Source organism: Streptomyces sp. NPDC002138, assembly GCF_040296485.1.
Lineage (GTDB): Bacteria > Actinomycetota > Actinomycetes > Streptomycetales > Streptomycetaceae > Streptomyces.
Genome location: NZ_JBEOXE010000025.1, coordinates 1 through 55130, shown reverse-complemented (window position 1 = coordinate 55130; position 55130 = coordinate 1). Strand labels below are relative to the sequence as shown.

Here is a 55130-nt window from a genome sequence, read left to right as displayed (position 1 = left end):
GCCGCTGAGCCGTGCGGCGACGTAGACGCCCAGGGTCACGCCGAGACCCCAGGCCCAGGCGATGCTGTCGTGGTTGCCGAGGCCGCCCGGGGGGTTCGTCAAACCTCCTCCGGCGACCACCTGGGCCACCACGCCGCAACCGAAGAGAATGAGGATCATGGTGCCGGCGAATTCGGCGGAGAGTTCGCCGACCAGCCCCGATCCCTTGAGGCGCTCAGTCATGGGTTCCGCTTCCCGCCGACGCGAAGGCCGGCTTCGACTGCCCCGAGTCCTCTTGTGCCACGTTGGACGGTTTTGCCATGCCAGGCGGGTCTCGCCACGTCAGGCGGGTCTCGCCACGTCAGGCGGGTCTCGCCACTCTGGACGGGCCGCCCTCGAGCGGCGGACCGCCGATACGGCAAAGGGGTCCTTCCCATCAGATTGTCTCTCATAACGCCTCTCGGCGCGGGGTGCGCACCTCGGGTGCGCACCCCTTGGCGCATGCGCGTGGAGGGGCGGCACACTGGGTACGGGGCGTGCATGGTGCGGGGGCACTCGTCCGCACGTCCGCCCGTCGCCACCGGGAGGCATCTGATGAACATGCTGATCAACAGTCCGCAGACGGTGGTCGCCGATGCCCTGCACGGGCTGGCCGCCGCCCATCCCGACCTGGACGTGGACGTCGAGGGGCGGGTCGTCGTACGCCGGGGCGCGCGCGAGGGCGGGCGGGTCGGTCTGGTGTCCGGCGGAGGTTCCGGGCACGAACCCCTGCACGGCGGGTTCGTCGGGTACGGGATGCTGTCGGCCGCGTGCCCGGGCGAGGTGTTCACCTCCCCCGTACCCGACCAGATGCTGCGGGCCGCCAAGGCCGTGGACTCCGGGCAGGGTGTGGTGTTCGTCGTCAAGAACTACACCGGTGACGTCCTCAACTTCGACATGGCCGCCGAACTGGCCGAGGAGGACGGGATCCGGGTCGAGCGCGTCCTGGTCAACGACGACGTCGCGGTGACGGACAGCCTGTACACAGCGGGGCGGCGCGGTACGGGCGCCACCCTCTTCGTCGAGAAGATCGCCGGGGCGGCGGCCGAGGAGGGCGCCCCGCTCGACCGGGTCGCCGCGCTCGCGCGGCGGGTCAACGAGGTATCGCGGAGCTTCGGTGTGGCGCTGAGCGCCTGCACCACGCCCGCCAAGGGCACGCCCACCTTCGACCTGCCGGACGGCGAACTGGAACTGGGCGTCGGGATCCACGGCGAGCCCGGCCGCGAGCGGCACGCCATGATGACGGCGCGGGAGATCGCGGAGTACTCCGTGGGCGCCGTGCTGGAGGACCTGGCCGCGTCGGGCCCGGGCGACGGCCCGGTCCTGGCCCTGGTCAACGGGATGGGTGCGACGCCGTTGCTGGAGCTGTACGGGTTCCACGCCGAGGTGGCGCGGGTGCTGGAGGCCCGGGGCGTGCCGGTGGCCCGGACGCTGGTCGGGAACTACGTGACCTCGCTGGACATGGCCGGGTGCTCGGTGACGCTGTGCCGGGCCGACGAGGAGCTGCTGCGGCTGTGGGACGCACCCGTGCAGACGGCGGCCCTGCGCTGGGGACGCTGAGCGGGGCCGTTGAGCAGGGGCCGTCGAGGTGGGCCGTTGAGCTGGGCCGTTGAGCTGGGGGCCGGAGGCCGGGGCCCGAGAGGACCGACGCGGGGGCGACCGACCGTGACGGACGAACCGAGGAGATCCGGTGCGTGACACAGAGTTCTTCCTGAGCTGGATGGCGGCCACCGCGGCCGCCGTGGAACGGGAGGCGGACCGGCTGACCGAGCTCGACTCCCCCATCGGTGACGCCGACCACGGCAACAACATGCTGCGGGGCTTCACGGCGGTCCGGGCCGCCCTGGAGGCGGATCCCCCGGCCACGCCGGGGGCGGTGCTCCAGCGCGTGGGCCGGACCTTGATCTCCACCGTCGGGGGCGCCTCGGGGCCGCTCTACGGGACGCTGCTGCGGCGCACGGGCAAGGAGCTCGGGGACGCCGTCGAGGTCTCGGACGAGGACCTGCGCGGTGCCCTGGACGCGGGGGTGCGGGCGGTGGCCGCGCTCGGCGGGGCCGCGCCGGGCGACAAGACGATGCTGGACGCGCTCGTACCGGGGGTGGCGGCCCTCACCACCTCGTACGGGGCGGCCCGGACCGCGGCCGAGGAGGGGGCCGTGGCGACGGTCCCCCTGCTGGCGCGCAAGGGCCGGGCCAGCTACCTGGGCGAACGGAGCGTGGGGCACCAGGACCCCGGCGCGACCTCGTCGGCCTTGCTGGTGGCGGCCCTGGCCGACGTAGCAGAGGGGTCCCGGTGACGGCGCCGGAAGCCGGCACGGGGCCCGCCGGCACGGGGCCCGCCGACATGGTGGGCATCGTCCTGGTCTCGCACAGCGCGGCGGTGGCCGAATCCGTGGCGGAACTGGCCCAAGGGCTCGCGGCCGGCGGCCCCGTGGCGCCGGTGGCCGCTTCCCTCTTCCCTCTTCCCTCCTCCCTCGGCAGGGGACGGCGGCATGGTGGCGGCGCTCCGGATCAGTCAGTGATGGAGCGGTAACAGAGTTGGAACCTTCAGGAGGCTCCGTACCCCTGTGAGGGAACACTTTCGGCCGCTACATTGCCCACGGCCCCACGCGCCTGCGCGCGGGCGGGAGTTGGGACAGGAGCGGGAGGGGCGGGGGAAATGAGCTCTGGGGTCTTGGCGAAAGTGGGCGGGGCGATCAGCGGGAAGACGGCGGCCGTGGTCGCTGCCGGAGCGCTGGTGGTCAGTGGCGGGGTGGGCGCGGGCATCTATCTGGCCGCGCAGGGGCCGCACGTCACGGTCGTGCAGCGCAGCGCGTCGGTGCAGGTGCCCGCGGGCGGCGAACAGGCGATCGTGGCGGGGTGTGAGAAGCACGAGACCGCGCTCGGCGGCGGGTACGCGGTCGACGGCGGCGGTTTCGCGACGACCAGCGAGTTCGTCGGTTCGGCGTGGCTGGCGGCGGCGTACAACCCGGGGGACGCACCCGTCACCCTCACCTCGTACGCGCTGTGCGTGAACGCCAAGCCGGAGTTCGCGCCGCACGAGAAGTTCACGGACCGGGCGCACGCCTTCAAGGACCATGGGTCGAAAATCGCCAGCAATGACGCCGGCCCCATCCACGACCTATCGACGGACGGCCCGTTCGCGGGGGCGTTCCGCACCGCGGAAGCGAGACCCACGTGCACGGGCGGCTTCACGATGCTCGGAGTCGAGTTCCGGGCGGCGCGCAACGTCCCCGGGCGAGGTGTGGCGCCCGTACCCCTGGACAAGCTGGCCACGTACGACGTATCCGGGAAGCCCATGCCCGCGACCTTCAGGGTCTCGGTCAATCCGGGTACGGAACTGAGCACGGGCTCGTTCCGGCTGTTCAACTCCGAGGCGGTGGAGCGCAAGACCCGGATCCTGGACCCCCAGCCTCCGCAGGCGAACTACGCCGTCGAGCTGCGGCCGGTCTGCGTCAGGCTGAAGGACGTCTCGATCGCCACCGCCACGGTCTCGGTCGCGGCGGGGGGCGCTGCGGACGCCACCGTGAAGTGTCCCAAGGGCCAACTGGTACTCGGCGGCGGTTTCCAGTTCCCGGCGGACAACGAGCAGGGCAACGGCCCGCAGCGCTATCTCGGTGACGGCTGGCTGTACGCGTCGGCGGACGGGCCCACGCCGGGGACGTCGGGACGGCCGGTGAAGGACTGGCACGTCACCGGTCGCAACCAGCAACGGGCCGCGACCGACTACCACGACACGGTCTGGTTGGAGCATTCCGATGGCGAGACCCTGACGGGCGACGGCTACTTCGACAACCACGCGCACGGCGCCGGCGACATGGAGGTGCGCATCATCCCCGTTCCCGACAGCCAGCGGATGGTCGCGAGCGCCGTGTGCGGCACCATCGACGCCGAGCCCACCTCTCCGGACAAGGGCGCCGCACCGCCCGCCCTCATCCACCCGAGCCTGCCGCCCGCCGTGGACCTCGGCCCCGCCACCGGCAAGCCCGCGCCTTCCGCCACCCCGAGCCCCGGCGCCTCCGGTACGTCGCCCTCGCCGAGCCCGAGCGGGTCGCCGGGCGCGTCCCCGACCACCCGTACGCCGACCACACCCGGCCAGACGCCGAGCGACCCGAACCACCCGCCCACCACGCAGCCGGGCAACTCGCCGTCCGCGCGGCCTCAGGCCCCGGCGGTGGCCATCGGCCGGCCCGGTGGCGGCGGCAAGCTCCGGCGCGGCTGCGAGGAGTCGTTCTCCGGTACGGCGCACACCCGCCCGGGCAACCGGTCCATCACCGATCCCCAGGCCACCACCTGGCAGATCATCGGACCGAACGGGCCGGTCACGATCGGCGCCGGGGCATCCGGCACGTTCCTGGTCCCGCTACTGGCGGACGGGACCTACCCGCTCGTCTTCTCCGCGACCGACACCGCCGCCGGGCTCACCGGGAGCGCCCGGATCTCGGTGCAGATCGTGGGGTGCCTGCGGTGACGCGCACACCGGCCTTGACCGGGGCGGCGGTGCGACGGCGGCGCTGCGGCGGCGGTGCTAGGACGCCCCGGTGACGTCGCCGGTGATGCCCCAGCGGTGCAGGTCCGCGGTCTTCGCGTCGTAGGTGAGCCAGGTGCCGTCGCCCAGGGGGCGGGCCAGGCTGTCGACGGGCTGCGGGTAGGCCACCTGACCGCGCACGCGCAGGGTGTGGGCGTCCAGAAGCCAGTGGCGGGCGAGTTCGGGGGCCTCGTCGTACTCGGTAGTGGTGGCGATGACGGTGTCGCCGTCGACGAAACCGCAGGAATAGTCCCAGGCCGGCAGGTCCTCCGCCTCGCCCTCGGCTTCGTCGGCGTCGGCGTCGGCGTCGGCGCCGTCCGCGCCGTCCGCCGCGGGCTGTCCGGTGGCCAGTACCGTGCCGTCCAGAGCGTGCAGCGTGATGTCGTAGCCGTAGTGCTCGAGCGTCAGGTAGCCCGCGTGTTCCGGGTGGACGTCGGCGAGGATCCGGTCCATCGTCTCGTTCAGGTCCCAGCTGGTGACCGTATGCCCGTCCCAGCGCGCCCAGTGCAGCAGGATTCCGTCCTGGCCCATGCCGATGCCCAGTCCCATGTGGACCCCGTCGGGGTGGGAGAGGTGGTTCGAGCCGGAGGTCACGCTGTCCAGGGGTACGCGGGCCAGCTCGGCCCCGTCCCGGGCGTCCAGGACGACCCAGCACTCCTCGTACTCCCCCTCCGCGACGACGTGCGCCCACACGAGCCGCCCATCGTCCGAGACCCGGCACGAACCGGACTCGAAGTCCCGGCAGATCTGCTGCTCGTCGCCGGAGTGGGCGTGCCCGACCTCCTGGTCCCAGCACCCGTGTCCGTACACCCAGAGCGTCACACCGTCCGCGCCGACGGCGCGTACGGACCGCTGGCCCGAGAAGACGGCGAAGGAGCCGTCCGGGCTCACCGAGTGCTCCCCGCTGGTCCAAGCCGGCCAGGGAACCGGGAAGGCGGCGACCGGCGCCCGCTCCCCCGCCCACAGCGCGTCCAGGTCATACACCTCCAGCACATCACCGCTGCGCAGCAGGGCACGGCGTCGGCCCTCACTCCGCGACTCCAGGGCGAAGCCACTGGTCAGTCCTTCCCCTCCGGGCAGGGGAACGGAATCGAGCAGCCGTACGGGAATCATCATGGCCAGAAGGTAGCGCCCGGCACCGACATCGCCCTGCCGCGGTCCCCTGTGAGCTGCGTGGTGCGTGCGAGGTGGCGGGGACGCGGGGGGTACCGTCGATGGCATGACTGCTGATTCCCTGCGCTCCGTCACCGTTGAGCGGACCGGTCCGAGCATGTTCACCGCGACCAACTCCCGCGGCGGCACTATCACCTTCGGCACCGGATCCGGCGAGGGCTTCACCCCCGTCGAGCTCCTCCTCGCCGCGATCGGCGGTTGCTCCGCGGCCGACGTGGACGTCGCCACCACCCGGCACGCCGAACCCACCGAGTTCTCCGTCGCCGTCCAGGGCCACAAAGTCGAGGACGCCGGCGGCAACCTCATGGCGGACCTGGAGGCCGCCTTCACCGTCCGCTTCCCGGAAGGCGAGGCCGGCGACCGGGCCCGTGCGATCCTGCCGCGCGCCGTGAAGACCTCCCACGACAAGCTCTGCACGGTCAGCCGCACCGTGGAGGCCGGGACCCCGGTCGCCGTGAAGGTCGTCGACGCGGGCTGACCGGCCGTGAGCGGATGACGGGGCCGCCTTTCCCCGCGCGACTCGCGGCGACCGTCCGTTCCGCGGCCGGTTAGTCTCGGGGCATGCGGATCTCCGTTTCCTCGGACATGGACGAACCCGTGGCTCGCGCCCTCCTCGGGCAACTGCGCGACCGCGGACACGATGTGGTGACGTACGGGGCACTCGACCCCGGTGACGATCCTCAATGGGCCGCCTGCTCGCAAGCGGCGGCCCGCGACGTCGCCGCCGGGAACGCCGACCAGGCCGTCGTGTGCTGCTGGACAGGTACGGGCGCGTCGATCGCCGCGAACAAGGTGCCCGGCGTACGGGCGGCCCTGTGCACCGACGCCTACACGGCCGACGGTGCGCGTCGCTGGAATGACGCCAACGTACTCGCGCTCAGCCTGCGCCTCACCTCGGAACCGCTCCTCAAGGAGATCCTCGACGCCTGGTTCACCGCCGAGGCGAGCACGGACCCCGAGGACCAGGAGAACGTGGCGCGCCTCGAACGGCGCGACAACACCAAACCCGCCCCCTGAATGAAGGCGGTCGCACCGGCGGGTGGGGGGCTCTTCCGCCCGTGGGGGCCGGGTCCACGACTTGTTGCGCCGAGGATCGCCGTCAAAGACGCCGCCCGTGCCGGACCCCGGGTCCGTTCCTCGCCGCCGTGCCGGACTTCTCCCTCACCAGTGAAGATCCGAAACCGGACCTCGGTCAGTCGATGCCTTCGACGATGCGGAAGTCGCGCTCGACGCCGTCGGAGAGGGCGGCCAGCGCCTCCTGGTAGGCCGCACTCTCGCGCGCCGCGACGGCCTGCTCGAAGCTGTCGAACTCGATCAGGATGGTGCGCTCGGCGATTCCGGCGTCATACGCCACGACCCGACCGCCACGGACGAGGACCCGACCGCCCCCGGCCTGGACGGCCGGACCGGCCAGCTTGTTGTACGCGGCCAGCTTCTCAGGGTCGGAAATGGTGCGGTAGACGCTGACCCAGTAGCCCTTGGGCATGGAACCTCCAGTGTGGGGATGAGTGCGTGTGACGTACGGGTTGGTCTCGGACGAGCGCCGGCGGGCGAGAGCGAGGCCTGTCAGCGTCGTGATCGCCATGGCGCCGATGCCGACCAGCGCCGCGGTGGTGTAGGCGCTGTCGTCGGGGAAGAGGTGGCCGCGGCCGGTGCCCGCGGCGAGGATCAGGCCGCCGATGGCGCTGCCCAGGGAGTACCCGACGCTGCGGACGACGTAGTTGAAGCTCATGGCGCTCGACGTCTCGCTCTTGGGGGTGACGGCCAGGATGACTCCGGGCATGGCGGCCGAGAAGCCGCCGACGCCGAAGCCGAGGACGCCCATCGCCACGAACAGTTCGGCCGAGTCCGACCGGGCCGCCGCGAACAGGGCGAACCCGCCGCCGACCACGACGGCGCTGCCGGCCAGGAGCAGGGGGTCGGCGATCCGCGTCCGGACCCGCGGCGTGAGCTTGCCGGCGACGAACCCCAGCACCGAGAACGGGACGAGGACCAGCCCGGCGACGAAGGTCGTCAGCCCGAAGCCGTAGCCGGCGCCGTGCGGCGTCTGCGCGTACCGGGTGATGAGCGTGAGCAGGAGGTACATGCCGATCCCGCCGACGAACATGGCGAGGTTGGCCCCGGCGACCGCCGGGTGCCGCACCGCCCGTACATCGACCAGGGGCGTCGTGCCGCGCAGCTCGATGACGACCCAGACGCAGAGCAGCACCACCGCGAGGACGGCGAGTCCCGCCGCCACGGCGAGGTGCCGGCTCCACAGATTCCGTTCGCCGGCGAGGAACAGCACCAGGAGCAGCGCGGCGGCCAGGACGACCGCGCCTGCCACGTCCACATGGGCGGAGCGGCCTTCGGGGGCTTCGGGCATGCAGCGCCACGCGGTCAGGAGGGCAGCGGCGGTGACGACCAGGCCGAGGCCGTAGGCGGCCCGTACCCCGCCGAGCTCCGCGAGCAGTGCGGCCAGCGGGTAGCCGACGCCGGCCCCGATGATCGAGACCACCGAGATCAGGGCGATCACGGCCGCGCTGCGCTCCTCGGGGAGGTGGTCCCGGGCCACGCCCATCATCAGCGCCGTCAGCCCGAGCCCGACGCCCTGTGCCGCGCGGCCGACCAGCAGCCACGCGAACGGCAGCGGCAGCGGCAGCACGGTGAGCGCGCTGCCCGCGACGACGACCGCCAGCGTGGCGAGGATCGTGGCCCGCCGGTGCGGGCCGGCTCCGAGCCGGCCCAGGACCGGCGTGGCGACGGCGCCGCTGAGCAGCGCGACGGTCAGCGTCCACTGCGCGCTGCCGAGCGAGACGTGGAACGAGGTCGCCACGCTGGTGATGAGCGGCGTCCCCAGGCTGGCGACCGCCGCCACGACGAGAGCGATGAACACCAGGGCGGGGACCAGCGGCCGCGCCTCGGAACGCGCCACCGGAAATGCCTTCACCCTGCCCCCGCCGACCGGCTGCCCAGTCATTGCTTGGGCCTTTCGCGGTCCTGGCTCTCGAGTTCCGCCAGATGCTTCAGCGCCGGAAGGGCCGCCACCAGCGCCTCGACCTCGTCGCCGGTGAGCTCGCCGATCATCCGCTCGAACGCGTGGACACCCGCCTGGCGCCGCGTTCGGACATAGGACGCGCCGGCCTCGGTCAGGCACACCAGCGTGACCCGCTTGTCGGACGCGTCGCCCCGCCGCTCGACCAGGCCGGCCTCCTCCATCACCCGGACCAGGGTGGTCATCGCGGGCTGGGTGACGCCCTCGACTGCGGCCAGATCGGTGATGCGCCGCGGCCCGGTCCGGTCCAGGGTGGCCAGGGTGGCGGCGGACGTCAGGCTCATGTCCCGGGGCAGGCGTCTCGCGGCCCTCGTGGCCAGGCCGTAGAGGGCTGCCCCGATGGCGGCGGACGCGCCAGGAGCGGCGTCTTGACGACTCATGCTCGAAGCATAGCATTTCTATATTCACATTTTATGGAAATGGGGAACCGCGCGCTCGAAGGGCGTTGGGGCCGTGGTGAGCGCGGGTTCATGGGGCCGTGTGCGGGCGGCTACTCGTCGTGGAGTTCGGCACGGACGCGGCGTGAGGGCTGGAAGGCGTAGAGGTCGAGGGCGCCGGGCGGCTCGGCGAGGCCGGGGCCGCCGTCTCGGACCCAGGCGGTGATGTCGGCGGCGCCGGGGTCATTGACCTGGCCGAGCCAGATGGGCCGGCCTCCGGCTTTGCGTCCTTCGGCGGAGGGCTGGATCACGATGACGTTGGCACGCTCGCACACGTCGAGGCAGTCGGTGCGCCGGACGGCCGCGATCCCGGACAGGGCGGTGCGCAGTTCGGCGAGCTGGGCTTCGTGGTCGAGGCGGGGAACTTTGGCGGCGGTGCCGCAGCAGCAGCCCCGGCAGACGGTGACGGTGCACCGTGCCGCACCGGCCGCCCCCTCCGAGGCGGCCGTACGGTCCCGGCGGGTGCGGTGGCTCACTTGGTGCCCTGGGAGAGGCGGTTCGTCCAGGCACGTTCGCGGAGCAGGCGCAGGCCGTTGAGGCCGACGATGACCGTGGAGCCTTCATGTCCGGCGACACCGACCGGCAGCGGGAGGGTACCGGTCAGGTCCCAGGTGACGAGGACGGTGATGAAGATCCCGGCGATGACCAGGTTCTGGATCACGAGGCGGCGGGCCCGCCGGGAGAGGTCGACTACGGCGGGGATGGTGGCGAGTTCGTCGCGGACGACGACCGCGTCCGCGGTCTCCAGGGCGAGGTCGGAGCCGGCGTTGCCCATCGCGATGCCGGTGTGGGCGGCGGCCAGGGCGGGGGCGTCGTTGACTCCGTCGCCGACGACCAGGACCCTGCGCCCCTCGGCCTCCCAGCTCTGGACCGCGGCGACCTTGTCCTGCGGGAGGAGCCCGGCGCGGACGTCGGTGATGCCGACCCCGGCCGCCAGATGGCGGGCCGCGCGCTCGTTGTCACCAGTGAGGAGGACCGGAGTACGGCCGGTCAAGGTGGTGAGGGCGGCAACGGTCGCCTTCGCATCCGGGCGGAGCCGGTCGGAGATGCCCAGCACCCCGACCGGTGTGCCATCGCGCAGGACGAGGACGGCGGTGCGGCCCCGGCCTTCGAGCGCCCGCACCAGGTGGCCGGTCGTCGCATCGACGGCGGTGGCGAGCCGGGCCGGCGAACCGACCTTTACGGTGCGGCCACGCACGGTGGCGGTGACACCGGCGCCGGGCTCGGAGGTGAAGTCGGCGGCTTCGGCGAGGGTGAGGCCGCGTTCGCGGGCCGCGGCGACGACCGCGCGGGCCAGGGGGTGCTCGCTGGAGTGCTCGGCCGACGCGGCCAGCGCCACCAGCGCGTCTCCGTCCAGTCCGGAAGCGGGTACGGGGTGGACGTCGGTGACGCGGGGGGTGCCCTCGGTGAGGGTGCCGGTCTTGTCCAGGGCGACCGCGTCGACCTGGCCCAGGCGCTCCATCACGACGGCGGACTTGGCCAGGACGCCGTGGCGTCCGGCATTGGCGATCGCGGACAACAGCGGCGGCATGGTGGACAGCACTACCGCGCAGGGCGAGGCGACGATCATGAACATCATCGCGCGGAGCAGGGCCGACCGGAGTTCGTCGCCGAAGGCGAGCGGGATCGCGAAGACGGCCAGGGTGGCGATGACCATGCCGATCGAGTACTGCTGTTCGATCTTCTCGATGAACAGTTGCGTGGGGGCCTTGGTCTCGGAGGCTTCTTCGACCATCTTCACGATCCGGGCGATCACCGAGTCGGAGGGGTCCCGCTCGACGCGGACGCGCAGGGCGCCGGTGCCGTTGACCGTCCCGGCGAACACCTCGTCCCCCACCTGCTTGGCCACCGGCAGGGGCTCGCCGGTGATGGTGGCCTGGTCGACATCGGAGGCCCCGTCGATCACACGGCCGTCGGCGCCGATCCGCTCGCCGGGCCGCACCAGAATGGTGTCGCCCACCCCGAGGGAGCCGGCGGGCACGCTCTCCTCGCCGCCATCGGGCAGGAGGCGGGTCGCGGTGGTCGGCGCGAGGTCGAGCAGGCCGCGCACGGAGTCGGCCGTCCGGGCGGTCGCGACGGCCTCCAGGGCGCCGGAGGTGGCGAAGATGACGATCAGCAGCGCCCCGTCGAGGACCTGGCCGATGGCAGCCGCGCCGAGCGCGGCCACGACCATCAGCAGATCCACGTCCAACGTCTTGCCCTTCAGGGCCTTCAGACCCTCCCACCCCGGCTCCCAGCCGCCTGTGACGTAGGCGGCGGCGAACAGCGTGCCCCACAGCCACGCCGGGCCGCCCAGCAGGTGGACGGGCAGAGCGAGGAGGAACAGGACCAGCGCAGCGAGCGCCCACCGGGCCTCCGGCAGCGCCAGCACCCGCGTGCGGCGCCGCGGGGCCACCGACCGCGGGTCGGCGGCGGGCGGCGCGGGCCGCTGGCCGAGGACTGAAGACATGACAAAACAACCCTTCAAGGGCGGACTGGGGCAGCACCTCCACCATACAGGAATACATGAATAGGTCTTCAGGTGTCATCGGTATGATGCCCCCATGGGCCACGGAACCGGCAGTGACAGCAACGCCACCGCGCGCGAGCGCCTCGACACGGTCGGGACCGCCGACGTCGCCGCCACCCTCCAGGCCCTGGCCACGCCCTCACGGCTGTACATCCTGGCCCGGCTCCAAGAAGGCCCGTGCTCTGTGAGCGACCTCGCCGAAGCCGTCGGGATGGAAGCCTCCGCCTGCTCCCACCAGCTGCGCCTGCTGCGCAACCTCGGCCTGGTCACCGGCGAGCGCCACGGCCGGTCGATCGTCTACGCGCTCTACGACAACCACGTCGCCGAGCTCCTCGACCAGGCCCTGTTCCACGTCGAGCACCTGCGGATGGGCGTACGCGACGCCTCCACCGCCGCACCGGAGCCGGCTGTCGCCGACTGACCGTGCCGACCGCTCCCCGCCACCGGGGCAGCCTGGCGCACCGCTCGGGGGCGGCGATCGCGGCGCAGCGCATGGCGGTCCGCTCGGCGATGTCGACCAGGAGCGTCAGCCGGACGGGGCGGCACTTGCGGTCGCTTCGCACAGGCGATGGCGCTGATGGTTCAGCCTGACGCGGCGCGCTTGTGAATGTCGGCGTGGCGCTGGCGGCTTCCGTTCGCTGAGCTGCGTCCGCGGTGATATGCGGCCGCGGCGGTTCGTGCAGCGCGGGTGGCTCAGCGGTTGGTGTTCAGGAAGCCGATCCCTACCGCGCCCCACCAGCAGACCTGCGACAGGAGCGCCGTGGCGCCGCCCCAGACCATCACCCCGCGGCCGATCGGCCCGGCGGCCTCGGAGAGGCGGCGGCCGAGGAGGCCCGCCTGGAGGCCGTTGAGCGTGAGCAGGCCCACCAGCCCGATCTTCACCTGGGTCAGCAGGGAGTGCAGGTCCGGGTGGAGCATGAGCCCGCTGACGACCAGTCCACCGAGGCCGGCCCAGATCGGCACGTGGAGCCGGGACGTGGCGGCGACGACCTCAGCGAGCGGGGCGCGCCCGGTGGCCCACAGCAGGCCGTAGTAGTCGGCGGAGAGCACCGCGCCGAAGCCGAGCACCAGCGAGGCGAGGTGCACGAAGAGGGCTGCCGTGTGAAGCGACTCGTCCGTGCGTATGTGGAGGGAGAACCACAGCCCCGCCGTCAGCACGGCCATCGCCCCCAGGCCGGCAGCAGCCACGGTCCACCACGAGTCGTACAGGCGGACGGGGCGCAGGGCCGGTCTGACCGGGGCGGCGGCGGCAGGGGACAGCATGAGAGGAGCTCCGAGGGAGTGTGCAGATGCGGGCCTTCCACGGGACCCACATAAAAGCGAGGTAAGGCTTACCTAAATCTCGCGTCGAGTCAATCCAACCGATACAGCACGCCAGGGCGACGGCTCCCGCGCCCCGTTCACCCTTGTCGTCCACTGACTGGCATACCGGCCGATCGCCAAGGCGCGGCGGGCAGGCCAACGGCCTGCCCGCCGCGCCCTGATGACGGATGGGCGACTGCCGGACCCTGAGCGTTTACCCGGGCCCACCCTGGCACTGACAAGGTCCGCCCTGCTGACAGCCGCAGTAGCAGCCCGGACCGCACTGGCATTCCCGCTCGCCGTCGCCCCTCGACGTCTCGTTGCCGTCAGCCAGGACTTTCCCTCCTCGTACACGTGCAGAGTCGAAAGCCGTAGCGAGTGAGGAGCCACGCCTGCAACGGCCGCACGAGAAGCCCGTCTCGTCGACGCGGCCGGAGGCCTCAGCAGTCGGTCACCAACCGTGCCGCAGGCCCTCCAGCCCAGGGCCGCCCGCCTGCCATGCACGGTGCAGAGCGGAGACAGGTCCTGCTCATCAGGCCCAACGGGCCCGAGCGGAACGGCCGGCAGTGCTCCGGCGAAGGGGGCGGCCTGGGGCCCACCCGCCCCGCACTACGGCTGCGGCGACCCGCCTTCCCCTTCGGGGCGTCCCAGCTGGTCCTTGATCTTCTCCTGGGCCACGTCGACCTGGCTGGCGTACTTGCCTTGGGTCTTGCTGTCGACGTAGTCACCGGCCTTGTCGACTCCCTGGCCGGCCTGCTTCTCGTGGCCCTTCAGCATTTCCTTGAGCTTATCCATCATGGACATGAATGCTCCTTCCGATGCGTTTCGTCCCCTCCAGCATCGCGGCCCACCCCGCACACCGCATCCGCGCGGCACCCCGCCCGCCGACGCACCCGGAAACAACGAACGACCCCTGACCGTCTCCCCCGGCCGGGGGCCGTTCCTGCACCCGACATTCGCTCGACGTCGAGCCTCCTAGCTTGGTCCGGGGGTTACCGAGGAAGGGGTTCGGTAGAGCGGTGGCTCGGACGTGCGATCGCCGTCAGCCGGTTGCGGCCAGCGCGTCGTACATGCGCGATGTGCCACCGCTGACGTACGCGCGGATCGAGGCAAGGTACTCATCGCGGCCGATGCGCCCGTCCCCATCGGTGTCCAGGGCCCCGAAAGCCACCGCCGCGCTGGCCGACCGCCAAAGCTGGGCGCGCGAGGTATTCCTGACGAGAAATCACGCCATCGCCATCCACATCGAGCATGCGGAAGATGTGCTGCCGGGCCGCCGTGGTGTCCACGAACCCCCCAAAGAGACTGCGTACTGCAACAAGTCATCAACGTACAGTAGTGATCGTGGGTGTCCCGCTCACAACTCCTGCCTTCAGCGCATGCGCCCAACTACCCCACCGCACATCGCCACGGTCCAACCCGACACCTCGGGCTACCGCGACCACGCCATAACCCTCGCCACCATCCCGGCCCGGACCACACCTCGGCGCGGCCCAAGGCATCCCGCCCCGCCGACTCACGCCGACCACCAGTGCTGCCCCCAGAGCGACAGCACTGCCGCCCACGCCGAGCGGCCAGCGCGTAGCAGCACCAAGCCCGATTTCCGCCAGCTGCCCTGACGAGGCGCCGGCTCCACAGCTGCGACGGCCAGGACTGCTCTTCAAACTCACTGTGCTCTCTATCCCACGCATTGATCACTGGACCGCCCCCACCCTCACCGACACACATCCACGGCAGTAGATCAAAGCGCCTCATGAGGCCATAACCCGTATTTACGTCGCAGTCACGTCAGGCACCTCGGTGCGGTTTGGTCGGTCCTGCCGGGCACTCAGCGGAGCGCGGCGCTCCACGCCCTGGACGAGCCTCGTATCGTCAGCACGCCCGCGTCCGCGACCGCCGGTTCGGACGACCGGGAGCGGCGAGGACATCAGGACCGCTTACGGAGAACAACGGGCAGCATCTGCAGGCCTTGCTTCACTTTCAGCTTTTAGCTGCCACCCACATTGCTGATATTGCCCAGCACATTCAGCCTGAAGCATAGGGCCGGACGACTGAAAGTGCCGAAATAGTCGGGTCGCACGGCCCCTTCTCATCTGCTCCTGCTAGCTGGGGCTTTCGCCTCGCAGATGCGGTTCGTTTACCGGGGCTGGAATTCACTGACGTAGATTCGGAAGTGCCGCAAGGGGAACCCTCAGGCGGCGACCGATTCCGATTTTCCATCCAAAGGGGCGTTGTTCCATGAGCCTGTCCATCCGCAACCAGATCGCCGGCACCGTCACCGCTGTTACCGCCGGCGAGGCCATGTCCTCGGTCAAGGTGCGCCTGGAGGGTGGTCAGGACATCACCGCCGCGATCACCACCGACGCTGTCAAGGACCTCGGCATCGCCGAGGGCTCCGCAGTCAAGGCCCTCGTGAAGGCCACCGAGGTCTCGCTGGCCACCGCTGCCGTCACCGGTGTCTCCATCCGCAACCAGATCGCCGGCACCGTCGTAGACGTCGCCGTCGGCCCGGCCATGGCCTCCGTCAAGGTCGACATCGCCGGTGGCGGCCTGACCGCGGCCATCACTGCCGACGCCGTCAAGGACCTCGGCCTGACCGCCGGTTCTTCCGTCGTTGCCCTGATCAAGGCCACCGAGATCTCCCTCGCCGTCGCCTGATCAACCCTGCACCTCACCCGCACGCTCGGGGTGACTTGCGGCCTCGCCCGGATCGGAGCCCTTCGCCGGGACCCAGCTGACCGGTATCGGCCTTCCAGGGCCCCGCCATACAGCCGGTGTCCGGGCACGGCCGCCTCCGCCGAGGCCACCGTGACCGGGGTGGACAGCGGCCGGAGCGCCCGGGGCCCTGGAACGGGCTTACCGGGCGGGGCGGTCAGGGAGCGTGGTGCAGGCGGGGGTGGGGGTGAAGGTCGAGGTAGAGGCCGACGGTGGGCTGGTCGGGGCGGGTGGGCAGGGGCAGCATGTCGCTGGTGCCGTGGCCTCCCAGTCCGTGCTCTCTGTGACCGGGGCGGGGCGTTCGTAGGCATGCCGGTAGGCGCCCTGGTAGAAGCGGTGGGCGTGTTCCTCGGTCGTGTCGCCGGCCAGGGTGCTTGCCAGGCAGGCGGCGGTGAGGGTGGCGCTGTACATGGCGAGGTGGACGCCGGTGGACAGACAGCAGGGGGTCGAGAGGTCGAGGTCCGCACCCACCCGCACCCCAGCCTCGCCCTCGGCGAGGACCTGCGCCACGCCCGCCATGCCGTCGCACGCGCCGCCGCCCGCCTGAGCCTGCGCATCATCTCCAGCGGCACACCCGTCCTGGGCCAGCACACTCCCCCACCCTTGTCGGCGGGAGCCCGCTGCGCCCAGAGCCTGGCCACCTTCCGTGCCCTGGACCACGAACAGACCGTGTGGGCATGCCTGCGTGTCGCCGACGCCGCCCCACCCCCGACGACACTCTCCTCCTGGCCGTCGCCGTCAAAGGCCTCGCCGCCACAGCCCTCACCGCCGTGCACGACGGACGGTCCGCGCCCCGGCCGCAGGCGGAGATGCTGCGAGCCGCGTACTGGCGCGCCGCCCGCGACGGCACCCGCGGCCAGAGCATCAACCTGACCACCGGCCGGCTCCAGCCCGCCACCCGCCACCTCGACGAGCTCTGGAACACCGCCCTGCCGGCCTTGGCCCCCGATGACCTCACATCCGTCCACACCGCCCGCCACCGCCACCGCCACAGCCACAGCCACCGCCACCGCCACCACGACGTCGTCAACCACCTCATCCGGCAGACCACCACCTGACCTACCCCCTGCGCGGTGCCGACCGCCCTCGCCGCGCCGCGAGCGTAGAGCCGCGGCGCTCGTGGGGGCCGATAGGGCCGGGAACCGCTGCCGGAGCTCCAGCAGGAGAGGGGTGATCTCGCCCTCGTCGGGGAGGGGCTGTTACGCCGCCACGGGTTGGGCCCGTACCTCCGTAGGGGTGTCCGAGGGGTCCCGCCAGCGAGGGCTGGCTCCGAGTGCCGCGGAGGTCAGAGCGTGGATGGTGACCAGACACAGCGCGGTGCGGTAGAGGCTCTGCTGGAGCGGGACGAGCCACAGAGGGCGCAGGCTTTCGCCGTCGCTGCGCAGGGCGTAGCCGGCGAGGCCGAGTTGGGCGAGGCTGAAAACGGCCCAGGTGATGGCCGGCACGGGTGTGGTTCCGGAGGCGAGTCCGTAAAGGGCTGCGGCGTCCATGAGGGGCGCTGCGAGCGGCAGGGCGAGCTGGAACAGCAGCAGGTAGGGAAGGGTACGGCGGCCGAGGTGGCCGGCGGTGCCGGTCTCCCTGACCGCGCGACGGTGTTTCCAGAGGGACTGCAGGGTGCCGTAGGCCCAGCGGTGACGCTGGTGCCAGAGGCCCCGGACGGTCGTGGGGACGTGGGTGTGGGCGTGCGCGTCGCTTCGGTAGACGACGCGCCAGCCCGCCCGGCACAGGGCCATGGCGATGTCGGTGTCCTCGGCGAGGGTGTCGGCGCTGATGCCGCCGCAGGAGGCAAGGGCCGAGCGCCGGAAGGCCCCGATCGCTCCGGGGACGGTCGGACTGGCGCCGGCGAGGTCGAAGAGGCGGCGTTCCAGGCCGAAGCTCATGACGTATTCGAGGTGTTGCCACAGGGGCAGCAGGCCTTTGCGGTTCGCGACCTTCGTGTTCCCGGCCACCGCGCCGACCGACGGGTCGGACATGGCGGCCGCGAGGCGGGCCACCGCGCCCGGGGCGATGACGGTGTCCGCGTCGACCATCAGGATCACATCGTGCTCGGCGTGCGCGACGCCCGCGTTGAGGGCGGCGGGCTTGCCCTGGTTTGCCTGGGTCACGACGCGAACCCGGGGGTCCGTCACGGAACGGGCCGCCGCCGCGGTGCCGTCGGTGGAGCCGTCGTCGACCACGACGACGTCGATGCCGGGGCAGCCTCCGTCGAGCAGGGCGCGCACGCAGGAGGCGATGGTCGCCTCCTCGTTGTGGGCGGGGACCACGGCGGAGACCCTGGGCGGGGAGGGGGTACGGGCCGGTGTCTTGTCGGTGCGCCTTCGGTGTGCGGCTGCGGCCGCGGCGAGGAGGAGCAGCCGGGCGGTGGTGAGCAGGGCCACCGCGTACAGCAGTCCGGCGGCAGCGGGGGGTACCACGCCGGCTGCCTGGATCAGACTGATGAGGGCGGCGCCGTACCAGCGGTCGAGGGGTGTGACCGGCGCCGTCTGGGGTGGCAGGCTGACCGACTCGGTCAGGGTGGTGAAGCGGTATCCGCGCGCCTTGAGGCCGTCGATGAGCTGCCCGAGCGCCGCGACGGTCCGCGAGCGGTCGCCGCCGCCGTCGTGGAGGAGGACGACCGCCCCCCGTCCGTCCCGCGGTGCGGCACCGCGCACGATGTCCTCCGCGTCACGTACCTCCCAGTCGAGACCGTCGTGGGTGGACAGAACGGTCAGGTAGCCGAGGGCGCCGGTACGCAGGGAGGCGCGCCAGTCGCGGTTGTCGACCGCGTCGGGCATGGAGGAGTAGGGCGGCCGCAGAAGGGTCGTACTGGTTCCCGTGGCTCCGGCCAGGGCCGCACGACTGGCGGCGAGCTCCAGCCGCAGCTGCCACACGGGCGCGGTGGCCAGATCGGCGTGGGTGAAGGTGTGCAGGCCGACTTCGTGTCCCTCGGCGATCTGCGCCCGGACCAGCTCGGGGTGTTCGGCCACGTGCCGGCCGACGACGAAGAACGTCGCTGGTACCCGCTTGGCGGCCAGCACACGGAGGATCTGGGGCGTCCAGGCCGGGTCCGGGCCGTCGTCGAAGGTGAGCGCGACCGTACCCGGGCGGACGTCGAGGCTGATCGGGGGGCCGTTCCGGGTGTCGACGACGGGGCCGCCGCCGGACACGGAACGAGGCACGAAGCCGTCCGGCTGCTGTTCCCGGGTAGTGGCCGGTGCGGCGACGCCGCGCAGGACCGAGGTCGCCACGAAGAGGGCCGACACGAAGACCGCGAGGACAGCGGCCAGGACCCACCAGTGCCCGCGGGGCGAGATCGCCCTCATCGCCGGGGTGTCGTGTGGGTGGCCTCGGCCGGGCTGGTCGCCGGTGCGTTCGGTTCGGCGTACAGCACGCCGCCGAGCACCGCGAGCACGCACACGCACAGGAGGCATGCGAGGGCTCCCGCGGCGGTCAGGACCTTGCGGCGGTGGCCGCGCGGATCGTCGAACACCGGCGGGGAGGGCCTGGGGTGCGGTGGGCTGAGGAGGTCGTTGATCACGTCACTGGATGCTAGGAAGATCGTCTACGGGTTTTCACCACGGCGCGCGGGCGTTCCCCCGCAGGAGCGAGTGGCGCGCACGCGGCTTGACGTCTGATGCGCACGCGGCTTGACGGTGGGTGCGCTCGAACGCTTGACGTTGGATGCGCTCGAACGGGGCGACTTCGGCGCCCCGACGCGTTCTGAAGCCCGACGGTACGAATGATCATGCCAGGGTGACGGCAGGCAGGACCAAGGCCGCTCGGTGGCCGAGGAGGTCCACGAGCGCCCGGAAGACCGCCCAGCCGGACCTTCATCGGTGACGGCACTGCCGTACTCCGGTACGGCGCGTGCCGCGCCCCCGCCCCCGCGACCCGCACGGAGTAGATCCCATCCATGGCCGCGCACCTGGACACGACCCCGCCCACCGCGCCCGCGCCACCCGGACCTCGCCCGCGCGCCGCGCGGGGCAGGATCCTGGTGCTCGCGGCGTGCGCCCTGCTGGCCGTCGCCGCTCTCTGTTACGCCGGACTTCGGCTGCACCACCGGCTGAACACCATCGACATGCCACGGACGGAAACCGCCCCTCAGGGGGGATACACCCTCACCGTCTACTTCACTCCCAGCAAGGCCCACTACCACGGCCTCCGGCGCAGCATTCGTGGTCAGGCCTGCGCCGGCCAGCACCTGCCGGACGGCTTCCCCGCCGACTACCTGGAACGCGTCGGCCTGGAGGGCTTCGGCAAGACCTCCCGCGGGGACTACCTCGGCTGGGACTTCGACCGGCACTGCTACTTCGCCACCGGCACTCCCCCGGTGGGCTCCCACGAGAACACCCTGGTGCCCTGGCAGTCCGTCGCCGCCAACCACCTGTCGCCGGGCACCCGGATCCATGTCACCGACTGCGGCCCCGGCGTCTCCGCCCCGGTCTGCGCCCGCGTGAAAGCCGCACCATGGCGCGTGGACGACCTGTGCAGCATCGGCTGCGACGATGCCAAGCACCTCGACCTGTACATCGGCGAACAGACCCGGGCCGCCATCGAAGACGAGGACTTCTACTTCATGACCAAGGGCGCCACCATCCGGGCCACCGCACCCGAAGCCCTGCGTTGATGCGACGCGGCGGACCAGGAGTGCCCCGACGGCAGGCGGCGGTACGTGGCCCGGCCCCGGCCTGCCGTCGGCGATGGCCGGGCCCCGCCCGCGACTCTGGTCACACCCGGATGTACCACCCGCGCGCCACGAGCAGCCGCGCGAGCGGCACGTAGAACAGCAGCAGCCACAGCACCGCCCACACCATGCTCGCCAGCGGTCCGGGCATCCACGAGGCCAGGCCGACCTCGGCGCCCGCGGTCCACAGCGACCCCTCCTTGCCGTGGTACCGGACGGGGAGGTAATCCAGCGTGGTGACGACGAGTTCGGACAGGACGTAGAAGAACAGCGGGTTGCGGCCGAGAGCGACCAGTGTGTCCCCCATCGCGGCCAGTCCCCGGCGGACTGCGCCCCCCACACCCCGGTGCTCCGGTCGCGGCCGGCAGTCGGCAGCGCTCCCCGCGTCGCTCTCGCAGGCACCGGCCGAGGCGTCGGCCGTCGGCCACAGCCCGCCGTCGAACGCCAGGAGCACCAGAGCGAAGCCGACGATCATGATCCCGACGGTCACCAGGGCGTACGACGGGGTCCACAAGTGCTTGCCGATCGGGATGACCATGCCCAGCGCGAGGCCGGACCCGAGACATACCGTGCCGATGGCGATCAGCAGGGACGCGCGCCCGCGGACCCCGCCGACCGCGCCGTAGCGCGCCTTGTTCCGGACGACGTCCATGCCGACGACGAGCCCCGCCCAGCAGTTGACCACCGCCACCAGCGTCGACACCAGGCCTTCCGGGTCGAAGGCGCCACCGTCGTAGTTGTGCCGCACACCCCACACGTTCGTATCGACATAGGCCTCCAACGAGCAGGCAGGCACCAGTCCGGGTACGCCCGCGCATTCGGGCCAGGGGCTGTGGAAGGAGTACGTCGCCACGATCCACAGGGTGCCGCACAGCAACGGGAACCCGCCCAGCAGGAACGCTTTGGCCAGGAACCGGCCGCCGCGCGCGAGCGCCCCGACGGGCACCGCGCCCGCGCCGCCCGGGGCCGCCGCGCTGGGCAGCAGCGCCCAAGCGCACGTGACGTACAGCAGCGACACGACCAGGTACACGACGGCCAGGCGCTGGAGCACTCCGACGAACCGCAGGTGCTCCAGGATCTCGGGCAGGAACGGGTACGCGTTCAGGAACATGCCGATCGCGTACAGCAGAAGCGCCCGGCGCACGACGCGCACGATGTGGGTGCGCCTGTCCGGTCCGTGTGCGTCCGGCAGCCGGAGAAGGGCGGACATGGACACCGCAATGGCCATGCCCATGATGAACAGAAACCCTGGGAAGACCAGGTCGGCAACGGTCAGGCCGAATCCGTCCGGGTGCGTCATCACAGCCGCCGCGATCCCGGCCACCTGGCTGCCGACGAGGATGCGCAGGGCCACGAGGCAGCCGCGGAACGCGTCCAGCCCCTCGATGCGACGGCGGCCAGGCAGAGCCCGCACCCCTGCCGTGACCGGTCGGGCCGCCGGGGCGTCAGTGGCAGCCGGTCCGCTGATCGCAAGAGCCGTGGGCCGCGTACCCGATGGCCGGCCCTCGCGGGTGCGTCCGAGGGAGAGCCTCGAAGAGATCCGGCCGGCCACGACCCCACCCATCCATCCCATGCACACCTCGAACTCATGCCGGGCTTCTCGCGGAGCGCAGCCGGAGCGGCCCTCCGGGAAGCGAGGACTTCATTGCCCATCCAACGAGCGGACGGTTGACCGGAACCGGTGCCTTGACGATCCCGTGGCCCTCCCACCCGGATGCCGCATCAGGGATCAGTCGCAGGCAGGGGCGCTGACTTCGGACTGGCGCGAGCAGCTCAAGGACATCGACCCCTCCTGGTACACGAGGAGTCCGGGCCGCCGGGCGAAACCGGACAACGCCATACGGGCGCGAGTCGGGTGCGCGCGGAGGGGCAGGGATAGCGCCGGTGGACGGGACGGCGGCATGCGGTACGAGGTATGGGGGTGGGGTCGGCTGTGGCGGATGTACTGGTGGTCGGTGACGGGGTGCTGGGGCGATCGATCGCGTTCGCGCTCGCGGCGGCGGAACCGCGGCTTCGCGTGGTCGTGGCGGGCCGGCGCGCGGCAGGGGCGTCGCGTGCGGCGGGGGCGATGCTCGGCGTCCTGGGTGAGGTGACGGCCGCCTCGGTCCGCAGTCGGCACGGGCGGCTGCGCCTGGCGATGGCCGTGGACGCGGCCCGGCGCTGGCCGGCCTGGCGGGCGGCCGTACGGGAGACGGCGGGCTCCGCGGCGCCTGCCCAGGACGGTTACGGATACGGGACGTTCGTCCTGCTGAACGCCGTATCCAGCCGAATCGACGAGCAATCCCTGGCCGCGATCGCCGCGGCGGGCCGCGCACACGCGCTGCCCGTCGAGGACATCGACCCGGCTGCCGTTCCCGGTCTGCAGCCCTTGGACAACGACCGGCCCCTGCGCGCCCTGCACCTGCCCCGCGAGGCGTATCTCGATGCCCGGCGCTGGCTGGCCACCCTGGATGCGGCGCTGGCCGCCCTGCCCGGCGTCATCCGTACTCCTTCCGGCCGGCTCGAGGCAGCCGGCTCGCGCTACACGCTGCGGACCCGGACCTCCACGGTGACCGCGCCCGTCCTGGTACTGGCCGCCGGAGCCTGGACCACCCCGCTCCACGACAGCCTCGATGCCCACCACACCGCCCTGCCGGTGGTCTGTGCGGAGGGCACCGCCGTCTCCCTCACCGCCCCGGGCCCGCTCCCCGCCGTACTGCGCACCCCCAACCGCGCGTACGCGTGCGGCCTGCACGCCGTCCCCCAGGCCGACGGCACCTGGTACGTCGGCGCCTCCGCCTCCCCCGCTCTGACCCCGGGCGCCCGGCCTCCGGCCGCGGGACTGCCCTTCCTCCTCGACGCCGCGTTCGGCCAGCTGCACCACGGCCTGGCCACCGCCCGCCTGCACCGTCTCCACCACGGCAACCGGCCCGTCGGTCTCGACGGCCATCCCCTCCTCGGACCGGGCGGCCGCCCCGGCCTGTACCTGGCCACCGGCACCCACCGCGACGGCCTCCACGCCTCACCCCTCATCGCACAAGAACTCGCCCACACGATCCTGACCGGCACCGCGAGCACCTGGCTCGCGCCCTGGCAGCCCGAGCGCACGCCCATCAGCGACTGGACCCGGGAAGAAGCCATCGAGGAAGCGGCCCTCCAACACCAGGCACTGGCCGCCGAGTCCCGCATGCGCCCACCCCTGACCGGCACATGGCCCCAACAGCTGACCGACGCCTACAGACAGCAGATGACCACCGCGTACGACCGCCTCCCCCACGGATTCGTCCTGCCACCCGACCTGGCACCCCTCGCCTACGAACACGGCCCCCAACTCGCCAAGCTCATCTCCCGCTACCTGGCGGGCCGCCGGCAGTGACGCCCTGCGCGGTGCGCGTCCACAGGGCCGGTACCGGCTTCCGCATCACCGCCTCCGGACACTCGGCCTCGGGGCGGCCGCCTCTCCCGTCGGCTTGGAGGACGTCGAATGCGGAAGCGCGCGGGTTCGGCGGGTTGGGCGGGTTCGGCATCTTGGGCGGGTTGGGCGGGATGCTCTGGCTCAAGGGCCCGGCCCCGGCCAGCGTTGCGGCTGGGGCCGGGGCGTCGCTCAGTCGGCCTGGTTGTTGGTCTGCTGGGGCAGGGAGAACATCAGGGCCCACATCAGGACGAGGAGGCCGGCGACCCACCACAGCACGGTGAGGAACGCGTCGCGGTTGAGTGCTGCGTCGGATGAGCCGTTGGTGGGGGCGAAGAACACGAGGGCGGTCAGCGCGGTGCCCAGCGCGATGCCCAAGTGCATGACGGTGTTGAACAGGCCCGAAGCGGAACCGGCGTCCTCGTGCGGGACCCTGGCCAGCGACATGTCGGCGAGAGGCCCGCCGACCATACCGAGGCCGAACCCGATCAGTACGACCGGCGCGGTCATCCCCAGCAGGGCCAGGTCCCCCTGGGCTGCGTCGATCTGGAGCCCGTAGGCAGCCATCGCGGCGATCGTGACGAGGGCCCCGGCCTGCGGCAGGCGTCGGGCGAAACGCCCGCCGCTCTTCGCCGTGACCGTCGCGCCGGCCAGCTCGCCGAGGGAAAGCAGCACGAAGGCCAAGGCCGCATGGAAGGGACTCATGCCCAGCCCGCGCTGGAGGTAGAGGGTCCAGGTCATGAAGAACAGCCCGCACAGCAGGCCGTGCAGCAGCTGCGCGGCCATGCCGCCGGAGAACCGCCCGCCCCGGAACAGGGACAGCGCCACGAGCGGGGCGTTGCCCTGCTTGCGCTGCTGGTGGCGCAGGAAGACACCGAGGACGAGGAGGCCCGCGGCGAGCAGGGTGAAGCACCACAGCGGCCAGCGGTGGAGATGCCCCTCGGTGAGCGGAACGACGATCAGGACGATGGCCAGTGCGGACAGCAGCATGCCGGTCAGGTCGAGCCGGTCGGCCTTCTTCACGGTCGACTCGGGGATGAACCGGCGTCCCAGAATGATCACGGCGAGGCCGACGGGCACGTTGACCAGGAAGATCGGCCGCCAGGACAGCTCGAACAGGTCCGCCTCGGTCAGCAGGCCGCCCATCACCGGGCCCAGGACATTGGCGAGCGACATGACCACCCCGTACAGTCCGAACACCTTGCTGCGGTTCTGCCCCTCGAAGGTGACGTGGAGGGTGGCCAGGATCTGCGGGATCATGAGGGCCACTCCCACGCCCTGGAGGGCGCGGGCGCCGATCAGCACGCCGGGCCCGGCAGCGAGGCCGCACAGCAGCGAGGCCGTGGTGAACACGACGGTGCCCATCAGGAGGATCCTGCGCCGGCCGTAGAGGTCGCCGAGGCGTCCGCCGGTGATCAGCCCGACGGCTATGGGCAGTGAATAGCCGGTGGTCAGCCACTGCACCACGTCCGGTCCGGCGCCGGTCGACTCCTGGATCGCGGGCAGGGCGGTCAGGACGACCGATTGGTCGATCATGTCCATCAGCTCGGCGCCCAGAAGCACCAAGAGGGCGATCCAGGCAGCCAGACCCATCTTCGACAGGCCAGGTGTGGGGCGGGTTGGGGAGGGGATGGTGTGCTGCGGCTCATTGTCGAGCGCGGAGGAAGACACGACGGAAAGACTCCTGATCCAAAGGACCGGGGAGCCCTGCCGGCAGCCGCACCGGGGCCGGAGAACACGAAACCCGGGGCAGACGGCAGAGCTGCACCCGGGAAAGACAGAACACAGGGGGAGGGTGACGCAACTCAGGCCAGCGCGACGTCCGCCCCCGGACACGTGCGAACAACCACAGCACGCGGGGAACACGGACGACTACATGGCCTGGTTGATAAGAAGTCACCTCAAGATCGACACACAGAAGGAACAGAGAGTCCGGTCACTGCCACCGAACACCTCGGCACGGCAACCCGTCCACCATACGGCACCCTCGCACCAGGGAGCGCCGAGGCCAGTCCCGGCCGCCGAGGCGGCGGCCTCCCCTGCCTCGACGGGCGGGCACCACTGCCTGGTGGGGCTGCGGGGATCAATGGCCTCAAGCACCACCGCGCGGTCGCCACGAGGTACTCGACACGGGGGCGCAGGCCCAACAGCTGGGCGGGCGCGGGGCAAGGGCGGTTTCCCAGTCAGTGATGAGTGCGGTGAGTTCAGGCGCCCATCCGGTGAATTCTGCCGCGACCTGGGCCGCCGCCGTTTCGGGACTTACGGCGAACAGGGAACCGTCGCCGACGGCCTTGGCCGCTGTGGGATGGCGTTGGTCGGCGTCGTACAGGTAGGTACGGGGACTCGAACGACGCCGCGATGGATGGGAGGCCAACGAATGCGGTCGCTTCACCTTGCCGGACTTCGTCTGCGCTACGGCGCGCCCCGGCGGTGCACTGTGTGCGGTTCAGCGGGCGATCGAGATCGCGAAGGGCGCGAATCCGCTGGACCGAATCACGTGCGGTACGAACAGAATCGCGGCCTCCGTGGCGCGGGCGGTCTGGATCCCGCCGAGATCGGTGAGCCACCCCGTGCGCCAGCCGAGGTCGATGAGCAGTTCACGGACGGTCTGCTTGGCCTGCGGGTCGTCGCCGGAGAGGAACGCGGTGGGTGTCTGGGCGAGCGTGGCCGGCGCGGTCATCACCGGGAAGAGCATGGTGTTGAGCGTCTTGACGACGCGCGTTTCGGGGAGCGCTTCCTGGAGTTGCTCGGCGAGGCTTGAGCCGGGGTAGATCAGGTGGGCAGGCAGTCCGTCCGGTCCGTCGACGGTGGCGTTGGAGACGTCGACGAGGATCTTGTCGCGCAGTTCCTCGCGCAGGACAGCGAGCCGTTCCAGCGAGCCGGCTCCCGGGGTGGCGTTGATGACGACCTGGGCTGTCCGGGCCGCGTCGGCGGCGGCGCCCGGCGCACGGTCCGCCACGGTCACCTCATGCCCTGCCCGGGTGAGGGCTGTGGCCAGATTTCCGCCGACGCGGCCGTTTCCGAGAACTGCGATCGTGGTCATGATGATGTGGTCCTTTTCGTGAGTGCGGGTTGTGGGGCGCGGTCAGCGTGAGAGCGTGGCGACGGCCTCGGCGTGGACGCCGGGCGCGGCGGCAAGGAGGCTCTCGCTCAGCGGGGTCCACGGACGGCCCTCGGCGTCGGAGATCTGTCCGCCGGCCTCGGTAACGAGCAGCGCTCCGGGGAGCAGGTCCGCGCGGGCGCCGGCGAACTGCCAGAAGGCGTCGATGCGGCCGGCGGCCACGTTCACCAGGTGCAGGGTCGCGGGCACGGCGGTGCGCACGACGAGCGCGTCGAAGAGCATGGCGGTGATCGAGGAGCCGACGCGCCGCACGACCTTCTCGTCCTCGTCCGGCCGGGCCTGGCTGGTGGCGACGATGCTCAGGCCGAGGTCCGCGGTCCGGGAGACGTGCAGCGGTCGGCCGTCGACGTGGGCGCCCGCGCCGGCGAGCGCGGTGTAGGTCTCGCCGGTCAACGGCAGGTGAACCGCGGTGAGTACCGGCTGGTTCTCACGCACGAGGGTGGCGGTCACCGCCCAATCCGGCAGCGCGTGCAGGTGGTTGACGTTGCCTTCAGCCGGATCCACGACCCACCATTCGCCGGGCGGCAGCGCCCCGCCGTCCAGCTCGTCCTCCACCCAACCGGCGTCCGGGCGCAGGCCCGTAAGACGGGGGCGCAGGATGTCGAGAGCCGTGTCGTCGTTGTCGGCGAGCGCGCGCATCAGCTCTTCGCGGGTCTGGTAGCGGACGACATCGCCGAAGCGCTCGAGCAGCGCGGAGCCGGCCGCACGCACGGCGATCGCGGTCTGGGCGAGCAGATCGGCGTCGGAAGAGGCGACGTCAGTGGTCTGAAGCGATACGGACATGGTCGTACTCCCGTGTGAGGAGGGGGTGATGGGGCTGGTCGAGCCAAGCGGTGCGTTCCGTCTTGCGCTCTGGTCTCGAAGATAGACAGCCCTCCAATTAACTTCAACTGCATGTAAAGCACGGCTGGGATGACTCCCATGCAATTGGATGGGCACCTGCTCGTCGCGCGACGCGCCACTGAAGGAGGGGCGCTTCCCGCTCGGGCGCTTTCAGCTCGCCCAGTGCGTGGGCGCAGTTCGCCACCGGCGCTGCTGGAGTCCGGCGCTCACGAGACCATCGTCAGCACGATCTTGCCCTGGAGGTGACCCCGCGCAGCTCGCGTGTGTGCGCTGCCCGCCTCGCGCAACGGATAGGTGCTGTCCACCGCGACCCGGAGCTTGCCCGTGTCGAACAGGGGCCCGATCGCGGCGAGTTGGGCGCCGTGGGAACGCACCTGAATGTTCGAGACAGTGATGCCCAGACGCGCCGTCTCTGCCGGGTCGTACTGGGCGAAGAACACCGGAAGCATGGTGCCGCCGCGCTTGAGCACCGTCAGAAAGCGTGAGCTGTCCGGGCCACCGACGGCGTCGATCACCAGGTCGACACCGCTGACCACGTCCGCCGCCTGCGTCCTGGTGTAGTCGATGAACTCATCGGCGCCGAGCTTGCGCAGGAACTGCTCGTGCCGGCCCGAGGCCACCGCGATGACGTGTGCCCCCTTCCATTTCGCCAGCTGCACCGCGAAGTGGCCCACTCCACCGGCGGCCCCGTTGACCAACACGGTCATCCCTGGCGTGATCGGCACCGGCTGGTGCACCTGGCCGGTGAATGGAGACGGCACGTCGTGGCCGAGATCAACCAGGTACTGCCAGGCCGTCAGCACGGCCATCGGCGCTCCAGCCGCCTGCACGTAGTCGAGGGCGGCCGGCTTGTGCGCCAGGTCCGAAGCGGGCGCGGCCACGTACTCGGCGTACGTCCGGCCGTCGAATCCGGGGAACCGCAGCATGCCGAAGACCTCGTCACCGACGGCGAACCCCAGCACGTCCGGAGCGACCGCCTGGACCACGCCCGACATGTCCGTTCCGGGGATCAGGGGGAACTCCAGCGCCGGCCTCACCTCGGCCGGCATGACCTTCAACCCCTCACGCACGTACCAGTCCGGCGGGTTGATGCCCGCCGCGTGCACACGGACCAGCACCTCGCCCGGGCCGATCTCGGGAATCGGCACCTCGTCGTACTGCAGAACTTCCGGTCCGCCCGCTGCGTGGAACTGGATCGCCTTCATCGCGCCTGTCGCTTTCCTCGGGAAACTTTGCTCCTTCAGTCAAAGCCCAGGACGGCGTGGTCGTCCAAGACCGGTTCGGCAACCTGATCATTCCGAAACGGCATGACGCCTACGCTGGAAGGATGAATGATCTCGGACAGGACCTGGAACTGCGGCTGGTGCGCTACTTCACCGTGGTGGCGGCGCACCAGCACTTCGGCCGCGCCGCCGCCGACCTGCACGTGGCTCAGCCGGCGCTGAGCCGCCAGATCCAACGGCTCGAGAAGCATCTCGGCGCCCGACTGCTGGACCGCGAACCCAAGGGCGCCCGGCTCACTCCGGCGGGCCAGAGGTTCCTCCCCCTCGCCCAAGCCCTGCTGCAGGCCGCCCGCCAGGCCGAACTGGCCGTGTGTGAACAAGCCGAGACCCAGCGAATCGCCATCGGCTACGTCGAAGACTTGGTGATCACTGCCGCCGTACGGGAACTGCGCCGCCGTCACCCGGACGCCGAGATCGCCACCCGCTACCTGAGCTGCCGCGACATCGGGGCCCTGTCCGACAACCGCGTCGACGCCCTGATCGCGCGGGCCCCGCTGCCGCTCGCCGCCGACGACGTGCTCACCACCCCGCTGTACGAGGAGCCCCGGATGCTCGTGGTCCCGCTCGGCCATCCCCTGGCCGACCGCACGTCGGTGACCGCGGAGGAACTGGCCGGCGAGGAGGCGGCGCCGTGCGCGTTCGAGACAGCGGACTGGACGTCCTACCGGATCCTCGGGGCCGGCGTCCCGCCGATCGAGAGCTACGAGGACAAGCTCGAACTCGTCGCGAGCGGCAGGGCGATCGCCGTGCTGCCGGTCGGCGATCGGCGTAGCTCACTGCGTCCTGATCTCGTCACCGTCCCGGTCGAGGGCGCTCCTCCGAGCCAGGTCGTCCTGGTCAGCCGCAAGGGCGACCCGAATCCCATGATCAGGAATCTCCGGCTGGCGGCAAAGGCCGCCCTGACCGCCCCGGCATCCGCACCGGCACCCGCTTGGCACTGAACTGTCCCGAGCCCGGCCGACCCGCTTCAGGAGCTCGGTCAGAGCAGGCGCGGGAGAACGGCTGGGGGCTGTTGCGCCGCTTGGTGATCTGGGGCTACGGAGCCAGGTGACCGTACGCCCGGCTCGCCGGGTCCGGGCGGCGGCCCAAGGGCGGGCGTTCCCACACGAGTGGGCCGCGGGCTCTCCTACGAGGCGGGGCCGCGGGCTTTCCTACAAGGTGGGGGCCGCGGGCTCCTGCGGGATCGGCGAGTGGCATGCGGAGTGGATGTCGCCCTCCTCCGCGCGCGGCCAGTGCCGTCCTTCGAGGGCCTCGGCGCTGCGGTTGAGCCGGGCCAGGACGTCCGCCAGTTCCCGTACCTCCTCGGGGGACCAGTCGGCGACCACCCGGGCCAGGCAGGACTGGTTGACCTCACGGTCTTCGGCGAGGCGGCGCCCGCCTTCGACAGTGATGCGCAGCTTGCGGGCCATGCCGCCGTCCGGGTCCGGGACGCGTTCGGCGAGTCCGCAGCGCAGGAGCGCCGATGTCTGACGGTTCACGGTTGACGTGTCGAGCCCGAAGGCTTCCGCCAGCTGTCCGATGGACATGGGGCCTTGGGTGTCGATCCGGCTGAGCAGCAGGTACGCCGACCGCTCCAGGCGTTCGGGGCCGCGGTCGCGCCCGGCCAGCACCTGGTGCCGCGAGAGCAGCATCAGCTCCCGCTCCAGTTTCTCCAGCACTGCGCCTCCCGCTCCTTCCGACGCTCCATTTCCGACGGTCCATTATCGCGGACCCGAGGGCCCGCATGCCCGGTACCGGCAGACCTCCACGGGGGTGGCGCGCGGACGGCTCCGGGCGAGGTTCGGGGGCGCTGCAATATGCATGATACATATCGTGTGTACGATGCACTCCTCGCCGGCACCCCGACGAGCCACAGCCTCACCCGGAGGACCCGCATGACCGTCACCACGTCCACCGCCTCCCGCGCGGCCGAGATCCTGTCCCGGCCCATCACGCTGAACGGCCTGACCGTTCCCAACCGCATCGCGATGGCGCCGATGACGCGGATGTTCTCCCCCGGCGGCGTGCCCGGCGAGGACGTGCAGGCGTACTACGCCAGCCGGGCCGCCGCGGGCGTGGGCCTGATCGTTACCGAGGGCACCTACGTCGGCCACGACTCCGCCGGGCAGAGCGACCGGGTGCCGCGGTTCCACGGCGAGGACCAGCTGGCGGGCTGGGCGAAGGTCGCCGCGGCCGTGCACGAGGTCGGCGGCACGATCGTGCCCCAGCTGTGGCACATCGGCATGGTGCGCAAGCAGGGCGAGGAGCCCTACGCCGCCGCGCCCGCCGTCGGCCCCTCCGGCATCCGCGTCGACGGCACCGAGGGAACCGGCAAGGCGATGACCCGCGCCGACCTCGACGACGTCATCGGCGCGTTCGCCGATGCCGCCGCGGAGGCGGAGCGGATCGGTTTCGACGGCGTCGAGCTGCACGGCGCTCACGGCTACTTGCTCGACCAGTTCCTGTGGGAGCGGACCAACCGCCGCACCGACGCGTACGGCGGCGACGCGGTGGCCCGTACGAAGTTCGCCGCGGAGATCGTGGCGGCGGTCCGCGAGCGCGTCGCGGCCGACTTCCCGGTGATCTTCCGCTACTCGCAGTGGAAGCAGGAGGCCTACGACGCCCGGCTCGCGCAGACCCCGCAGGAGCTGGAGACGATCCTGGCCCCGCTGGCGGCGGCGGGCGTCGACGCGTTCCACGCCTCCACCCGGCGCTACTGGCTCCCGGAGTTCGAGGGCTCGGACCTGAACCTGGCCGGCTGGACCAAGAGGCTCACCGGTCGGCCGACCATCACCGTCGGCTCGGTCGGCCTCGACGGCGACTTCATCCGCTCCTTCGCCGGTGAGGGCGCGGCGCTCGGCGATATCGACAACCTCCTGGACCGCATGGAACGCGACGAGTTCGACATGGTCGCCGTCGGCCGGGCACTGCTCCAGGACCCGCAGTGGGCGGCGAAGGTCCTCGGCAACCGCTTCGACGAGCTGAAGCCGTACGACGCGGCGGCCCTCAAGTCGCTCAGCCACTAGCCACCGGCCAGCCACCGGCCGACAGCCCGCTGCCGACAGCCGTCGGGGGGGAGGGCCGCGCCTGGGGCCGAGTCCAGCGTGAAGGCTGTACGAGTCCAGGACACGCCGGGAGCTTTGTGAGGGATGTGTGGCGGCCCTGCTCGCCTTCGCCCGCGGCGCCGAGACCTGTGGCGGGGCTGTCACCCTGCCGGCCACCCGAAGGCCAGCACCGTGGCCCTGTCTCCGCCCTCCCTCAGCGACACCGCCGCTGACAGCTGTGGCCCGCCCGCCCGCGGTGGCGGCGGGCGGGAGACCCTAGCGCCCCGCCCCTCAGGCCCCTGTTACGCCGCGACCAGCCAGGTGCAGCGTCCCGCAGCCGGGCCCGGGAGGCAGGGCTCACCGTCGGTCTGAGGCACCCGTGCGCGAGGTGGCGTCCGCGGGGTGGGTTGCGGACGGCACGCCGGTCGTGGCGGCAGGACCGAACCAGCGGCCCGCGGCCCGCTCAAATGCCTCGCGGTCAGGCTGCGGGTCACCCGCCCAGGCGACCACGCCGTCCGGCCGCACCAGCACGGCACCCGCGCCGAGGTCGTTCTCCGCCGCCCCGGCTGCGTACCGGAGCCGGCCCGCCCAGCCCGCTGCCGGAGCCTGCAGGGTCCGCCCGGCGCTGAAGTCGAGCAGCAGCCCCCGCCCGCCGGCCATGAGGTGGCCGAGCCGGGTCCCGTCCTCCATGGCGTAGTCCGGGGCGCTCAGGCCGACCAGCGGGTGCTCGCTGCCGAGGTCGTAGCGGATCCATGCCCCCGACAGCTTCTCGTAGACGTAGGTCGCCCCGTCGCGGGTTCCGATGAGATCGCGCACCACTGCCTGGATGGCCTGGGCGTGCGGGTCCGGCCGCATGGTCGCCACCTGGGCGCGCGTCCAGTCCAGGACCGCGGCGCCGATCGGATGGCGCTCCTCGGTGTAGGTGTCGAGGAGTCCGCCCGGCGCGTACCCGTGCACGGTGGCCGCGAGCTTCCACCCCAGGTTCACGGCGTCGCCGATGCCGGTGCTCAGGCCCTGGCCGCCGAGGGGCGAGTGGATGTGGGCCGCGTCGCCCGCGAGCAGGACGCGCCCCCGCCGATACGCCGTCGCCTGCATCGCCCGGTCGGTGAACGAAGAGGCGATGTGGACCTCGGCGATGGTCACGTCGGTACCGGAGACCCGGCGCAGCACCTCTTGGAGGTGTTCGTGGGTCGGCGGCAGCGAGCGGTCGAAGGCTCCGCCGTCGAAGTCCATCATGGCGATGTGTCCGCGGGCGGGCAGCCGGAGGTACATGCCCGTCGGCGTCAGGTTGAAGCCGTGGCCCAGCTGCTCCGGATCGGCGAGGGTGGCACGCATCGTGTATCCGGTGAACTGCGGCTCGGTGCCGACGAACTCGAAGCCCGTGAGCCTGCGCACCGCACTGCGTCCGCCGTCGCAGCCGACGAGCCAGCGTGCCTCGTACGCGTCCTCGCCGGCGCGGGCGACCACGCTCTCCGGGCCCTGGAGGACGGCCGAGACCGTGACGCCCCGCTTGATCTCCACCCCCAGCTTGGACGCCTGCTCGGACAACACCCTCTCGACCGCTTCGAGGTCGGTCCGCACGGATTCCTCCGCCGGGCTGGGCAACCGGAACGGAAGGGCGGCGAGGTCGATCAGGGCCCCGTCGAGGAGCATCCCCGCGAAGTGGCCGCCGATCCGGGGCCCGGAGGACGCACCCGCTGCTGAGATCGGAGCCCACATCTCCTGGGGGCCCGACGCCGCCAGCAGCGGTTCCAGCAGGCCGCGCCGGTAGAACGCCTCGACGGATGCGGCGGACAGGCCCCTCATCCCGAGCGGGGCCGCCCGTAACGGGGAGCCGAGCTCCGGCTCCCGTTCGAGCACCAGTACCGAGCAACCCGCGAGGCCGAGCTCGCAAGCGAGGATCAGACCGACCGGGCCGGCTCCTACGATCACTACGTCGTGCATGAGAGATCCCCTCCTCGAATGCCGCGCCGGACGAATCGTCCGGGGGCTCTTCCTCACAAGGTGTCAGCCCGCGCCGACAGGAGACCGACAGAGCCGACAAACCACCGACACCTCCCTCCTCGGTTGTCCTGGACCTCCCCCACCGGTGGCCGGGCCGTGGCGGGTGACCTGCGTCGGCAGGGTGCGCGGCACGATCGACTCGTAGGCGAGTTCGGACGACGTCGCGGTCGCGATAGCGGGGGCCGGGCCGTCGCGGACATCATGCGGAAGAGGTACGGTCAGCGGCTCGGGGCACTCCCGGAGGGGCTGCCGGAGCCTCCTTCCTCAGACCTCGGTCCAACCCGGCCGGGCGTGCGCCAACCGGCAATTTCGCCCGCGAAAGTACGCACCGCGTACTTTTGCGGGTTGGGTTCGGCGTTCGGCGGGCCACGTCGAACAGAGGAAGATCATCAGCATGGCCCCGAGTACACCGGCCACCGGTTCCTTCGGCACGCTGCTGCACGGTCTGCGCCGCAGGGCGGGGCGCAGCCAGGAGAATCTGGCGCACGCGGCTGGTGTGAGCGTACGTACCCTGCCCTACCTGGAGCAGGGCCGCTCCCGGGGGCCGCAGCGCCGCACCGTCCAGGCCCTGGCGAAGGCGCTGGGCCTGGACGCGGACGACGCCCGGGAGCTGGAGCAGGCCGCGAGCATGGGCCGGCCCCGACCCGCCCGCACGGCGGCCGTCCCGCCGCCCGCCGCCGTACCGGAGGCCACTCTCCACACGAGCGCACCCGACCTGCTGCCGCGCGCCGCGCGGTTTTCACGGCCGGGCGGCGGAGCTCGCCGCCCTGACCCGGGCCGCGACGGGCGAGGCGCCCCTCTGCCTGGTCGTCGGGCCCGCCGGGGTCGGGAAGACCGCGCCCGTGCTGCACTGGGCCTACCGCGACCCCGCCGGACTCACCGACGGGCGCCTCTACCCCGACCTGCGCGGCTTCAGCTCTGACACAGCTTCGCCAACGGCGACAGCGGATCCAACTGGAACGAGTGCAACAGCATGAAGAGCCGGCAGAACGACATCCTCCTGCGCTCGGGCAACCAGGACCCGTAGACCTACTACTACTGCGCCCCCCGGCACGGGCTGCGGAACGCGTTCGCGGGCACGGAGGGCGGCCCGGGGCGACTGGGCGTACCGGTGGCGACCTCGGGTACGACGAGAGCGCGGCGACCGTCGACAAGACCACCGGCGCAGTCCGGCAGATCGCGCACCAGGCGCGAACGGACGTCGCCGCGCGCCGACCGCGTGGTGTCGTTTCCGCAGCCGAGAGCCGGGCCGAATGCCGGAGGCGGGCGACCTGCAGAGCCTGCTCGGTCTCCTCGCGCCGGACGTCGTTGCGCCAAGTGGCGGCGGCGACCCTCCGGCAGCCTCCTTGATTGCCTGGCGGAGCCCGCCCGGGACGGGATCTGTTGGGGCAGATGCCGGCCCGGGCGGGGCTTCGGAGGGATGGTCAGGCGAACCACTTCTGGTCGAGGGCGATGGCCTTCAGCTGCGCCATCGTCAGGATGGGCTTCGCACGGGTGGCCGCCTTCCCCTGGTCGCCGGTGTTGAAGGCCGACACGACCACACGGCGACCGTCCGGGCGCAGGGTGTCGACGCTCCACCAGAGGACGCCCGCGCCGCCCTTCTCTCCGGACTTCTGCTCCGACAGCACCCGGGTGCCGTCGGGCAGGACGACGACGCCCGCGCCGTTCATGCGGTCCTTGAGGGCTTCACCCATGTCCTCCTGGACGTTGACCTGGACCAGCGAGGCGCCCTTGCCGTCATCGAGCACGAGCGAGCCGAAGCCGGGCTGTCCGGCCCTGCGCAGGACCTTGATGCCGGACTTCGGCACCAGGGATTCCAGCACCGCGACCGTACGGCCCTGGCCCGCGCCCTCCTCGCCCGTGTCGCCCCGGCCGGCGTCGCCCGGGTCGGGCGTCTGCGCCGCTCCGCCGGAGGGCGGCTGCGGCGCGCCGGTGGTGGAGCCCCCCGCGCCCTTGGTCTGATCGGGGGCCGAGCCGGCGGTCGTGCCCGTGTTCGCGCCGGTGGAGGCGCCGCCGGAGGCCGCCGCGGTCCCCTGGTTGGGGACGGAGCCCGTTCCCGACGGTGCCTGCTGGGGCGCGGGCAACCGGCTCAGGACCGGGCGCCACAGGGCCGAGGTGGTGAAGTCCTTCAACTGGGCCTTGGTCAGCGGCGGGTTGGCCCGGGTGACGGGCTGCCCCTTCTCCGCGGGGGCGTTCCACTCGGACACGTCGACCTGGTAGCCCTCGCGGGTGACCAGGATGGCCCGCCAGAGCTTGGTGGGCTCGCGCTTGTCCGGGTATTCGTAGCCCTGGAAGAGGTTCAGCCGGCCGCCGTCCGGCAGCGTCTCGAGGGTGCAGGAGTCGTACGGGACCAGCTTGGGGTCGGGGCACTTGAGCATGTCCTCGGCCGCCTGCCCGTGCGGGTCGGTGCGGGAGAGGCCGACGGCGATCGCCGCGCGGCCCTTGCCGTCGTCGTACACACCGGTCACCACTGCGTTGGGCGACTGATCGGCGCCGCCCGGCACGGTCGCCGCGGTGTCACTCACCCGACCGCCCGTCAGCAACTGCCGGTAGATCTCTATCAGTCGGGACGCGGTCACCCCACCGCCGGACTGGCCGGCGGTCGGGGTGGAGGCTGCGGCCGTCTCGGTGTTGGGGAGGGGAGCGGCGGCGACGTTCGCCCTGTTGTCGTTCGGGGTGCCGACGGCGATCAGGCCGCTCCCGTAGGCGCCGACGGATCCGATGACGGCCAGGGTCAGGGCCGAGCCGCCGACGATGGAGGCCCGGCGGCGGGCCAGCAGTCGGCGGCCTCGCCGCTCGCCGGCGGCCGCCAAGTCCGGGCGGCCGGGGGCGAATCCGTCGCCGGCGCTCCGCAGGGCTGCGCCGAGCTCGTCTTCAAAGGGCATGCCGAATCACCTTCCGGGGTGGTGGTCAAACGCGCCGGTGTGGTCCGGCAACGGACGTGACGGGTACGAGGAGTGGGGCATCGCTGGGTGGCTCCCCCGCACTCAGGTGGCCACGAATACGCTGAGGCTTCCGCCCAGTTCCGCCCGGAGGCGGGCGAGCGCGCGGGTACTGCGCGTGCGCACCGCCGCCGAGGTGACGTTCATGGCTTCGGCGGTCTCCTCGACGCTGCGGTCCTCCCAGTACCGCAGTACGAGGACCGCGCGGTCCTTGGGGGCCAAGTGACCGAGCGCCTCCAGCAGGGTCAGCCGCAGGGCCGGATCGGCCCCGGCGACCGGGAGCGGGCTCGTTCCACGCGTGTCGGTCAGGACGGCGAAGGGCCGCTCCCCCGCGGAGCGACGGCGCTTGTGTTTGAGGAACTCCCGCACCAGCACCGTCTGTGCGTACGCGGCCGGATTGTCGATACTGGAGGTTCTCCCCCAGATCAGGTACATCCGGCCCAGGGTTTCCTGAACGAGGTCCTCGGCGAGGTGGGTGTCCCCGCTCGCCAGTAGACACGCCGACCGGTACAGACTCCCCGCCCGGACCTCCGCGAACTCGCGGAACCCCTCCCTACGCACTTGCCCCATCCCCGTCCCCCTCGCTTCCGACTCACCCCATAGACGCGTGGGGAGCGGGGGAATGTTTCACTCTGTGGGAAGGGAATTAACGGAACGTGCGCTACCGGGTGGTGGGACGCACAGCCGGTGGTGCGGAACCGGTACGGCGCCTCGGATCGGGGCCCCTTCGCGGGGGTAGCCACACCGACATGTGCACCGAGTCGGCCGGCTCCCCGTCGAACCGGAGCCATAGCTCGACGGCCTGTCCGAATACGATGCGCGCCGGGCGAGGTTGCCGGGGCTCGGGGCGGCGCCCCGCACGACGTGATGCTTCTGCGAACACGGAACGTGAAGCCACCCGCTGGTCCCGAGGGCATCGCTCCGCAGTGGGGCGAGTGAGGGTCCGGGCGACGGCCGGTCAGCGTTGGGGGCGCTCGCGCAGGGCGGCCCAGTGGCGTAGGCGCTCGGTGATCTGGGCTTCGTAGCCGTTGCCGGTGGGCTGGTAGTACGTCTCGCGGTCCATGTCGTCGGGGAAGTAGTCGGCGCCGGAGAAGCCGTCGGTGGTGTCGGGGTCGTACTGGTAGTCCTTGCCGTAGCCGAGGTCCTTCATCAGGCGGGTCGGGGCGTTGAGGATGTGGGCGGGCGGCTTGAGGGAACCGGTGCGGCGGGCGGCGCGGTGGGCCGCGTTGAAGCCGCGGTAGACGGCGATGGACTTGGGGGCGGTGGCGAGGTAGACGACAGCCTGGGCGATCGCCAACTCGCCCTCGGGGGAACCGAGTCGCTCGTACACGTCCCAGGCGGCGAGGGTCTGCTGAAGGGCGTGCGGGTCGGCGATGCCGATGTCCTCGCTCGCGAAGCGGACCAGGCGGCGGGCCACGAACAGGGGGTCCTCGCCGCCGTCGATCATGCGGGCGAGCCAGTACAGGGCCGCGTCCGGGTCGGAGCCGCGCATCGACTTGTGGAGCGCGGAGATCAGGTTGTAGTGGCCCTCCTGCGCCTTGTCGTACAGCGGGGCGCGCTGCTGGATGTGGTGGGCGAGCGCGGCGGTGTCCAGGGGGGTGCCGGTGTCCGGGAGGGCCTGGAGCTGTTCGGCCATGTTGAGGAGGTAGCGGCCGTCGCCGTCGGCCATGGCGATCAGGGCGCGCCGGGCATCGACGTCCAGGGGCAGGTGGTGGCCGGTGAGGTCCTCGGCTCGGTCGAGGAGTGTGGACAGGGCGGCTTCATCGAGGCGTTTGAGGACGAGGACCTGGGTGCGGGAGAGGAGGGCGCCGTTGAGCTCGAAGCTCGGGTTCTCCGTGGTGGCGCCGATCAGGGTGATCGTGCCGTCCTCGACGTAGGGCAGGAAGCTGTCCTGCTGGGCGCGGTTGAAGCGGTGGATCTCGTCGACGAACAGCAGGGTGCCCTGGCCGATGGTGCGCCGGCTGCGGGCGGCGGTGAAGACCTTGCGCAGGTCGGCCACGCCGGAGAAGGTGGCCGACACCGGTTCGAAGGCCAGGTCGCTGCCGTCCGCGAGGAGCCGGGCGATGGTCGTCTTTCCCACGCCGGGCGGGCCCCACAGGATGGCGGAGCCGAGGCGCTGCTGGGCGACCATGCGGCCCAGCGGGGCGTCCGGGGCCAGGAGGTGGTCCTGCCCGACGACGTCTTCGAGCCGGGTGGGGCGCAGGCGGTCGGCGAGTGGCCGGGCGGGCTCCTCGTCGAAGAGCGGCAGGGTCGCTTCGGTCGGTTCCATCGGTCTCTCGGATCGCGGGTGGAGGTGTACGGGCGGGGGGTGCGGGCGGAAGGTGTACGGGCCGGAGGTGTACGGGCGGGAGGTGTGCGGGCGGGTGTGGCGAGCCTTGCACGGGGCGCTGACAGGCGTGGGCTCAGCGGCTCGTGGGCGCGCGTGCGGTGTTCATCGGGTACGGGGGCGGTCGCGCCGCGGAAGCCGCTCGACGGCCAGGTCGTAGGAATCCTCGACCACGTCGGTGACCAGCCGCTTGGTGATGCCGGGGCCCGGTCCGAGCGAGATCCAGTGCCGTTTGTCGAGGTAGCGGCCCGGTGTGATCGAGGCGTGGCGGTGCAGGTGCGCGCGGGCGCGTTCGGGTTCGGGTTCGCACTTGACCGTGATGATCTGTTCGTCCGGGTCGTCGCTGACGATCAGGAACACCTTGCCCGCGACCTTGTACACGTCCAGGTGCTGGGTGAACGGGTAACCGTGGTCCGTCCCGGGCAGCGCGAGGGCCGCCTGGCGGGCGGTGTCCTGGAGCCGGTCGCCGGCCGCGCTCACCGGGCCGCCCACGTGCGGCTGCCGTAGGTGTGCGGGTCGACGGGCCGCTCGGCCCTGGGCAGGCGGGCGACCACGAGTCGGTAGGAGTCGGTGACGAGCTCATCGACGAGTTCCTCGTCGACGCCGTCTTCCGTGTCGACGCCGTCTTCTGGTCCGACGCCGCCTTCCGGTCCGACGCCGTCGCCGCCCTCCAGTGTGATCCAGTGCTTCTTGTTCATGTGGTAGCCGGGGGTGATGTGGCTGTACTGCTCCCGCAGGGCATGTGCCTCACCGGGGTCCGCCTTGAGGATCACGACGGGGCCCCCAGGAACCTCGGTCATCAGCATGAACACCTTGCCGCGCACCTTGAAGACCTCCCAGTCGTCGCCGAAGGGATGCTCCAGCCGGGCGCCGGGAAGCTCCTGGGCGCGGTCGGCGGCGGTCTTGTGCAGGGTCGTCCCGATCATGGGGAGTGCCTTCCTCACGGGGTGGTCGCGGCGGCACATCCCATCCTTCCCGCGAAGCCGACAAAAAGGGCAGTAGGCTGCGGACACGGGCCGTGGAGCCGCCCCGGCCGGGCCGCGCCACCTTCCACTACCTGATCGCCGTCACCGAGGGCGAGCTGCGGCACGACGTCGACCACGTCACCTGGACCGTCGCCCCCGGCCAATGGCTCTGGGTGCGTCCCGGACACACGCTGTGCTGGCATCCGCCCGGCTCCGCCCGCGGCCCGTTCATCCTGTTCGAGCCGGACGTGCTCAGGCCCGACATCGCCCGCCTGCCGGCCCCGCTCACCGCGCACGGGGCCCCTGCCGTGCTGGGCCCGCACCCCGACGACGCCGCCTGGCTCCGGCAGACGGCGCTCCAGCTCCTGGACGAACACCGCGCACTCGGACGCCGGCCCCTAGGTGTGCACCACGCCCTGCGGCGCAGCCTGCTCGAATCGCTACTGCTGCGCCTCGCCAACGCCCCCGGGGCCATCCCCGCCGACACGCGTGCCCACACGAGTGCCGGCACGAGCCGTGGGGACACCTACGGACGGTTCGCGGACACCCTGGAGCTGCACTTCCGCGCACTGCACCGGGCCGCGGATTACGCCGAGCTGCTCGGCTGCTCGGTCCGCACCCTCAGCCGCGCTGCCCGGGACACCACCCGCAAGGGAGTACGGGAGCTCATCGACGAGCGGCGCCTGCTCGAAGCCTGGCGCCTGCTGGGAGGTGCCCGGGGTCAGACCCAGTCGGGGACATGCTCTGCGGCGTAGCGGGCGCCGAATCCGCCGGTCGGGAGGATCTCGCGGATCGCGGCGAGATCGGCCTCGGTGAGGGCGACGTCGGCGGCGCGGGCGTTCTCCTCCACGCGGGCGGCGCTGCGGGTACCGGGGATCGGGACGATCTGGTCCCCCTGGGCGAGCAGCCAGGCCAGGGCGAGCTGGGAGACGGTGATGCCCTTGGCGGAGGCCAGCACGCCGAGTCGGTCCACGGCTTCGACGTTCTTCTCGAAGTTGCCAGGCTGCCAGCGCGGGTCGTTGTTGCGCAGGTCCGTGGCGTCGTACTGTCCCGCGGGCTTCGCGGTACCGGTGATGAAGCCGCGGCCGAGGGGCGAATAGGGGACGAAGCCGATGCCGAGCTCCTGAAGGAGCGGGAAGAGCCGCTCGACGTCGCGCTCGAACAGCGAGTACTCCGTCTGCAGGACCGAGACCGGCTGGACGGCATGCGCCTTGCGGATCGTCTCCGGACCCGCCTCGCTCAGGCCGAAGTACTTCACCTTGCCCGCGTCGATCAGCTCCTTCACCGTCCCCGCGACGTCCTCGATCGGCACGTCGGGGTCGACGCGGTGCTGATAGAAGACGTCGATCTGGTCGACGCCCAGGTAACGCAGGCTGTTGTCGGCGACTTTGCGGATGTTGTCCGGGCGGCTGTTGAGGCCAAACCCTTTGGAGAGGTTGGACAGGTCGGACAGGTCGAAGCCGAACTTGGTGGCCAGGACCACCTCGTCACGGAAGTCCTTGACCGCCTTGCCGACCAGGATCTCGTTGGAGCCGGTGCCCCAGCCGTAGAGCTCGGCGGTGTCGAAGAAGGTGACGCCCAGGTCGTGGGCGCGGCGGATGGCGGCGATACCCGCCTCCTCGTCACCGGGACCGTAGGCCATGGTCACGCCCATCGCGCCGTAGCCGATCGCCGAGACGGCCAGGCCCTGGGTGCCGAGTGTCCTGTGCTGCATGCGGATCTCCTCATTCTCACACCGAACCAAACAGTTCGGTTTTGATTCTGTGCCGACCATACGCCGACCATCCCCCCACGGCAAACCAAACGGTTTGGTCGGGTAGCGTGGAAGCATGAGCGCCTCAACCCCCGCAGACTCGGTCCGCGACCGCATCGTGAGTGCCGCCAAGGCCGAGTTCTCCCAGCACGGGATCGCCGGGGCGCGGATCGACCGCATCGCCAAGGCCGCCAAGACCAGCAAGGAACGCGTCTACGCCTACTTCTCCAGCAAGGTGGCCCTCTACCGGTTCGTCTCCGCGCAGGAGCTGGCGGCCGTGGGCGAAGCGACCCGCATGGACCCCACCGACCTGGCCGGTTACGCCGGCCGGCTCCACGATCACTTCACCGAGCACCCCGACCGCTTCCGGCTCATGAGCTGGGGGCAACTCGAGCTGGAAGCCGGCGGCTGCCTGCCCCAGGACAGCTTCCGCGAGTCGGTGGCCCGCAAGGTGGGACAGGTACGCGACGCGCAGGAAGCCGGGCAGCTGGACGCCGACTGGGACCCGGTCGACATCCTGGTCTTCGTCCACCAGATCGCCACGGCCTGGGCCACACAGCCTGACCTGCTGCCCGAGCACGGGGAGGACCGCGCCCCGTTCCTGGCGGCACGCCGGGCCGCCATCGTCGCGGCCGTCGAGCGCCTGTTTCCCGCGACCGCGAGCTGACATCAAACTTGGGTTGGCGCTCCCCCGGACTGCAAGGAGCTCGCTGCGGTCTACGGGCCGGGCAGATATGCCGACTACCTGAGCGTCTACCACCCGTACGGGGTCACCGAATGGGTCCGCCTCACCGGGCCCATGCCCGACACGATCCGCGGACAGCTGCAGCAGGACGACGACGGCGACACCTACCCTGTGCCCTACGACCCGCGGTTCCTGTTCGCCGTCGGGGGCACCGACAACGGCGAGTACCTGTTCTGGATCAGCGAGCCGGAGTCGGCGCCCGACCGCTGGTGTATCGCCGTCCACGAGGCGCGCGGGCCCTGCTGGTTCAGGTACGACGGCGCCCTCACCGCGTTCCTCGCCTCGGTCCTGAGCGGGAAAGCACCGTCCCCCGATGCGCGCCGGACCTCCTGACCGGCGGGCCTGGGAAGCGGCCCACCCGGCCTGGCCCGGCCCTGGCCTGATGGCCGAGCCGGGGCCGTGGTCAGCCGTAGAGGAATGCCCATGGTGGAGAGCCTATTTTCTGATCCAGAATGATTGGATGGTCACGCTTGAGACTCCCCGTTTGATCCTGCGTCGCTGGCGCGAGGAAGACGTTGCGCCCATGGCTGCCGTCAATGCCGACCCCGAGGTCATGCAGTGGATCCGTGATGGCAGCGTCCTTGACGAACAGCAGACTCGCGGTCGGGTCCAGGGGTGGGAGAGCGAGTGGGAGTCACAGGGCTTCGGCTTGTTCGCCGTGGAGATCCGGTCCACTGGTGAGCTGGCCGGGTTCACCGGCCTTTCGGTGCCCCATTTCTTGCCGGAGGTACTGCCGGCTGTTGAGGTCGGCTGGCGGCTGGGTCGTTCCCACTGGGGGCAGGGCTTGGCAACCGAGGCCGCCGCGGCCGCCGTCCGGTTCGGGTTCGAAGAGCGAGGGCTGGAGCGGATCGTCAGCATCACTCAGGTGGGCAACGACGCCTCCGAACGGATCATGACCAAATTGGGGATGCATCCGGTCCGTGAGACCGTCAATCCCACCGGCGGGCGGCGGGTCCGGGTGTACGAGTTGTCGTCGGACCAGCACGTCGCCACCACTCGTTGACGGCGGCAATGAGGACGGCAGCCTCGTAGCGGACCGCGAGTGTGCAGTACCTGGTGGCCACGGCTCGGTGTCTCCTGAGGCGGTTGATGCCGCACTCGACCGCGTGCCAGTGGTGCGAGCGCGCATGGCCGACCCCTAGTGGTGCGGGGTCGGGCATGCGTGGGCGGGGCGGGGCGGGTCAGTGAAGGGGGGTGCCGGTAGTGGTGCAGGTGGTGCCGTTGAGGGTGAAGCCGCCCGGTGTGGGGTTGGTGCCCGAGTAGGCGCCGTTGAAGCCGATCGTGGTGAAACCTCCGGTGGACAGGGACGCGTTCCAGCCGGCGTCCTTGACGATGACCGCGGCGCCGGTCTGCGTCCAGGTGCCGTTCCAGCCCTGGGTGACCGTCTGGTTGTCGGCGAAGGTGAATCCGAGGTTCCAGCCGGTGACCGGCGCCGCCAGGTTGGTGATCTTCACGCTCGCCGTGAAGCCGGAACCCCAGTCGTTGCCGATCTGGTAGGCGACGGTGCAGCTGCTCGTCGTGGCCGGGCCGGTGGTGACGTGCAGCGGAGCCGACGGAGGTGAGCTGCGGCCCGCGGTGTCGATGGCCACCACGCGGAACGTGTAGGCGGTGCCCGGGGTCAGACCGGTGACGGTGGCGGTGGTGGCCGACGCGGGGACGGTGGCCAGCGGCGCCGCGGTGGCCGGGTCGCCGGCGTATACGCGGTAGTCAGCCAGGGGCGAGGTACCGGGTGTGGCGGCCGGCCAGGTCAGCGTCACGCGGTCGGGGCCGGTCACGGAGGCCGTGGGAGTGCCGGGTGCGGAGGGCGGGGTGGCCTGAGCCGAGTCGGCGGGAATGACGTACTCGGTGATGGAGTACGCCGGGAAGGTCGCGGTGAAGGAGCCTCCGTTCAGCGGTTGACCGGCCGGGTGCTGGATCGTGGTGGGGTCGCCCTGGCCGTAGCGGTAGACCTGCGCCGCTGCCGGGAGCGCGGTGCCACCGGTCACGGAGACGGGCGCGGTCAGGTCGCCCGTGCTCTTGTTGATCACCATGACCGTGGTGGCGTGATCGCCGCTGCGCTCGGCCGCGTACACGGACAGCTTGTCCTGGTCGGCGCTCGCGGCCTTGACGGAGGTGTCGCCGAAGGTGCCGCCCTGACCGTCGTAGTTGAGGAACATGCGGAAGGCGTACGCTCCGGGGTCGCTCGCTTTGGGCGGTGACCACAGGGTGGCCAGGTCCAGCCCCTGACGTCCGAAGATCCCGAGCACGTCGGCCTGGGCCAGGCCGCCGTCGATGTGGTCCAGCGCGCCCCAGTTGTACTCCGAGATGGCCAGCTTCGTACCCGGGTAGTTCTGGTCGACGAGCGAGCGCATGCGGGGGACGAACTGGATCGGCTGGTTGATCCAGCTCTCGTCGACGTACGAGGGATCCCACAGCTGCCGGGTGGAACGCAGTCGCAGGGCCTGCGTCGCCGCATCGTCCGCGCTGCCGGACACACCGGACTGCTGCGGGTAGATGTGCTCGTCGAAGTAGTCCAGGATCCGACGCCCGTGCGCCCGCTCGTACTCCTTCATCTTCTGCAGGTACCACGGGGCGAACTGGACGCCGCCGTGCGCGGCGGCGTCCGGCGGGTTCGACCAGCAACTGCCCCCCTGCCGACCGCACACCTGCTGATCCTGGCCGGAGTAGATCAGCGAGTTGAAGCCCCATCCGACCGGACCGAGGGTCTGCGCGGCCGGGTCGGCGTCCTTGACGGCTGCGGCGATGGCGTAGGTGCTGTCGCGCAGTTCGTCGTAGCCCGGCCCGGCCGGGTGGACATCGCGGTGCGTGCCGAACCACAGGTCCGGTTCGTTGTCCAGGTTGTAGAAGCGCACCCCGCCGCTGTTCGCGGTGCCGTAGGTGCTGTCGAGGTACCGCACCCAGCCCTTGACGAAGTCCGGCCCCGCGGGCGTGCTGGTCTCGGCCGGAGCGTTGCCCGTGATCAGGGTCCCGTCGGGCTTCATGCCGTTGCCGCAGTCCGGCCGCCACTGCGCGTCGGTGTCCTGCTGGGAACCGTACTTGGCGACGCTGAACCCGCAGCCGCTGTCGCGGCCGGCCGCCGTCCAGCCGATCATCGGCACGGTCATCAGCGTGTCGGTGCCGGTCCTGCGGTTCTGCTCGACGAACTTGTCCGCCTGCGATCCGGCGGGCAGTGCCGCGGTGTCGTTGTTGTAGTGCAGGTCCTCGAAGTACCAGTCCGACCCGGCGTTGTAGGCGTCGAGCTTGTAGTTGTAACGGCTGGTGGCGTTGCCGCCCCAGCGGCCCATCGGCAGACGCAGTTCCTTGGCCAGTGCCTCGTCGGGGAAGTTCATGCCGTAGATGTGGGGGTCGATGGCGTGGCGCCCGCTGGTGGCGTCCACGGTGATCGCCGGTCCCGCGGTGGCAGCGGCCGCCGGCACCGCTCGACCGGGCGCGGTGCCGACGGCCTGCGCCGCTCCGGTACCGGCCAGCAGTACCGCGACCGCCGCCAACGCGGCCGCCTTGTGTGTCGTACGCATGGTCTCCTTCTCAGCGGCCGACAGCACGGGCGGTACGGCCCGCAACGCCCGAAGGGTGCGATCGACACGTACCGCCAACAGCGCCGCGACCTTGGTGGGGGATGGAAACGACCGCGCTGTGGGAGCGCACGGCACTCAACTCCCTTCCCAGATAGGCCAGTTGTGCCGTGGGAGCGCTCCCATCCAGGAGTCTGGAGCGCCTGGACCGGGGTGTCAACACGTATGCGCGGAGGACTGACCCGAACTCATGACGGAGCGAGCGAGCGTGATGGGCTGATGTGCGGGCGTCCGGGGGTGGGCGAGACCACGTGCGCGATGGAGCTGTGGGCGGCGGCTGCGTTCGACTCTCCAGCGACGAGGTGGTCCGGCAGCGGATCGGGCGGCAGGACGGCGACTTGGTGCTGGAGATGGAGATGGAGATGGAGATGGACGACTGCGACCGGCGCGACAGGAAGGCCTGCCGCGAACAGCGTGAGGAGCTGGCGGAGTTGATGTGTGCCGGGCGCTTCGCCATGGTGGACTACAGCTTCTGGAACCGAGCAACCCGCCCGGACGGCGTCCATGCCTTGGACCAACTGCCGCACCAGGGCGGCGGCAGGGGTGTAGCAGGTCGTGGCGTGGCCCGAGCCGGGGTACCGCTGCCGGCTCGGGCCCGGCGGTGACGAGGGTGGTTCAGATACGCGCGAGGAACTCCCGGACCGCGGTGGCGAAGCCCTCGGGGTCGCCCTGCTGGACGAAGTGGTCGGTGTCCAGGGAGCGGTACGTCGTGCCGGGCCGTCTGGAGCACATGGCCCGGGCCTGCTCGGCGGGCAGGACCTGGCTGCGCCGCCCGTGGATCAGCAGTGCCGGGCAGTCGGTGGTGAGCCACTGCTTCCAGTGGTCGCCGTGGACGAGGTTCTCGGAGTCGACGGTGTCCTGCGGGTGGAAGGGCAACCGCCAGCCTGAGCCGCCGGGTACTGGGCGCAGCAGGGGGCCGAGGGCCGCGGCCAGGGGTCCGCAGGCGGCGGCCAGTTCCTCGCGGGTAGCTGCGGTGTAAGGGAAGTCGAGGACGAAGGCGAGGGGGCTGGTGCCGTGGTCGGGGAGGTCTACGGGGGTGTCGACGCTGATCAGGGCCTCGACCCGTTCGGGGTGTTCGGCGACCAGGTGGACGGCGTTGAACGCGCCGAGGGAGTGGCCCAGGACGACCGCGCGGTCGATGCCGAGGTGGTCGAGGAGGGCGAGGAGGTCGGCGACGTAGCCGGCGCGGGTGTATTCGGGGGCGCGGTCTGAGTCGCCGTGGCCGCGCTGGTCGGGGGCGATCACCCGCCACTCGGGTCCGAGGGCGGCAGCGAGGGCGGTGAAGGATGCCCCCTCGGAGAGGTGGCCGTGCAGCGCTATCAGGGGGCGGCCGGTTCCGCCGTGGTCGAGGTAGGACAGGGTGCGGCCGTCGACCGTCAGGGCGGCACGGGTGGGCTGGACGGTCATGGTGGTGGAACTCCCTCGGTTCGGGGTGTCTGGGGGCGGGGCTTCTGCAAAGACCGCTCGGGTGAGCGCCTCGGTGGCCAGGTGGGGCGGATGCCCCACACCTACCGGCGGGCGTGGGCTTCACCGTCAGGCGCGGGTGAGGGAGAAGGTGCGCAGGTCGTCGTTGAGGCGGTCCGCGTGGGTCGCGAACAGTCCGTGGCCCGCGTGCTCGTACACGTGCAGCCGCGCCCCCGGGATCAGGTCGGCCGCGCGGCGGCCGGTGAGGGCCAGGGGGGCGGATGCGTCGTCCGATCCGTGGATGACGAGGACCGGGCAGTCGATCTTCGCCAGCTCAGGGGCGAGGTTCAGGGTGGGGAGGAGGTCGCCAAGGGCGTTGGCGGCGTGCGCCGTTGCCCCGTGGCAGCGGTCCACCATGCGCGCAACGTACGCGTCGGACACCTGCGGGCCGGGCAGGTGTCGGGCGAAGAACGCGTCGGCGCCATCGGCGAAGAACTTGGCCCGGTCCTGGCGGAAGGTGTCGTTGAATCCGCGGATCAGGTCCGGGTCCAGTCCCTGCGGGTGGTCCGCGGAGCGGGCCGGCCCCGGGGCCATGCCGCCGATGAGGGCGACGCGCGCCACCCGGCCGGTACCGCGCAGCGTCAGGTACCGGACCACCTCGACCGTGCCCATCGAATGCCCGGCCAAGGTGGTGTCGCGCAGGTCCAGGTGATCGAGCAGCGAGCCCAGGTCCCCGGCGAGGGTGTCGAGGTCGAAGCCGCCCCAGACGTCCTCGGACCTGCCGTGTCCCCTGCGGTCGAAGCCCACGCAGCGGAAGCCCTCGGCCGCCAGCGGCAGCATCTGGTACTCCCACATCTCGGTGCCGAAGTACGCGCTGTTGACGAAGACGATCACGGGTCCGTCGGCGGGGCCGTAGTCGACGAAGTGGAGGCGGGTGCGGTCGGTGGCGGACTCGAAGTACGGCATGGCGGGGGTCCCCTTCAGCGGGTGGCTGTCACGGGCTGTCCGGTACGGCGGTACGGCGGTACGGCGGTCCTTACGGATGCAGTTCCAGGGTGATGTGCGGGGACAGTGCGTGCAGGAAGTCGGGGGCGTCGAACATGGCGCCCGCGGAGGCGACACCGACGGCATGGGTGCGGCCGTCGAGGACGCGGTCGAGGGCTTCCACGACGAGGGGCGCGGTGACGGCGTAGATGTCCTGCCCGCGTGCGACGGCGCGTCGTTGGGCGTCGCCCGATCGCACGACGGCGTCGATGAGGAAGGTCTGATCGGACCGGCCGCTCTCGTCGGCCGCGGCCGACGCGGGCGTGTCGGGCGAGACGACGTCACGAGCCGCCTCGGCCGTCATGTACGTGGTGACCTCCGGGATGGACAGGTGGCTGGGTACGGTCACCACATCGGCCATGGTGAACTCCCCGATCACCTGACGCGGTCCCATCGGCTCGGGGAAGGACCATTCCAGGGCGGGCGCGGCATCGGTGCGGCGCTCCCACTGGCCCCCGGTGTAGCGGAGGCGATAGTCGCCGCGTCGCTCGCGGGAGACCGCGCCGGACAGGCGGGTGCCCGCGGTGGGGTGCCAGTGGCTCAGTCCGTAGGCGATGTGTGCCGAATCGGCCTCGGTCCAGTCGCCCATCGCCGCGGTGGCCAGCAGGTCGCCCAGACCGCCGAAGAAGGCCATCGCCGGGACGATGAGCGCTCCCGCTTCGCGTGCCCGGTCGGCGAAGTCCGCGAAGGTGTCGAGGTTGGCCTCGATCTCGGCTGCGACGTCGAGATACGGGATCCGCGTGCGCAGGGCGGCTTCGATCACGGGGGCCGTGGTGGCGGCGAACGGCCCGGCGCAGTTGATCACGGCAGACGTACCGGCCAGGGCGTGGTCGAGTGAGGCGGGGTCGTCGGCCGAGGCGACTCGGGCGTCCAGGCCGGCCTCGTGCGCGAGCGCCTTCAGCTTGTCGGCGTCACGGCCGGAGAGCACGGGGACGTACCCGCGCTCGAGGAGCTCCGCTACGACGAACCGTCCGGTGTGCCCGTACGCACCGAACACCGCCACCTGCTGGCCCGATCCCATGAGTTGTTCCTTACATCTGAGTGATCCGCAGCTGATCCGCTGCGGCCTGTTATGGACATCCTGACGACAAACAGCACCGCCCACGAGTGTCTGAAACGACGTGCGTCATACACTTTCGGACACGGGACAACCTGCCCCACCTCGTCAACCCATGGGACGGCGTCGCGCTCTGCGGACCGGGCGGCGTGCGCCGTGCGGGTCAACCCTTCCGCCTGGAAATCGACCACGGACCCGCCCCTCTTCCGCACGGCCGTCCGGTCCGGCCAACATGGTCGGATGACCGACTGCTCGGAGCGCATGGCGCCCGACCCTTGTGCCCGCCCCGCTGCGGTGCTGCGGTGTCCCTGGCCCTGCTCGGCTCCGGCTGCGCAAGTTCTGTGACCGGCGACATTTGCCAGCGACCACCGGCCACGGCCGACGCTCACACATCAAAGGCTAGGTCCCACAACACCCCTGCCCTGTACACAGAGTGCGGACTTCCTCTACCTTGCGCGCAGCAGCCTGCTGCGCCGCATCGTGTCGACCGGGCCAGCAGCCGCCACGGATACGGAGGCGGATACTGCACGGTCCGCGCCCGGAGATCATCGGTCAGTGCGGTAGGCATCCCCGGAAACGACGGAGGAGTTCACGACCGGCTGGGCTCTCGGCATCGAAGGCCTGTCCCTGCTGGTCACGAGAGAGGCTCGGCCCCCAGGCGCGCGCACCCTGACAGCGGAAACAGAAGGCGATCTCGAAGAGTTGATCAGTGGAGCTGTGTGCTCTGACTCCCCAGCCCGGGAGGAAGCATCGCTGCCGCTCGCCCGTAGGGAGATCGGCGATCAGCCCCTAAGCCTGCTGGGCCTGGCGGCCTGCCCAGATCTCGACGGTGTCACCGGAGAGATCCTTCGAAGTGAGGTGCCTGACGGGGTCGGTGATGCGGACGACCTCGATCAGTTCGGTCTTTGCACGGGTGTGGGGCAGCAGCATGCGCCCATACTCGCTGACCACAGCCCTGCAGCCCAGAGGCGGCGGGAAGGCGCGGCCCGCCGGTCGGCTTTGCCTGGCCCGCGGCCCGACTGGCGGACCTCGGTCCCGCGATCCTTTCCCGGGCGCTGTCGGCGCCCCACAACACTCACCGGCCTGGAGCAGCCCGTAACCCTCTGGCTGGCGAATCGTTCCTCCATGTGTCGCGACGGCATGCACACCGCTCCCCCGCGGTCCCCGCGACGAGGGGCCCGGGCAGCCGCCCCCCGACTCCCGGGCCCCCTGGAGAGCGCCTCGACTGCAGTGACAGGATGCGGGGAGCGGACCTCGGCCGTACTGGATCAGATCTTGACGCAGATGTCCTCGATCTGCCGGCCGTCTCGCTCCAGGCCGCCGCATACGAGTTTGGCGTGCGCCTGCTCGTAGCCCACCTCCCACCGGTGGCTGGCGGCGTGGACCTTGCGGGAGTGGAAGTTGCCCCAGTAGGAGCGCAGCGTGCCGGGGAGGCCGTCCCGGGTCTTTACGGTGATGTCCTGGACGAACCGGTTGTGGTGCGCGGTCATGACGCAGAGGTACTTGCCGCAGTGTGAGTTGACTCCGGCGTTGGCCGGTGTGGCGGCGAGCAAGGGGAGGGCGCAGGCCGCGAGCAGCGCGGCGAGGTTCTTCGTACGAGACATGCCCGGTCAACGATCAAGACGGTATACGGAAACGCGCAGCGCGCGGTGGGGACTCCGCGGAACCTCCACGGGTGACGGCGGCCCAGGCTGCCCAGGCGGCCCGGGCGGCCCAGGCGGCCCGGCCTCAGCGTCTACCGCGTCCGGCTCGGCGACGAGGAAGAGGACGAGGACGAGGACGAGCCGGTCGTGGTCGGCTCGGAGGTGGAGGCCTCTCACAGATGGGCCAGGGCGAACGCCGACAGGAACCCCGTGACGGTCAACAGTCCCGTCAGGAGATGGACGCGGCTGCACGCCTCGGGCGCGCGGGGCAGCGGGGGACTCGGCGGCGTTTCCTACCAGTCCGTCGGCGGAACCTGGTTTCCGGTCTGGTCAAACCGGAATCAGGGATCCTATAATCCCGGGTATGGAACCGGCAGAGCCCCGAACCAGCTGGACGTTCGTCACCCACCACGCCCGGATCCTCGCGATGCTGCTGCGCGATCCGGAGCTGCGGATGCGGGACATGGCCGAGACCTGCCAGATCACCGAACGCGCCGTACGCGCCGTCGTGGCGGACCTCGAGACGGCCGGCTACCTCACCCGCGTCCGCCACGGTCGGCGGAACCACTACCAGGTCACCGACGGCACCCACTTCCGCCACCCCGCGGAGGGGGCGGGCGAGATCACCCGGCTGCTCGACGTCCTCGTCAGTCTCGATTCGCCCCCCATCGCGCCCACCAGCCCGACCACCGGCGCCAGCCCGACCACCGGCGCCGGCCATCCCCCCGGCGGCCCCGCCAGCCCGCTGGCAGCGCCCCCGCCGGGCCCACCGAGCAGCAGGACCCGATGAAGTCCGCTCCGCACGAGTCGGTGCCGAAAGGAGACAGGCCATGACATGCACAGGCCCGGAAAACGCCGGCGCACACGAGGTCAGCCACCCGACCGTCACCGTGGACATCGAACCCGGCCCCCAGCGCATGACGGCCCGCATCCACGGAGAAATCGACATGGACGAGGCTCCCGGGGTGCGCGCGGAGCTCATCGCAGCGCTCGAAGCCAGCGTCACCGGCCTCGACGTCGACCTCTCCGCGCTGATCTTCTGTGACAGCGCCGGCCTGCAGGTCCTGCTCGATCTCCACCACCGCGCCCGCCGATCCGGGAAAACGCTCGTCCTCAAGACCAGCTCCCAGCTCAGCCGGCTCCTCGACCTCACCCAGACCCGGCACCTGTTCACCATCGACGACGGGAACGGCCGCCGGCCCTCCCCCCACGGCCACCCCGGCCCCGCGGACCACGCGGGGCGTACCGCGGCCCAGCCCGACATCCGCCCCCTGGACGATGCCGTGATCGCCTACAACGACGAGCCCTGAGTGAGAGTCCTTCGCCCTTCGCTCATTGGGGAGAGGCGGCCGGTGAGGAATGCGAGGATCTCGTCGCGGGCCCGCGTCGTGGGGTGACCGCTCTCGTCCACCAGATGAGCGGTGACGACGCTGTGCGGGGTGGCGACCACGTCGGCGAAGAAGGGCGGCGGGGCCGGGTTGGCGGCAGTGTCCGGCAGGACACGCCCGTCGAAGGCATCACCCAGCAGCGCGCGGTACGCGGCGAAGCGCTGCCCCGTGCACCAGCGGTCGCCCTCGAAGCGGTAGGCGAGGACGGTGAGTCCGTCACGGTGGAGCCGGTCGCGTACGGCGTGCGCGTCCACCGCGTCGAGTTCTAGCCCGCCGGGGTCGTCGAGCGGCAGCGACGGGTGGTTGACCACCGGGGCGATCACCGCGGGCTCCAAGGCCATGGTGAGGGCGAAGTTACCGGTGAAGCACAGTCCGATCGCGCCCACCCCCGGCCCGCCGCACGCGGCGTGGGCCTGGCGTGCCAAGCCGCGCAGCCAGTGCGTCACGGGGCTGGTGCCGCCCCCGGCGAAGGCGCGGAACTCCGCGCTCACACAGGCGCGGCGGACGACCTCCCGGCCGCCCTCGACGGTGGGGAAGGCGCCGTCCGTCCCGAACAGCGAGGGCACGTGAACGGTGAAACCCGCCTCGCGCACCCAGCGCGCGAGCCGCAGGACATCGGGGCTGATGCCCGGCATCTCGGGCAGTACCACGACCGCGGGGCCGGCCCCGGCCACGTACACGGTCTTCTCCACTCCCTCCACGGTCACGTTGCGGCGGGTGAAGTCGGTGATCGGATCGTCGTCGCTCATGGGGGCCAGCCTGGGCCCGGGACCGAGGGTCCGGCGAGGGGCGGGATCGCCAGGATCAGGGGTAATCTCGCCACTCACGAAGGGGGCGATCGGCATGGCGTCTACGACCGGGGACCGGGGACGCCCGGTGGCGGGCACAAGTCGGGTGACGGGCACGAGGCCCGCGCCGCGAGCGCAGGGCGTCACGAGTACGAGTACGAGTACGAGTACGAGTACGAGTACGGGCACGGGCACGGGCACGGGCACGGGTACGAGTACGGGTACGGGCGCCGGGCAGGGCGAGCTGCGGATCGGGATCCTGGCGTACCCGGGCTGCTTCGCGTCCGAAGTGTTCGGCGTTCCCGACCTGTTGACGATGGCCGGGCATGTCGCCGGACCGGGAGCACCCGGGTACCGGGTCTCGATCGTCTCTCCCCGCCGCCGGGTGACGGCGTCCGGCGGGGTGAACCTGGACGTGTGCCCCTTGCGGGAGGTGGACGTCCTGGTGGTCCCCGGCTTCGAACTGGGCCCGGACACCGACCTCGACGCCCGGCTCTCCCTGCTCTCCCCCGAGATCGCGGCGATCCGCACGGCCGCCACCGCCGGCACCGCCCTCGTCTCCCTCTGCGTCGGCGCGTTCCTGCTCGCCGAGGCGGGTCTGCTCGCCGGGCGCAGATCGACCACTTCCTGGCTGCACGCCGACGAATTGGCGCGGCGTTGCCCGGACGGCGACGTACGGCCCGAGCACCTGGTCGTCACCGACGCCGGGGTGACGACCACCGCCGCCTTCAGCGCCATGTACGACTTCGCGCTGGACCTGATCCGCCGGCACGACGGGCCCCGGGTGGCCCGCGCCGTGGCCCGGGTGGCGCTCGTGGACGACGCCCGCACCTCCCAGACTCCGTACGTCGACCCGGGCCTTCTCCCCCGGCCCGGCCGGGAGTTCTCCCAGCGGGTGATGCGGCATCTCGACCAGAACCTCGCCGAGCGATACGACCTCACCGCCCTCTCGGAGACGTTCCGCGTCAGCGCCCGCACGCTGTTGCGCCGTTTCGCCGAAGAGACCGGACAGAGCCCCCTGGCCCATCTGCAGACCTCTCGGGTCCGCCGCGCCCGCCATCTCCTGGAGAGCACCGACCGTACCGTCGCCGCCGTCGCCACGGCCGTCGGCTATCGCGACCCCGGAACCTTCGCCGCCCTCTTCACCCGGCACACGGGCCGACCGCCGAGTGCCTACCGAGCCGCCTTCCGCCGTACTCACCGGTCGCCCGCCCCGGACAGCGGAGGCTGAACCTTGGTGTGAGGTCCCCACGGAGAGCCTTGACGCTGTCCTGGGGCGGGCGGCCCCAGGGCAGTCGCGTTCGCCCTCGAAGGCCTCGCCGGGGCCCGCGGCGCCCTGTACCGCTGCCCCGGCGCGTCCCTCTAGTGCCGCGTCAGGCAACGTTTGCCCGTCAAGGAGCGGCGTCCGGTGCGTGCTCTCGGCGTGCCGGCCGGAAGCGCTCGTACTGGACGTACTT

The 55130-nt window shown here is 71.4% G+C and carries 53 protein-coding genes and 2 pseudogenes (1 of these 55 running past the window's edge); 22 read left to right on the top strand and 33 right to left on the bottom strand.

Features of this window, described 5'->3' with window-relative positions:
• Positions 1-222 carry the beginning of an MIP/aquaporin family protein gene (locus ABT084_RS18345; protein ID WP_351044633.1) on the bottom strand. It extends 627 nt beyond the left edge of the window, so the window shows 222 of its 849 coding nt (coding positions 1-222); its start codon is at positions 220-222; its stop codon lies beyond the left edge, outside the window.
• 351 nt (positions 223-573) lie between these two features.
• On the opposite strand from ABT084_RS18345, the gene dhaK reads away from it, so the two are divergent.
• From dhaK to ABT084_RS18325, 4 genes are all read left to right on the top strand, one after another.
• Complete coding sequence (dhaK, locus tag ABT084_RS18340) at positions 574-1578, top strand: dihydroxyacetone kinase subunit DhaK (RefSeq protein WP_351044630.1); 1005 nt, start codon at positions 574-576, stop codon at positions 1576-1578.
• Between the two features lie 130 nt (positions 1579-1708).
• On the top strand, positions 1709-2314 hold the full coding sequence (gene dhaL, locus ABT084_RS18335) for a dihydroxyacetone kinase subunit DhaL (protein ID WP_351044627.1): 606 nt from the start codon (positions 1709-1711) through the stop codon (positions 2312-2314).
• On the top strand, positions 2311-2550 hold the full coding sequence (locus tag ABT084_RS18330) for a PTS sugar transporter subunit IIA (RefSeq protein WP_351044625.1): 240 nt from the start codon (positions 2311-2313) through the stop codon (positions 2548-2550). Before dhaL ends, ABT084_RS18330 begins: the two co-directional genes overlap by 4 nt.
• Positions 2551-2691: 141 nt before the next feature.
• The gene (locus tag ABT084_RS18325) at positions 2692-4488 is read left to right on the top strand and encodes a hypothetical protein (protein ID WP_351044623.1); all 1797 of its coding nucleotides are present in this window, start codon (positions 2692-2694) and stop codon (positions 4486-4488) included.
• Between the two features lie 57 nt (positions 4489-4545).
• Here ABT084_RS18325 and ABT084_RS18320 read toward each other — a convergent pair whose 3' ends face one another.
• Positions 4546-5661 carry a hypothetical protein gene (locus ABT084_RS18320; protein ID WP_351044620.1) on the bottom strand — a complete coding sequence of 372 codons (1116 nt, stop codon included), beginning with the start codon at positions 5659-5661 and terminating at the stop codon, positions 4546-4548.
• Positions 5662-5764: 103 nt separating this feature from the next.
• Here ABT084_RS18320 and ABT084_RS18315 point away from each other — a divergent pair, with 103 nt between their 5' ends.
• Complete coding sequence (locus ABT084_RS18315) at positions 5765-6196, top strand: OsmC family protein (RefSeq protein ID WP_351044617.1); 432 nt, start codon at positions 5765-5767, stop codon at positions 6194-6196.
• 83 nt (positions 6197-6279) lie between these two features.
• Positions 6280-6735 carry an RpiB/LacA/LacB family sugar-phosphate isomerase gene (locus ABT084_RS18310; RefSeq protein WP_351044614.1) on the top strand — a complete coding sequence of 152 codons (456 nt, stop codon included), beginning with the start codon at positions 6280-6282 and terminating at the stop codon, positions 6733-6735.
• A gap of 175 nt (positions 6736-6910) precedes the next feature.
• Here ABT084_RS18310 and ABT084_RS18305 read toward each other — a convergent pair whose 3' ends face one another.
• The 4 genes from ABT084_RS18305 to ABT084_RS18290 all read right to left on the bottom strand — a co-directional run bounded on the left by ABT084_RS18305 (position 6911) and on the right by ABT084_RS18290 (position 11638).
• Positions 6911-8632, bottom strand: a complete 1722-nt coding sequence (locus ABT084_RS18305) for an MFS transporter (RefSeq protein WP_351044612.1) — start codon at positions 8630-8632, stop codon at positions 6911-6913.
• Between the two features lie 41 nt (positions 8633-8673).
• Complete coding sequence (locus ABT084_RS18300) at positions 8674-9036, bottom strand: MarR family winged helix-turn-helix transcriptional regulator (RefSeq protein ID WP_351044765.1); 363 nt, start codon at positions 9034-9036, stop codon at positions 8674-8676.
• A gap of 206 nt (positions 9037-9242) precedes the next feature.
• Positions 9243-9665 (bottom strand): (2Fe-2S) ferredoxin domain-containing protein, encoded by a 423-nt coding sequence (locus ABT084_RS18295; protein WP_351044609.1) that lies wholly within the window; start codon positions 9663-9665, stop codon positions 9243-9245.
• A complete protein-coding gene (locus tag ABT084_RS18290) occupies positions 9662-11638 on the bottom strand; it encodes a heavy metal translocating P-type ATPase (protein WP_351044608.1) in 1977 nt (658 codons plus the stop codon). Before ABT084_RS18290 ends, ABT084_RS18295 begins: the two co-directional genes overlap by 4 nt.
• Positions 11639-11732: 94 nt before the next feature.
• On the opposite strand from ABT084_RS18290, the gene ABT084_RS18285 reads away from it, so the two are divergent.
• Positions 11733-12119 (top strand): ArsR/SmtB family transcription factor, encoded by a 387-nt coding sequence (locus ABT084_RS18285; protein ID WP_351044605.1) that lies wholly within the window; start codon positions 11733-11735, stop codon positions 12117-12119.
• A gap of 272 nt (positions 12120-12391) precedes the next feature.
• Here the strand turns inward: ABT084_RS18285 and ABT084_RS18280 are convergent, their stop codons facing one another.
• From ABT084_RS18280 to ABT084_RS18270, 3 genes are all read right to left on the bottom strand, one after another.
• On the bottom strand, positions 12392-12961 hold the full coding sequence (locus ABT084_RS18280) for a hypothetical protein (RefSeq protein ID WP_351044602.1): 570 nt from the start codon (positions 12959-12961) through the stop codon (positions 12392-12394).
• A 648-nt stretch (positions 12962-13609) separates the two neighbouring features.
• Entirely contained in the window at positions 13610-13804 is a 195-nt protein-coding gene (locus ABT084_RS18275) for an antitoxin (protein WP_351044599.1), read from the bottom strand.
• A 314-nt stretch (positions 13805-14118) separates the two neighbouring features.
• Positions 14119-14253 (bottom strand): EF-hand domain-containing protein, encoded by a 135-nt coding sequence (locus ABT084_RS18270; RefSeq protein ID WP_351044763.1) that lies wholly within the window; start codon positions 14251-14253, stop codon positions 14119-14121.
• Positions 14254-15238: 985 nt separating this feature from the next.
• Here ABT084_RS18270 and ABT084_RS18265 point away from each other — a divergent pair.
• A complete protein-coding gene (locus ABT084_RS18265) occupies positions 15239-15658 on the top strand; it encodes a TOBE domain-containing protein (protein ID WP_351044596.1) in 420 nt (139 codons plus the stop codon).
• Positions 15659-15856: 198 nt separating this feature from the next.
• Here the strand turns inward: ABT084_RS18265 and ABT084_RS18260 are convergent, their stop codons facing one another.
• A complete protein-coding gene (locus tag ABT084_RS18260) occupies positions 15857-16306 on the bottom strand; it encodes a hypothetical protein (RefSeq protein ID WP_351044593.1) in 450 nt (149 codons plus the stop codon).
• Positions 16307-16392: 86 nt separating this feature from the next.
• On the opposite strand from ABT084_RS18260, the gene ABT084_RS18255 reads away from it, so the two are divergent.
• Positions 16393-16773, top strand: a complete 381-nt coding sequence (locus ABT084_RS18255; protein WP_351044590.1) for a glutamate-cysteine ligase family protein — start codon at positions 16393-16395, stop codon at positions 16771-16773.
• 141 nt (positions 16774-16914) lie between these two features.
• On the opposite strand, the gene ABT084_RS18250 is transcribed toward ABT084_RS18255, so the two are convergent.
• Both ABT084_RS18250 and ABT084_RS18245 read right to left on the bottom strand, forming a co-directional pair.
• Positions 16915-19017 carry a bifunctional polysaccharide deacetylase/glycosyltransferase family 2 protein gene (locus tag ABT084_RS18250; RefSeq protein WP_351044587.1) on the bottom strand — a complete coding sequence of 701 codons (2103 nt, stop codon included), beginning with the start codon at positions 19015-19017 and terminating at the stop codon, positions 16915-16917.
• Positions 19014-19232, bottom strand: a complete 219-nt coding sequence (locus ABT084_RS18245) for a hypothetical protein (RefSeq protein ID WP_351044585.1) — start codon at positions 19230-19232, stop codon at positions 19014-19016. The genes ABT084_RS18250 and ABT084_RS18245 overlap by 4 nt, the downstream gene beginning before the upstream one ends.
• 375 nt (positions 19233-19607) lie before the next feature.
• Between ABT084_RS18245 and ABT084_RS18240 the strand changes: the two genes are divergently transcribed.
• Positions 19608-20324 (top strand): hypothetical protein, encoded by a 717-nt coding sequence (locus tag ABT084_RS18240; RefSeq protein ID WP_351044582.1) that lies wholly within the window; start codon positions 19608-19610, stop codon positions 20322-20324.
• 100 nt (positions 20325-20424) lie between these two features.
• On the opposite strand, the gene ABT084_RS18235 is transcribed toward ABT084_RS18240, so the two are convergent.
• Positions 20425-21795 carry an acyltransferase family protein gene (locus ABT084_RS18235; protein ID WP_351044580.1) on the bottom strand — a complete coding sequence of 457 codons (1371 nt, stop codon included), beginning with the start codon at positions 21793-21795 and terminating at the stop codon, positions 20425-20427.
• A 519-nt stretch (positions 21796-22314) separates the two neighbouring features.
• Here ABT084_RS18235 and ABT084_RS18230 point away from each other — a divergent pair.
• Positions 22315-23736, top strand: coding sequence for an NAD(P)/FAD-dependent oxidoreductase (locus ABT084_RS18230; protein WP_351044577.1), 1422 nt, complete (start codon positions 22315-22317; stop codon positions 23734-23736).
• Positions 23737-23964: 228 nt separating this feature from the next.
• On the opposite strand, the gene ABT084_RS18225 is transcribed toward ABT084_RS18230, so the two are convergent.
• The 5 genes and pseudogenes from ABT084_RS18225 to ABT084_RS18205 form a co-directional block, all read right to left on the bottom strand.
• Complete coding sequence (locus tag ABT084_RS18225; RefSeq protein ID WP_351044575.1) at positions 23965-25365, bottom strand: MFS transporter; 1401 nt, start codon at positions 25363-25365, stop codon at positions 23965-23967.
• 562 nt (positions 25366-25927) lie between these two features.
• A pseudogene (locus tag ABT084_RS18220) lies at positions 25928-26107 on the bottom strand (FAD-dependent monooxygenase); the annotation flags it as partial.
• A gap of 111 nt (positions 26108-26218) precedes the next feature.
• Positions 26219-26815, bottom strand: coding sequence for an NADPH-dependent F420 reductase (locus tag ABT084_RS18215; RefSeq protein ID WP_351044573.1), 597 nt, complete (start codon positions 26813-26815; stop codon positions 26219-26221).
• A 42-nt stretch (positions 26816-26857) separates the two neighbouring features.
• Complete coding sequence (locus ABT084_RS18210; RefSeq protein WP_351044570.1) at positions 26858-27676, bottom strand: inositol monophosphatase family protein; 819 nt, start codon at positions 27674-27676, stop codon at positions 26858-26860.
• Positions 27677-27942: 266 nt separating this feature from the next.
• Positions 27943-28941, bottom strand: a complete 999-nt coding sequence (locus tag ABT084_RS18205) for an NADP-dependent oxidoreductase (protein WP_351044567.1) — start codon at positions 28939-28941, stop codon at positions 27943-27945.
• 122 nt (positions 28942-29063) lie between these two features.
• On the opposite strand from ABT084_RS18205, the gene ABT084_RS18200 reads away from it, so the two are divergent.
• On the top strand, positions 29064-29960 hold the full coding sequence (locus ABT084_RS18200; protein ID WP_351044564.1) for a LysR family transcriptional regulator: 897 nt from the start codon (positions 29064-29066) through the stop codon (positions 29958-29960).
• A gap of 210 nt (positions 29961-30170) precedes the next feature.
• Here the strand turns inward: ABT084_RS18200 and ABT084_RS18195 are convergent, their stop codons facing one another.
• On the bottom strand, positions 30171-30650 hold the full coding sequence (locus ABT084_RS18195; protein ID WP_351044760.1) for a MarR family winged helix-turn-helix transcriptional regulator: 480 nt from the start codon (positions 30648-30650) through the stop codon (positions 30171-30173).
• A gap of 243 nt (positions 30651-30893) precedes the next feature.
• Between ABT084_RS18195 and ABT084_RS18190 the strand changes: the two genes are divergently transcribed.
• A complete protein-coding gene (locus tag ABT084_RS18190; protein WP_351044561.1) occupies positions 30894-32024 on the top strand; it encodes an NADH:flavin oxidoreductase in 1131 nt (376 codons plus the stop codon).
• A 375-nt stretch (positions 32025-32399) separates the two neighbouring features.
• Here the strand turns inward: ABT084_RS18190 and ABT084_RS18185 are convergent, their stop codons facing one another.
• Positions 32400-33986, bottom strand: coding sequence for an FAD-dependent monooxygenase (locus tag ABT084_RS18185; protein WP_351044559.1), 1587 nt, complete (start codon positions 33984-33986; stop codon positions 32400-32402).
• Between the two features lie 454 nt (positions 33987-34440).
• Here ABT084_RS18185 and ABT084_RS38035 point away from each other — a divergent pair, with 454 nt between their 5' ends.
• Entirely contained in the window at positions 34441-34968 is a 528-nt protein-coding gene (locus tag ABT084_RS38035; RefSeq protein WP_502968967.1) for a helix-turn-helix transcriptional regulator, read from the top strand.
• Between the two features lie 502 nt (positions 34969-35470).
• Here the strand turns inward: ABT084_RS38035 and ABT084_RS18165 are convergent.
• The 5 genes from ABT084_RS18165 to ABT084_RS18145 all read right to left on the bottom strand — a co-directional run bounded on the left by ABT084_RS18165 (position 35471) and on the right by ABT084_RS18145 (position 40240).
• On the bottom strand, positions 35471-36931 hold the full coding sequence (locus tag ABT084_RS18165; RefSeq protein ID WP_351044556.1) for a hypothetical protein: 1461 nt from the start codon (positions 36929-36931) through the stop codon (positions 35471-35473).
• Between the two features lie 102 nt (positions 36932-37033).
• Positions 37034-37558 carry a SigE family RNA polymerase sigma factor gene (locus ABT084_RS18160; protein ID WP_351044553.1) on the bottom strand — a complete coding sequence of 175 codons (525 nt, stop codon included), beginning with the start codon at positions 37556-37558 and terminating at the stop codon, positions 37034-37036.
• A 388-nt stretch (positions 37559-37946) separates the two neighbouring features.
• Positions 37947-39257 carry a replication-associated recombination protein A gene (locus ABT084_RS18155; protein WP_351044551.1) on the bottom strand — a complete coding sequence of 437 codons (1311 nt, stop codon included), beginning with the start codon at positions 39255-39257 and terminating at the stop codon, positions 37947-37949.
• A gap of 162 nt (positions 39258-39419) precedes the next feature.
• Positions 39420-39794: an MmcQ/YjbR family DNA-binding protein gene (locus ABT084_RS18150; protein WP_351044548.1), complete on the bottom strand. Its 375-nt coding sequence runs from the start codon at positions 39792-39794 to the stop codon at positions 39420-39422.
• Positions 39791-40240 carry an MmcQ/YjbR family DNA-binding protein gene (locus ABT084_RS18145; RefSeq protein WP_351044546.1) on the bottom strand — a complete coding sequence of 150 codons (450 nt, stop codon included), beginning with the start codon at positions 40238-40240 and terminating at the stop codon, positions 39791-39793. Before ABT084_RS18145 ends, ABT084_RS18150 begins: the two co-directional genes overlap by 4 nt.
• A 77-nt stretch (positions 40241-40317) precedes the next feature.
• Between ABT084_RS18145 and ABT084_RS18140 the strand changes: the two are divergent.
• Positions 40318-40998, top strand: a pseudogene (locus ABT084_RS18140) (helix-turn-helix domain-containing protein); the annotation flags it as partial.
• Between the two features lie 2 nt (positions 40999-41000).
• Here the strand turns inward: ABT084_RS18140 and ABT084_RS18135 are convergent.
• Positions 41001-41993: an aldo/keto reductase gene (locus ABT084_RS18135; protein WP_351044543.1), complete on the bottom strand. Its 993-nt coding sequence runs from the start codon at positions 41991-41993 to the stop codon at positions 41001-41003.
• 115 nt (positions 41994-42108) lie between these two features.
• Between ABT084_RS18135 and ABT084_RS18130 the strand changes: the two genes are divergently transcribed.
• From ABT084_RS18130 to ABT084_RS18120, 3 genes are all read left to right on the top strand, one after another.
• The gene (locus tag ABT084_RS18130; RefSeq protein WP_351044540.1) at positions 42109-42699 is read left to right on the top strand and encodes a TetR/AcrR family transcriptional regulator; all 591 of its coding nucleotides are present in this window, start codon (positions 42109-42111) and stop codon (positions 42697-42699) included.
• 132 nt (positions 42700-42831) lie between these two features.
• A complete protein-coding gene (locus tag ABT084_RS18125) occupies positions 42832-43110 on the top strand; it encodes a hypothetical protein (protein WP_351044537.1) in 279 nt (92 codons plus the stop codon).
• 127 nt (positions 43111-43237) lie between these two features.
• Positions 43238-43780, top strand: coding sequence for a GNAT family N-acetyltransferase (locus ABT084_RS18120; RefSeq protein WP_351044535.1), 543 nt, complete (start codon positions 43238-43240; stop codon positions 43778-43780).
• 178 nt (positions 43781-43958) lie between these two features.
• On the opposite strand, the gene ABT084_RS18115 is transcribed toward ABT084_RS18120, so the two are convergent.
• Positions 43959-46292 carry a glycoside hydrolase family 44 protein gene (locus tag ABT084_RS18115; protein WP_351044532.1) on the bottom strand — a complete coding sequence of 778 codons (2334 nt, stop codon included), beginning with the start codon at positions 46290-46292 and terminating at the stop codon, positions 43959-43961.
• A 308-nt stretch (positions 46293-46600) separates the two neighbouring features.
• Between ABT084_RS18115 and ABT084_RS18110 the strand changes: the two genes are divergently transcribed.
• On the top strand, positions 46601-46954 hold the full coding sequence (locus tag ABT084_RS18110; protein WP_351044530.1) for a hypothetical protein: 354 nt from the start codon (positions 46601-46603) through the stop codon (positions 46952-46954).
• Between the two features lie 10 nt (positions 46955-46964).
• On the opposite strand, the gene ABT084_RS18105 is transcribed toward ABT084_RS18110, so the two are convergent.
• From ABT084_RS18105 to ABT084_RS18085, 5 genes are all read right to left on the bottom strand, one after another.
• A complete protein-coding gene (locus tag ABT084_RS18105; RefSeq protein WP_351044528.1) occupies positions 46965-47756 on the bottom strand; it encodes an alpha/beta fold hydrolase in 792 nt (263 codons plus the stop codon).
• A 126-nt stretch (positions 47757-47882) separates the two neighbouring features.
• Positions 47883-48719: an alpha/beta fold hydrolase gene (locus ABT084_RS18100; RefSeq protein ID WP_351044525.1), complete on the bottom strand. Its 837-nt coding sequence runs from the start codon at positions 48717-48719 to the stop codon at positions 47883-47885.
• 70 nt (positions 48720-48789) lie between these two features.
• Positions 48790-49818, bottom strand: coding sequence for a saccharopine dehydrogenase family protein (locus tag ABT084_RS18095; RefSeq protein WP_351044522.1), 1029 nt, complete (start codon positions 49816-49818; stop codon positions 48790-48792).
• Positions 49819-50643: 825 nt separating this feature from the next.
• Positions 50644-50784, bottom strand: coding sequence for a hypothetical protein (locus ABT084_RS18090; RefSeq protein WP_351044519.1), 141 nt, complete (start codon positions 50782-50784; stop codon positions 50644-50646).
• A gap of 338 nt (positions 50785-51122) precedes the next feature.
• A complete protein-coding gene (locus ABT084_RS18085) occupies positions 51123-51458 on the bottom strand; it encodes a hypothetical protein (protein ID WP_351044516.1) in 336 nt (111 codons plus the stop codon).
• Positions 51459-51861: 403 nt separating this feature from the next.
• On the opposite strand from ABT084_RS18085, the gene ABT084_RS18080 reads away from it, so the two are divergent.
• Together ABT084_RS18080 and ABT084_RS18075 are read left to right on the top strand one after the other, a co-directional pair.
• Positions 51862-52287, top strand: coding sequence for a helix-turn-helix domain-containing protein (locus ABT084_RS18080; protein WP_351044515.1), 426 nt, complete (start codon positions 51862-51864; stop codon positions 52285-52287).
• Between the two features lie 40 nt (positions 52288-52327).
• Positions 52328-52807 (top strand): STAS domain-containing protein, encoded by a 480-nt coding sequence (locus tag ABT084_RS18075; protein ID WP_351044513.1) that lies wholly within the window; start codon positions 52328-52330, stop codon positions 52805-52807.
• On the opposite strand, the gene ABT084_RS18070 is transcribed toward ABT084_RS18075, so the two are convergent.
• Positions 52789-53634 (bottom strand): dienelactone hydrolase family protein, encoded by an 846-nt coding sequence (locus tag ABT084_RS18070; RefSeq protein ID WP_351044510.1) that lies wholly within the window; start codon positions 53632-53634, stop codon positions 52789-52791. The two genes, ABT084_RS18075 and ABT084_RS18070, sit on opposite strands and share 19 nt — an antisense overlap.
• A 127-nt stretch (positions 53635-53761) precedes the next feature.
• Here ABT084_RS18070 and ABT084_RS18065 point away from each other — a divergent pair, with 127 nt between their 5' ends.
• Entirely contained in the window at positions 53762-54904 is a 1143-nt protein-coding gene (locus ABT084_RS18065; protein WP_351044507.1) for a GlxA family transcriptional regulator, read from the top strand.
• The last annotated feature ends 226 nt before the right edge of the window (positions 54905-55130 follow it).

Bases quoted from the DNA above. Each gene is read 5' to 3' on its own strand.
- dhaK (WP_351044630.1), top strand. From the start codon at position 574: ATGAACATGCTGATCAACAGTCCGCAGACGGTGGTCGCCGATGCCCTG.
- ABT084_RS18320 (WP_351044620.1), bottom strand. From the start codon at position 5,661: ATGATGATTCCCGTACGGCTGCTCGATTCCGTTCCCCTGCCCGGAGGG.
- ABT084_RS18315 (WP_351044617.1), top strand. From the start codon at position 5,765: ATGACTGCTGATTCCCTGCGCTCCGTCACCGTTGAGCGGACCGGTCCG.
- ABT084_RS18310 (WP_351044614.1), top strand. From the start codon at position 6,280: ATGCGGATCTCCGTTTCCTCGGACATGGACGAACCCGTGGCTCGCGCC.
- ABT084_RS18300 (WP_351044765.1), bottom strand. From the start codon at position 9,036: ATGAGCCTGACGTCCGCCGCCACCCTGGCCACCCTGGACCGGACCGGG.
- ABT084_RS18290 (WP_351044608.1), bottom strand. From the start codon at position 11,638: ATGTCTTCAGTCCTCGGCCAGCGGCCCGCGCCGCCCGCCGCCGACCCG.
- ABT084_RS18285 (WP_351044605.1), top strand. From the start codon at position 11,733: ATGGGCCACGGAACCGGCAGTGACAGCAACGCCACCGCGCGCGAGCGC.
- ABT084_RS18280 (WP_351044602.1), bottom strand. From the start codon at position 12,961: ATGCTGTCCCCTGCCGCCGCCGCCCCGGTCAGACCGGCCCTGCGCCCC.
- ABT084_RS18275 (WP_351044599.1), bottom strand. From the start codon at position 13,804: ATGTCCATGATGGATAAGCTCAAGGAAATGCTGAAGGGCCACGAGAAG.
- ABT084_RS18270 (WP_351044763.1), bottom strand. From the start codon at position 14,253: ATGCTCGATGTGGATGGCGATGGCGTGATTTCTCGTCAGGAATACCTC.
- ABT084_RS18265 (WP_351044596.1), top strand. From the start codon at position 15,239: ATGAGCCTGTCCATCCGCAACCAGATCGCCGGCACCGTCACCGCTGTT.
- ABT084_RS18255 (WP_351044590.1), top strand. From the start codon at position 16,393: ATGCCTGCGTGTCGCCGACGCCGCCCCACCCCCGACGACACTCTCCTC.
- ABT084_RS18250 (WP_351044587.1), bottom strand. From the start codon at position 19,017: ATGAGGGCGATCTCGCCCCGCGGGCACTGGTGGGTCCTGGCCGCTGTC.
- ABT084_RS18240 (WP_351044582.1), top strand. From the start codon at position 19,608: ATGGCCGCGCACCTGGACACGACCCCGCCCACCGCGCCCGCGCCACCC.
- ABT084_RS18225 (WP_351044575.1), bottom strand. From the start codon at position 25,365: ATGGGTCTGGCTGCCTGGATCGCCCTCTTGGTGCTTCTGGGCGCCGAG.
- ABT084_RS18215 (WP_351044573.1), bottom strand. From the start codon at position 26,815: ATGACCACGATCGCAGTTCTCGGAAACGGCCGCGTCGGCGGAAATCTG.
- ABT084_RS18210 (WP_351044570.1), bottom strand. From the start codon at position 27,676: ATGTCCGTATCGCTTCAGACCACTGACGTCGCCTCTTCCGACGCCGAT.
- ABT084_RS18205 (WP_351044567.1), bottom strand. From the start codon at position 28,941: ATGAAGGCGATCCAGTTCCACGCAGCGGGCGGACCGGAAGTTCTGCAG.
- ABT084_RS18200 (WP_351044564.1), top strand. From the start codon at position 29,064: ATGAATGATCTCGGACAGGACCTGGAACTGCGGCTGGTGCGCTACTTC.
- ABT084_RS18195 (WP_351044760.1), bottom strand. From the start codon at position 30,650: ATGCTGCTCTCGCGGCACCAGGTGCTGGCCGGGCGCGACCGCGGCCCC.
- ABT084_RS18190 (WP_351044561.1), top strand. From the start codon at position 30,894: ATGACCGTCACCACGTCCACCGCCTCCCGCGCGGCCGAGATCCTGTCC.
- ABT084_RS18185 (WP_351044559.1), bottom strand. From the start codon at position 33,986: ATGCACGACGTAGTGATCGTAGGAGCCGGCCCGGTCGGTCTGATCCTC.
- ABT084_RS38035 (WP_502968967.1), top strand. From the start codon at position 34,441: ATGGCCCCGAGTACACCGGCCACCGGTTCCTTCGGCACGCTGCTGCAC.
- ABT084_RS18165 (WP_351044556.1), bottom strand. From the start codon at position 36,931: ATGCCCTTTGAAGACGAGCTCGGCGCAGCCCTGCGGAGCGCCGGCGAC.
- ABT084_RS18160 (WP_351044553.1), bottom strand. From the start codon at position 37,558: ATGGGGCAAGTGCGTAGGGAGGGGTTCCGCGAGTTCGCGGAGGTCCGG.
- ABT084_RS18155 (WP_351044551.1), bottom strand. From the start codon at position 39,257: ATGGAACCGACCGAAGCGACCCTGCCGCTCTTCGACGAGGAGCCCGCC.
- ABT084_RS18145 (WP_351044546.1), bottom strand. From the start codon at position 40,240: ATGATCGGGACGACCCTGCACAAGACCGCCGCCGACCGCGCCCAGGAG.
- ABT084_RS18135 (WP_351044543.1), bottom strand. From the start codon at position 41,993: ATGCAGCACAGGACACTCGGCACCCAGGGCCTGGCCGTCTCGGCGATC.
- ABT084_RS18130 (WP_351044540.1), top strand. From the start codon at position 42,109: ATGAGCGCCTCAACCCCCGCAGACTCGGTCCGCGACCGCATCGTGAGT.
- ABT084_RS18125 (WP_351044537.1), top strand. From the start codon at position 42,832: ATGCCCGACACGATCCGCGGACAGCTGCAGCAGGACGACGACGGCGAC.
- ABT084_RS18120 (WP_351044535.1), top strand. From the start codon at position 43,238: ATGGTCACGCTTGAGACTCCCCGTTTGATCCTGCGTCGCTGGCGCGAG.
- ABT084_RS18115 (WP_351044532.1), bottom strand. From the start codon at position 46,292: ATGCGTACGACACACAAGGCGGCCGCGTTGGCGGCGGTCGCGGTACTG.
- ABT084_RS18105 (WP_351044528.1), bottom strand. From the start codon at position 47,756: ATGACCGTCCAGCCCACCCGTGCCGCCCTGACGGTCGACGGCCGCACC.
- ABT084_RS18100 (WP_351044525.1), bottom strand. From the start codon at position 48,719: ATGCCGTACTTCGAGTCCGCCACCGACCGCACCCGCCTCCACTTCGTC.
- ABT084_RS18095 (WP_351044522.1), bottom strand. From the start codon at position 49,818: ATGGGATCGGGCCAGCAGGTGGCGGTGTTCGGTGCGTACGGGCACACC.
- ABT084_RS18090 (WP_351044519.1), bottom strand. From the start codon at position 50,784: ATGCTGCTGCCCCACACCCGTGCAAAGACCGAACTGATCGAGGTCGTC.
- ABT084_RS18085 (WP_351044516.1), bottom strand. From the start codon at position 51,458: ATGTCTCGTACGAAGAACCTCGCCGCGCTGCTCGCGGCCTGCGCCCTC.
- ABT084_RS18080 (WP_351044515.1), top strand. From the start codon at position 51,862: ATGGAACCGGCAGAGCCCCGAACCAGCTGGACGTTCGTCACCCACCAC.
- ABT084_RS18075 (WP_351044513.1), top strand. From the start codon at position 52,328: ATGACATGCACAGGCCCGGAAAACGCCGGCGCACACGAGGTCAGCCAC.
- ABT084_RS18070 (WP_351044510.1), bottom strand. From the start codon at position 53,634: ATGAGCGACGACGATCCGATCACCGACTTCACCCGCCGCAACGTGACC.